The sequence below is a fragment of the Acidobacteriota bacterium genome (assembly GCA_016716905.1).
Taxonomy (GTDB): Bacteria; Acidobacteriota; Vicinamibacteria; order Vicinamibacterales; family SCN-69-37; genus SYFT01.
Window position 1 is genome coordinate 576,230 of sequence record JADJUS010000003.1, and the last position, 56,824, is coordinate 633,053.

The window sequence follows — 56,824 nt, forward strand, 5'->3', positions numbered from 1 at the left end:
ACGCCATCGCGTTGGTACGCGGCGCACCGCGCCAGCGCGTCGTCGAGCGATGTGGTCGCCTCATCGAGATAGCGGGTGGCGAGTCGGCGTGCGATGCGATCGGGATCCACTTCGATGACCAGAGCCACGCCCTCATTCATCGTGACCGCCAGCGGCTGCGCGCCGCCCATGCCGCCCAGGCCGGCGGTGACGGTGAGGCGGCCGCGGAGCGTGCCGCCAAAGTGGGTGCGGGCCACGGCGGCCAGCGTTTCGTACGTGCCCTGGAGAATGCCCTGCGTGCCGATGTAGATCCACGAGCCCGCGGTCATCTGGCCGTACATCGTCAGGCCCTTATCCTCGAGATCGCGGAAGGTCGTCCAGTTGGCCCATGCCGGCACCAGCAGGGAATTGGCGATGATCACGCGCGGCGACCACGGGTGCGTGCGGAAGACCGCCACCGGCTTGCCCGACTGCACCACCAGCGTCTCGTCTGCCTTGAGGCGACGCAGTGTTTCAACGATGGCGTCGAAACATTCCCAGTTTCTCGCGGCTTTGCCGGTGCCGCCGTAGACCACCAGGTCTTCGGGACGTTCGGCCACATCCGCATCCAGGTTGTTCATGAGCATGCGCAGCGCCGCTTCCTGCGGCCATCCCAGGCAGGAGAGCGTTGCGCCGCGGGGCGACCGAACGGAGCGAGTCGTGGTGAGCATTACGTCGTTGCGATCGGGTGTGCCGGTCGGGGAAAGGTCACTCTAAAGAAGGATGAACGGCGAGTCAACGGTTGACAGACTCAGGACAATTGAAGTGAGCACGCGCGCTCCAGGGCGCCGTCGCTGATGAGCGCAGCGATCGCCTGAATATCAGGCGCCGGCGTGCGATCGACGGTCAATGTCGGCACCACGGCGCGCACGGCGTTGTGCGCGCGCTGGAGTGCGGTGGATGTGGAGAGCGGCGCGAGCAGATCAAGCGCCTGCGAGGCCGCCAGCACCTCGATGGCCAGCACGTGCGTGAGTAACTCAACGATGCGCGCAGCTTTGAGGGCGGCGCCCATGCTCATGCTGACGTGATCTTCGCGTCCGGCGGACGTCGGAATGGTATCGACCGCGGCGGGATGCGCCAGTGTTTTGATCTCGGCTGTCAGTGCTGCGGCCGTGACGTGCGCCATCATCAAGCCGGAGTTGAGACCGGAGTCGCGAATCAGGAACGCGGGCAGACCGCTTTCATGCGGCGTCATCATCCGGTCGGTGCGCCGTTCGCTGATGGTGGCCAACTGCGCCAGTCCGATGCACAGGGTGTCGGCGGCGAGAGCCACAGGCGCACCGTGAAAATTTCCGCCCGAGACAATGTCGCCTTCTTCGGCGAAGACCATCGGGTTGTCGGTGGCCGAGTTGGCTTCGATCGTGGCGAGGCGATGCGCGAACGCCATGGCCTCACGCGCCGACCCATGCACCTGCGGGGTGCAGCGCAATGCGTACGCGTCCTGCACTTTGCCGCAATGCAGGTGCGACGCGTTGATGGCGCTGCCGTCGAGCAGCGCGCGCACGTTGGCGGCAGCAGCGGCCTGCCCTGGCACCGGCCGCGCGTCGTGAATGCGCGCGTCGAACGGCTTCGTGGAGCCGCGCAGGGCATCGATGCTCATGGCGGCTGCGATGTCGGCCGCGCGCGACAGACGCATCGCTCGCTGCACGGCCAGCGCCAGCACTCCGGTGCTGGCCTGCGTGCCATTGATCAGCGCCAGCCCCTCTTTGGGGCCTAAAGAAACCGCCGACAGCCCGGCGGCCTGGAGGGCGGGAAGAGAGGGGGACGGGTGTCGATCTGTGGAAGGGAAAACGACCTCTGAGGTCGTTTCCGCATTGACCCCACCGGAAACGACCTCAGAGGTCGTTTTCTCTCCCACAGATCGACACCCGTCCCCGTTGTTTATGACCTCCCCCTCACCAATCAGCACCAGCGCGAGGTGGGCGAGGGGGGCGAGGTCGCCGCTGGCGCCGACCGAGCCGCGTGACGGCACGCGGGGGTGGATGCCGGCGTTGAGCAGGGCGATCAGCGCTTCGAGTGTGGAGAGCCGGATGCCGGAACGTCCGCACGCCAGCACATTCGCGCGCAGCGTCATCACGGCGCGCACTTCGGGCACCGACAGCGGTGCATCCACACCCGCGGCATGGCTGCGCAGCAGATTCACCTGCAGCGCGGCGAGCTGGTCGGCGGGGATGGCGACTTCTGCCAGCGCACCAAATCCGGTGTTGATGCCGTAGACCGGCTCCGGACGCGCGGCGTGCGCGTCCACCACCGCACGGGCCGCGTTGACGCGCAGTGCGGCCTCGGGCGCCAATCCGACCGGGACACGGTCGAAGGCCACACGGTGCAGGTCGTCAAGAGTGAGGGAGTGACCGTCGAGGAGAACCATGAGAGTGAGATTGAAGGTATCATTTTACTCGCATGAATCTGTGTGTACTCGGGGCCCAGTGGGGCGATGAAGGCAAAGGCAAGATTGTTGACCTGTTGACGCCGCACTTCAATGTGGTGGCGCGTTACCAGGGCGGACACAACGCCGGCCACACCGTCTATGTCAGCGGACGCAAGTTTGTCCTCCATCTCATTCCGTCAGGGATTCTGCATCCCGGCGTCATCTGCCTCATCGGCAATGGCGTGGTGATGGACCCCCGCGCGTTGTTTGCCGAGGTTGATGAACTGGCCGGCATGGGCTTTGATGTGCGGGGACGCCTCTTCGTCTCGGACAAAGCGCATCTCATCCTGCCGTATCACCGCGAACTGGACATCCTCTCGGAGGCTCGTCGCGGCGAACGCAAGATCGGTACGACGTCGCGAGGCATTGGCCCCGCGTATGAAGACAAGATCGGCCGTCGCGGTGTGCGCGTGGGTGACCTGCGCGACACCTCCGCTGATGGACCACTCGTGGGCGCGATTCGCGAGAACGTGGATGCGCGCAATCGGCTCGTCGGCAACTCCGAGATGAAGTGGCAGGACGTGCTGGCCGATGTGCGAAAGGCCTGGGTGCGCCTCGAGCCGCTCGTCACCGATGTCTCCTTGTACTTGAGCAAGGCTATGGCCGCGGGCCAGCGCGTGATGTTTGAAGGCGCACAGGGCACGTTGCTCGACATCGATCACGGCACCTACCCCTACGTCACGTCGTCAAACGCCATCGCAGGCGGCGCGTGCACGGGGCTGGGCATCGGGCCAAAAACGATTGGCGCCGTGCTCGGCGTGACCAAGGCCTACACCACGCGAGTGGGTGAGGGGCCGCTGCCGACTGAGTTGCTTGGTGAGATGGGCGAACGGCTGCGCGAGAGCGGTCAGGAGTACGGCGCGTCTACCGGCCGGCCGCGGCGCTGCGGGTGGTACGACGCCGTGGCGGTGCGATACGCGGTGCGCATCAACGGCCTGGACGCACTCGCGCTCACCAAACTCGACGTGCTGGACGGCATCGAGGCGCTGGAAATCTGCACCGGGTACCGCTGTGGCAGCGAGGTGCTGACCGAGATGCCGGGCGACACCGCACAGCTCGCGCTGTGCGAGCCCATCTACGAGACCTTGCCAGGGTGGAGCGAGCCCACGCGCGGGGTGACGCGTTACATGGATCTGAACGCCAACGCCCGCGCGTACGTCCGCCGGCTCGAGGAAGTCACGGGCGTGCCGGCGGCGATCGTGTCAACCGGCTCGGAGCGCGATCACACGATCATCCGCGACGACTCCGTCGCCGCCGCCTGGTTCCGGTAAAGCGCGCCGATCGCCTCCAAGAGCTTCCACCATGAAGCTCCATGAAGATCCATAAAGACGCACGTTGTCAGAAATGACCGGGGGTGGGCGCCGCCTCCGGCGGCGGCGCGAGTGGAGGAAGTCCGCGAACGAAAGCACCGGCTGAGTTCACACGGTGTTTTCGTTTGCGGACTTCCTCCACTCACGCTGGCCCGGCGTAGCCGGGCACCCACTCCCGGTCACCCTTCATGGACCTTCATGTCCTACATGGTGAAAAAATCTGTTCTCAGTTCGTCGTGCCTGCTGTTGTCGGCACGCAGAAGCGGTCGAACGCCATCGTGAGGACGTCGGCGATGGCGTCAGCGGAGCGCGACTCGATGTCGCGGCGTTCCACCATGTAGACCACCTTGCCGTCGCGCAGCAACGCGATCGAGGGAGACGATGGCGCGATGCCGGTGAAGTACTGGCGCGCGCGATCGGTCGCTTCGATGTCGGCGCCCGCAAACACGGTGGCCACCACATCGGGTTTGTTCGCGTGTTGCAGCGCCATCGCAATGCCGGGGCGCGCTTTGCCTGCGGCGCAGCCGCAGACCGAATTGACGACCATCATGACCACGCCCGGTGACGCCACAGTGGCGTCCACGTCAGCGGCCGTACGGCACTCGCGGGCGCCAACGGCGGTCAGTTCCTGACGCATGGGGGCAACGAGGTATTCGGGGTAAGGCATCTTCTATTCACTCTCCTGATAGCATCAATTATACCGTGCCCGTCCTGCTGTGCGACCTCGACGACACGCTCTTTGACCACGAAGGAGCCACCCGCGACGCGCTCGAACATCTGCGCGGCGGGTATCAGGTTCTGACCCAGTGGTCACTCGATGAACTCGACCAGCGGCACCGGGTGCTCCTGGAAGCCATTCACCTTGATGTGCTGAACGGCCGTCTGACGATAGACGAGGCGCGGCGGGAGCGATTCGGGAGGCTGTTGACGCAGGCCGGCCTGGATGACCCGGCCGCAACTGCGACCCTCGCCGCGGCGTACCGCGAGGCGTACGCCTCTCACTGGCAGCCCGTGCCCGGCGCGATCGAGTTTCTGCGCGCGGTGCGCGCGGCGGGATACGCCATCGTGATCGTCACAAACAACGGTGTGGCCGAGCAGCAGTTGAAGCTCGCGCGGTGCGGATTTGATGTGCTGGTGGATGCGATGGTGACGTCAGAGGAAGCGGGTGTGAGCAAACCGGCGCGGGGTATCTTCGAACAGGCGCTGGCGCGCGCCGGCTCGACGCCGGGCGACGCCGTGATGCTGGGCGATGCGTGGCACGCCGACGTTGAGGGCGCACGGGCCAGCGGTGTCGCGCCGGTGTGGTTTAATCGCGCGCGCCGGCCGAGTCCGGACCCGACGGTGACCGAACTGGTATCGCTGGCGCCGGCGGCTGAGGCGCTGGCCGTCGTGACTCAGGCCGCCCTCGCTCAGAGAAACGCATCATGACGCCATCGTACGTGCTCACAGAAGAGAACGTCGCCGGCCAGATCGCCGACATTCGTGTGCGACTCGATCGGCTATGCGCGGGGCTGAGCGCAGCGCAGCTCAATTGGCAAGCCGATGCCGGCCGCCGGTGGAGCGTGGGGCAGTGCCTGGACCACATCACGAAGACGACGCACCTGTACGGGGGGCACCTTGAGACGGCGATCGCCGGGGCTCCACGCGCGGCGGGAGCCGGTGCGCGGCCCAACTGGCTGGGGCGGGTGTTCATCTGGGTCATCGAACCACCGGTGCGATTCAAGGCGCCCGCTCCTGACTCCGTGCAGCCGGGTTCCTCGCTGGATCCGGCCACTGTCCGAACCGAGGCGGAGGACGCGCTCGTGTTTCTGCAGGAGCTGACCGCACGTGCCATTGGCGTGGATGCGGGCCGTGTGCGGTTCGCCAATCCGTTCGCGCGGGGCAGCCGCGTGTTTAACGTGCCCACCGGCGTGCTGGTGATGCTGGCGCACACGCGCCGGCATCTGGAGCAGGCCGAGCGCCTCAGGGCGCGGCCCGATTTTCCGTCAGCGTGATCGCACGCGACTGGTCGTCGCGAGCCCGATGCCCGCAATGACCAGCACCATCGACGCGCTCAGTCGCCAGGTCATCTGTTCATTCAGGACGATCGTGGCCGCGAGTGCGGTGAGGACCGGTACTGCGAGCTGGACCGTGGCGGCGCGCCACACGGGAAGCGACGGGAGCACCGCGTACCAGGCCGCATACGCCAGTCCCGACGCGAAGGCGCCGGAGGCGGTGGCCAGTGCAAGGCCGGTGAGGGTATACCTCGCGCCCATCGCGCCGGCCGCGCCGGTCGCGCCGATTGCCAGGGCGATGAGCACACCGATGACGGCCGCGCGCAGGAAGTTGTGCGCGGTGGCGCCCAGCGGGTCGCTGGCGCCGCGCCCCGCCAGGGAATACGCGCCCCAGCACGCGCCGGCCCCGGCCATGAGCACGGCGCCCCACGGATCAGGCGCGCTCAGACCCGGCAGCGTCAGTACCAGGAAGCCGGCCAGCGCGAGCGCCACGCCAATGCCGTGGCGGACCGATAATGTCTCGCCGCGTGCGAGGGCGGCGCCAAACATCGTGAGCTGCACGCTGCCGAACAGGAGCAGGGCGCCCGGTCCCGCATCGATGCGCACATAGGCGAGGGTGAACAGCACCGCGTACCCGGCGAGCCAGATGGCCATAAGCCAGGAGCCGCGTGCGGAGAGAGAAAACGACCTCTGAGGTAGTTTTTCGTGGGCGGTTTTAAAAACTACCTCAGAGGTCGTTTTAAGTACCCACAACATGATCGCGCCGGTGATCAGCCGCACCACCATGAACGTCCATGCGTCCAGGTGGTCGCCACGGATGGCAGCGCGCGTCAGGAGCGAGTTGGTGGCAAAGCCCAGCAGTGCGAGGATGGTCAGAGGCAGCAGGCGCAAGCCCGCCAAGCATAGACCGAGTTTTCCCAGAGTTAACATGGCCGTCGCTTGCCCGAAACACGGCGGTTGCATCTTGAACAGGCAAGTAACTGCGCGATGACGCTGCAGTAACGACAAAAGGGGATTGGCATGAAACGACAGATACTGGGCCTGCTGTTGGTGGTGGCGCTGCCGGGTGCGGCTGCCGGCCAGGCGCCGACGCCACAAGCACCCCCACCGCCGGCTGCGCCGCCGGCTGCCCCCGCGCCGTCGATCCGCGTGGGCACCACGGTCTTTGCTGACTACACGTTCACCGATACGCCCAAGACGACCGACGCGAATGGCGATCAGGTCAACCTCAGTGCGTTTAATCTGACGCGGTCCTACATCAACCTGACAGGTAACGTGAGCGCGCGTATCGCCTTCCGCATCACGCCCGACATTGTCAGAAACACCGATGCGGGCAGCACCTCGGGCAGCCTGTTGTTCCGCATCAAGTACGCCTACGCGCAGATGCGCGCGGGTGACGACACGATCATCCGCCTGGGTATCCAGCCGACGCCGATGATTGACGGTCAGGAGGGCGTGTATCGCTACCGCTTCCAGGGCACCTCGTTCGTTGAACGCGAGGCCGGCCTCTCGTCGTCTGACGCGGGTCTCACGGTACTCAAGCCGCTGCCCAAAGGGTACGGCGATGTGCACGTGGGGTTCTACAACGGGGAAGGCTATTCGCGGAGCGAGGTCAACAACCAGAAGGCGCTGATGATGCGCGCCACGGTCAAGCCCCTGCCCACGCACAGCCTTGGCAAGGGGCTGCGACTCATCGGCTACTACCACCGCGATCACTACGTGAAAGACGCGCCGCGCGGACGCGCCATCGGCAGCGTCATGTTCGAACATTCGCGGTTCAACGTTGGGGTGGACTACGCGCAGCGCGTGGACCAGTCGACGCCAGCCTCGCGCGAAATCACTGGACGCGGGTATTCGTTTTTTGTGACGCCGTTCTTTGATCAAAAAGGGCGCGGCGTCGAAGGCCTGCTGCGGTTCGACTCGTTCGACCCGGATGTGGACGTGGATGGCAGACGCACCCGGCTCATCGCCGGCGCGGCGTACTGGTTCCCGCGACAGGGCACAGCCACCGCGGCCCTGCTCGCGCACATGGAGCAGGTGCGGCTCAGTGGCCTGACGCCCACGGTGACCAGCGAACGCCGCTACACGCTGAACTTGCTGATCACGTTTTAGCGCAGCACCGGCGCGCGCCGGTGTTTGGTCGCCTGCTCGTAGGCGTAGCCGAGGCGGATGAGTGTGGCTTCGTCCCACGCGCGGCCGAAGAAGGTGATGCCGGCCGGCAGGCGGTTCTCGCGCGTGTAGCCCATCGGCACGCTGATGGACGGGAAGCCCGTCGTCGGCGAGAACACCTGACTGTTGTCGCCGCCTGGTGTGTTGAGGTCCCCGATCAGCCGCGGCGGATAACTCCAGGTCGGATACACGTAGGCGTCGAGCTTGAGTTCATCCATGCGCGCGGTGACTGCGGCGCCGTAGGCCTTCCCGTACTCCGCTGCGGCAAGGCAGGCGGGGGAGCCGGGTTCGGCTGGCGTGCTCCGTTCGGCGGACTCAAGTCGCGCCTGAATGGACGGATGAAACTTCCGCGATTTGATGACCTCTGCCAGGGAGCCGACAGGCGTCTTCCCGGCGTGCCGGGCGAACCACTGCGTGATGTCGTATTTGAATCCGCCACATGAACCCCCACCCTGGGGCCGCGGCACGGCCGTCAAGTCGATGGCAGCGGGATCCACAATGGTCGCGCCCGCACGCTCCATAGCTGCCAGCGCGGCCGTGAACACGGTCACCACTTCCGGATCCACGCCGCCGCGTTCGTAGGCCTGGCGCAGCACGCCGATGCGCGCGCCCTTCAGGCCATCGGCCTTGAGCGACGCCGCATACACGGGAATGGCGCGTCCGCGACTCTGCGCGGTGACGTTGTCATCGGGGTCTTCACCGACAATCGCCTGGAATACTGCCACCGCATCCGCCATGGTCCGCGTCATTGGCCCCGCGATATCCGCCAGCAGGTTGAGTGGCACCACTCCCGTGCGGCTCGTCAATCCCATCGTCGATCGGATGCCCACCAGCGCCTGATGTGCTGACGGACCGCGAATGGAATTGCCCGTGTCAGACCCGAGGCCGACGGCGCCGAAACTGGCGGCCACCGCCGCAGCCGTGCCACCGCTGGACCCGGCCGTCACGCGGTCGGTCGCATACGGGTTGCGCGTGTAGCCCGGAAGAAGCGAGTTCACCGTTTCAAGCGGGCTGAACGCCCACTCCGCCATGTTGGACTTGGCGAGAACGATGGCGCCGGCGGATTTGATGCGCGCGACGAGAAATGCGTCCCGGTCGGAGACAAAGCCCTGGAGCGCGAGCGAACCGGCTGCGCTCTGCAGCCCGATCGTTTCGAAGTTGTCTTTCACGATGGTCGGGATGCAGTGCAACGGTCCCGTCAGCCCCGTGGCCGCAAACCGTCGATCCAAATCCGCCGCTTCACGCGGTGCCGCGTCGTTGATTTGCACGATGGCATTGAGCGCAGCGCCACGTTTGTCGTGCGCCTCGATTCTGGCCAGGTAGGCCGACACCAGGGCGCTGCAGGTGAGCCGGCCCGCGCGCATCGCCGCATGAATGTCGGCGATGGTCGCTTCGGCGACATCGAAGCTCTGGGGCTGGGTCCTGGCTGCCGGCGACAGGGCAAGTACGAGTGAAAGACAGAGCAGGATCCCGACACGCATTGGCTACCTCGCGGCCAAGTATGCGGGGGGCGTGGGGGAATAGTCCACGTCGCCACCGCGAGATTCCCCACCTCGAGTACCTATTTCCGGCGTGAAACCGTGGGGCTGGCAGTGGCGAGGCCTCCCAGCGGTCTGGCACGGCCCTTGCTGATTAGGACTCGCAAAACTGTTAGCAAGGAGTTCTGGAATGGCAAAAGGACGCTTCGTGTGGGTGGTGATGGCGCTGGCACTGGTTTCATTCGTGGCGACGCCGCTGGCGGCATCCGGAGATAAGGTCAAGGGCGCAAAGGTCTACCAGGACGCCAAGTGCTCGGTGTGCCACAAGATCGGCACCACGGGCGGCAAGATGGGGCCCGACATCTCAAAGGTGGGCACGACACGCAACGAGGACTGGCTGAAGAAATATCTGGCCAACCCCAAGGCGGAGAACCCGAAGAACAAGATGCCGCCAGTGAAGGCAAAGGGCGAAGATCTCGAACACCTGATCGCGTACCTGCTGTCCCTCAAATAAACCGGACCGTCGATGACGCCCAACAACAGCCTGAAGGCAAATCCGCTGGGCCAGCCCGCTGATCCGGGCCGGCGCCGTGCGATCGACTGGTTGCTTGGATCGTGGCTCGCGGGTGTGTGTGGTGCGGTGTTTTATCCCGTCATGCGCTTCCTCGTGCCGCCCGAGGTGACTGAAGCCCCGACGCTCTCTGTGAAGGCGGGGCCCGCGGCCACTCTTGCGAACAACACCGCGCGACTGGTGCCGTTTGGCCAGACGCCGGCGATTGTGGTGCGTCTGAAAACGGGGGAACTGCGGGCGTTTGCCGGGACCTGCACGCATCTCTCGTGCACCGTGCAGTACCGGCCCGACCTGGAACACATCTGGTGCGCGTGCCACAACGGCCACTACGACTTGACCGGGCGCAACATCTCCGGACCACCCCCGCGCCCCCTCGATGGCTTTGAAGCCAACGTGCAGGGCGACGAGATCGTCATCACGCGGCGAACCTGATGTCTCGCACACGCGCCTGGTTTGCCGAACGCCTTCCGCTTGATGCGATTCAGGCGGCGATCGATCACAAGACCGTTCCCCAGCATCGCCACTCCTTCTGGTACTACCTGGGTGGTATGACCCTGTTCTTCTTCGGCGTGCAGGTGGCCACGGGCATCCTCCTGCTCCTGTATTACCGGCCGAGCGCCACCGAGGCCTACGACAGCGTGCAGTTCATCATGACGCGCGTGCCGTTCGGGTGGCTCATCCGCTCGATCCATTCGTGGTCGGCCAACCTCATGGTGGGCGCCGCGTTTATCCACTTGTTCAGCGTGTTGTATCTCAAGGCCTACCGGAAGCCGCGCGAGCTCACATGGATCTCGGGGATGCTCCTGCTCTTCATCACGATGGGGTTCGGCTTCACGGGGTATCTGCTGCCGTGGAACGAACTCGCGTTTTTCGCCACACGGGTGGGCACCGACATCCCGGGCGCCATTCCCGTGGTGGGTGAAGCCATCGTCACGTTCCTGCGCGGCGGACCGGAGGTGTCGGGGGCAACGCTGACGCGTTTTTATGGCATTCACGTCGCCGTGCTGCCGGCGATCACCACCGTGCTGCTCGGGCTGCATCTGGTGCTGGTGCAGTACCACGGGATGAGCGTGCCGCCGTCGGTGGAAGAACAGGCGGCTCGGTCGGGACGGCCGGTGCCGACGATGCCGTTTGTGCCGCATTTTGCGTTGCGCGATCTGTTTGGGTGGGTCGTGGCGCTGGCGTTGCTGGCAGGCCTTTCGGCGTACCTGCCCTGGGAACTGGGCGTCAAGGCAGACCTATTCGCGCCGGCGCCCGCAGGCATCAAGCCTGAGTGGTTCTTCCTGTGGACGTTCCAGGCGCTCAAGGTGATGCCGGGACACGTGCTTGGCATTGAAGGGGAGCTGGTCGCCATCGGCGCACTCACGCTTGGGGCCATCGGCATCATCGTGCTGCCGTTCCTGGACCCGAACACGGCCCGCTCACGCCGCATCGTGGCGTGGCTCGCCACGTTGGCCGCGTTGTTCATGGTGGTGATGACCGTGTGGTCACTGATGGGAGGCGGAGAGTGACGAACCAGACACGCCGCGTGTTGCTGGCGGCGCCTGCCGTGTGGCTCTGCGCCACGCTGCTGGTGGCCAGCCAGAACTCCGCCGCACCCGCATCCACACCCCAGCCGCAGGCACCGGCCGCGGCGCCGGCTGCAGTGCCGGCCGCCTCTCCGGTGACCGTGCCGGCGAATCCGGATGAAGCGTACAAGGACGATGTGCACCAGCAGGCGGGCGTGACGTGCGCGTCCTGTCACGGCACGGGCGCGCCGGGGCCCATCGACCGCACCAAGATCGCATCGCTGTGCGCGTCATGCCACAGCGACCCCACCTACATGCGCAAGTTCCGGCCGCAGGTGCGCACTGACCAGCACGCGCAGTATGTGACGAGCGTGCATGGCATGCAGATGGTCAAGGGCGAGACGCGCGTGGCGACGTGCAGTGATTGCCACAACGCGCATGGTGTGCGTCCGGTGAAGGATGCGCGGTCGCCGGTGGCGCCGGTGAACGTGGCGCAGACCTGCGCCAAGTGCCACGCCGACGCGAATCGGATGACGCCGTTTAATCGCGACCCAGCGGTACGACGACTGGTCGCACAGTGTGCATGCGGCGGCCTTGTTGCAGCGGGGCGATACGTCGGCTCCCACGTGCAGCACGTGCCATGGCAGCCACGGCGCCACGCCTCCGGGCATCGACTCGGTGGCCAACATCTGTTCGACGTGCCATGTGCGCGAAGCCGAGCTGTATCAATCCAGCACGAAGCGCGTGGCGTTTGAAGCGGCTGAGCAGCCGGCGTGCCTGACCTGCCACAACAATCACAAGATCGTGCATCCGCAGGATTCGTGGATCGATCTCAAGGAGCCGGCGTTGTGTGCGACATGCCATTCCGAAGACATGGCAGGCGCGGCACTGATTCGCACGGTGCGCTCAGGCTTTGACACGTTGACCACCAAGTTCGACGCGGCGAAGGCGCAGCTCGACCGGGCGGAAGCTGCCGGGATGCTCGTGGACGAAGGGATGTCGGCGTTGCGCGAGGCCACCGAACAACGGGTGCGCCTGCGTGTGGCCGTCCACGCGTTCGCCGAAGCGCCGTTCAAGGAATCACTGGACCTCGGAGTGGCCGCGGCCGACCGGGCTCAGCATGCGGCCGATGCCGCCATGAAGGAACTCAACACCCGCCGCCGGGGACTGGCGCTCGCGACGCTGGTCATTCTCGGCTTTCTCCTCACATTGGCGGTGAAAATCCGTCACCTTCCACCCCCAGCGTCAACCTGAGGCGCCGCCTCAGGGATTGACGTCCCGCACAATCCGCGATCACGGGCGCGGGTGCCTCTTTCGAGGCACCCGACGTCCGCGAACCTTTCAGCGCATTTCGTAGCGCGCGCTGGGTCTCAAGCGCGCGGTGTTCCGCGGCCTTGAGGACCAGGCCGCGCTACGTTCGGAAAGGCCATCCGTACGTAGCTCGGGCTGTTCCTCAAGCCCGAGGCTTACCCGGCTACTTGACCCACTGTGCGCGCAGGAATTTTGCGCCCCGAGTAGCGGCCGGCACCACGGATTTCGCGGGTGGACCGTCGGGCCGTGAATACGTCACCAGGTACTGCGAGGTGATGGCGGAGGCCACGGTCTTGGTCATCATCTCGAGGGCCGAGGACAGCTGCGCGGTGAGCCGAACGCCTCCGGTGCCTTCGGTGACGATGTCGAGCAGGGTGTCGCGGTCGGGGGCGACGGTGCCTGATGTGCTTGCGACGGAGATCGCCCACAGCGATGCCCTGACATCTGCACTTCATCCGCCACCTTCTGCGGGTGCACGCGACTGGATTCTCCTGAGCCGCGATCGATCGTGAGGATGACGCGGCGTGGTCCCGGCCGCTTCTTGATGTCTTTCGCCGCGTCGAGCAGCGTCTCGAGCATCACGGCATTGATGCGTTGATTCGGCACGATGCGCGTGATGGTTTTCGCCAGGTCTTCAGGCTTGCTGGTGAAGCTGCGCAGCAACACACCGGCGCCGGCGAATTCGTAGATGGAAACTTCCGTGGCGGGCACCGCGGCCTGGACTGTTTGCACGAACGTGGAGAGCGAGGTCCGGATATCGCGCGTGGGTTCAATCTGGCCTGGTGCGGACTTTGTGGTGTCTACCAGGATGGTGATGCTCATCGGCGCCGTGGTCAGTTCCGCGCCGGTAACGTCTCGCTTCACGCCATCCTCGTAGACCAGGAAGTCCTTGGCGGTCAGATCTCGCAGCGGGTTGTTGTCTTTGTCGAGCACGGTCACAAGCAGGCCCCGCTCGACCTGGACGCCCGGCGACAAGCCCCCCGTCGACTGGGTGGCTCCAGACAGCACGATAGCGGTTCCGACGACGACGGCGACGAATTTCATCGGCGACTCCCTCTGCAGTTGGCTGGCGGGAGTTGTGACGGGCGCTGGGTCGATCTGGTCTTTCGACGGGATTGATCTGTCCGGAAACGGGGCAGAAGCCCAGGCCCTTCCGGCCTGAGCTAGACGCAGCCGGTGTTCATCGGCATGATCACGCCGAGCTGGTATTGGCCAATCTGTGGCATGTCGGGTGGCGGCGATGCGATCGGGGCGCCGGTCGCGAGAAGGTTCTGCAGGTTACCTGGGCGGATGAAGACGCTTGAGTCGTCCATCGGGAGCGTGGCCACACTGGCGCAGAACGCCTCGAACGTGCCGGCACGCTTGAGATACGGCTCCACGCTGGAGACGTAGAACGCGCCCACCGTGGCGCCGCGGCTCCGGACGTACGCGCCGATCGCGCGAATCGCCGTCGGTCCGCCGAAGTTGCCAACCACCGGGACAATCAGGTTCTTTGACTCCATGTCCTTGATGAAGGCGAATTTGTCTTCGGTGCCCAGGTAGGTCAACGGTTCTCCGTTCGCACCGGTCTGCATCATCAGGTCGGCGTACGTCGCGGCGTTCCTGCCGCCGACTGATGTGAGGTCGAGGTTGGCCGAGTAGTTCATCGCCAGGCCGTACCAGTAGAAGGCGCGGTACACGCGGGCCACGCCGTCAAGGTCAACCTGCGTCATCGGGAAGGCATGCGCCTTCGTCAGATGCCCCTGGATGGCCTGAAGGTTCGTGGTGTACGCGGCCTCGTCTGCGGTGGGCACGGTGCCATAGGCCGCCATCAGATCGACAATGGACGAGGACTTCGAGAGCCCAGCCGGGCGCGGCTTGTTGAACAGCCGCGAAATGAATTCGGCGCGGTCTGCGGACATCTCGAAGAGCGCCTTGTACATCAGATGCAGGTGCAGATTTTCGCGGCGGATGTCTGTGATGAAGGCGAGGCGCGCCTTCATCGCGACCAGGTATGTGAAGTTCTGCTCGGGTCCCACGCCCAGATACACGCCGCCCAACTTCACTTTCGCGACGAAGTCGGGCACCAGGCGCGCGAACACCATCTCGTTCGACAGCAGGTTGTCGGATCGAAACGTCCCGTCCGGCTCGGACAGGTCCACGGTCAATTTCCAGAACTCCTGATCGCTCAGGCGCGCCGGCAGATCGGCGGAGTCGGCCGGACGACGCCCGGCAAGCCCCCCGGCACCCATCGAAGTGTAGAGCGACGTGACGAGGAGGAACGCCGCGAGGGCGGCCAACCGTGGGAGGCGAATCAACTGCATGGCGCCATTGTGCGTCATCGAGGGGGATTGGTTCTAGACTACGGCATGCCCGCTCGGTCCTGGCGTCCCGGTCTCCGTGCGGCGGTGCTCCTGATCGCCGCGACGCTCGTGGCATCGGGGCTGTGGGGGCAACGCAGCGTTTCCCTGGCGATCAGATTTTCGTCACCACGGCGCTTCACAAGATGCACATCACGATTGCGCCATCCGAGTGGGCCGTGCTCCAGACGAGTACCGCGCGCGGCGGCACGGCCAGCGGCACGCTGGGGGGATCCCAGTATCGCGACGACAAGGGCCGGCTCATCCATGTGGGGAGCGGGTTCGGTGGGTACTTTCCCTGGGCGCGGGCGGACGTCAACGTTGTTCCTGCCGGCGCCGGCGATGACGAATCCGCCGGGACCGCGCTCCAGTTCAAAGACGCTGGTATCCGCTACAAGGGCAACTCGAGCTTCACGTCCTCGTCAGCCGCGGTGCCGCTCCACGCCAACTTCAAGCTGAAGTTCGACGTGTTTGGCGCGAACGGAAAGTGGGACGGCGAGAAGACGTTCAACCTCCATCCTGGCGTCATCGACACGTCGAAGATGCGCGAGGCGATCGCTTACTCGGTGTTTCGGGCCGCCGGCGTTCCCGCGCCCCGGACCACGTATGCGGAAGTGACTTTCACGGTGCCTGGAGTGATTGCGACCTCGTCGGCGGGGTTGTTCACCATCATCGAGGACGTGAACAAGACTTTTCTTGAGCGCGTGCTGCCGCCGGGAACCGGACTCCTGATGAAACCGGAAGGCCTGCGGGGCGGTGTCCGGAGCCTGGGCGATGTGTGGAGCCAATACGCGCCGATTCTGCGGCCGGATCGGGACGCGACGCTCCACGAGCAGCAGCGCGTCATGGAGTTTTCGAAACTGGTCTCGCAGACCGACGTCGCGCTCTTCCGATCGCGCATCGGGGACTATCTCGATGTTGAAACGTTCCTGCGCTTCATCGCGGTCAACGCGTTCCTGGTGAACTGGGACGGTTATCTGCGCGGTGGCCACAATTTCTATCTGTATCTGGATCCCGCCGACGACAAGTTCCGGTTCCTCCCGTGGGATCTGGATTTGTCGCTGGGCGGCCGCATGGGGCGGGGCGCAGAGACGTCCGACATCATGGCGCCCGCGGGCACCGACCAGCCGCTGATCTACTGGCTGCTTGATGATCCGGCGGTCGCCGCTCGCTACAAGGCGATCGTGCGCGAACTTGGTGGCACGGCCTTCGACGCGGCGAATCTCACGAAACTCATTGACTCGCTCGAGGCCGTGGGCTCCGGCCGCGGTCCATCGCCGCGCGCCTTCCTCGACACCCGCGCCGCCTACGTGCGCGGCCTGATCGCCGGCTGGAAGTAGGGGTGTTACCCATGTGCCCGGAATGGAGTGTTACCTATGTGGCCGGAATGACAGCCTTCGCCCAGCGGTCGTTGGCAAGCCAGCCGAAGCTGCGAGCGTCCGCCTTCGCCAAGGCTACGGCGGGACAAGTAGCGAGCGTTTAGCGAAGGCTGGCGTCCCCACCGGGATTCGAACCCGGGTCTTGGCCTTGAAAGGGCCACGTCCTAGGCCTCTGGACGATGGGGACCCAAGAGGCAGGTCTAACCGAACTACTTTACCATGATGCGGATGCGAAGCCCCCTAAGTCTCGTTCTGGTGCTGTTCACCCTTGCCGCGACGGCCTGCAGCGGGGGAGGGGCGCCGGCGGCGCCGACGCCGCCGCCCACGACCACACCCCCAGCCACGCCGACGCCGCAGGCGCCGCCGTTCTCGGGCACGATCTTTCTCGACGCCGACATCATCACGGCGGCGGACCCGACGACCTTCGCGTCGCTCACACCCAACGGCCAGGGGCTGCGCACCATGTTCGACCGCCGCGTGGCGGCCTTCATTCAGTTGCAGGCCTACCTGTTCAATGTGACGTTCAGCGACGGCCTCTCCACCGAGGTCCAGGTGAATCCGGAATTCGGCAGTGTTGACGCCGCGCGCGTGCAGGCCGAGAAGTACGCGATCGTGATCGGACGGCTGCCACGGGCGCTTCGTGTGTCGGTGGCCACGGTCTGGATTCACCAGGGCGTGCAGCCCTTCGGCGGCGGCAACAACAACCTGCTGATCCACGTGGGGCAGGGCGACCTGTATATCGCCGACGGGATCCTCGAAGAGACGTTTGTCCATGAAGCCGCCCACACGTCGCTCGACGCCGCCCACGCCACCTCGGCAGGCTGGCTCTCGGCCCAGGCCAAAGACGTCAACTACATCTCCACCTACGCCCGCGACAACCCCACGCGCGAGGATGTGGCCGAGAGTGTGCTGCCGTGGCTGGCCGTGCGCTATCGGGCGAGCCGCATCACGCCCACACTCGCCGCCACCATCCAGCAGTTCATTCCCAACCGCATGGCCTACTTCGACTCGCTCGGGCTGGTGATACTGCCGGTGCAATAGCGCGCAACACTGCCACAACAGCCACGGCGTGTGGCATTCTTGGTGCCGCATGCAGATCGACTTGCACGATTCCGTGCTCCAGCACATCCAGGCCGACGTCGTCCGCCTCCTGCCCGACCAGACAGTGGCCGACGCGCTTGATGCGCTGCGCACCCACGGCGCCGATCACGACATCGTCTACATCTACGTCGTGGACAGTGAGAAACGACTGACCGGCGTTGTACCCACCCGCGCGCTGCTGGCCTCGCGGCCTGAACGGCCGCTGGGCGAAATCATGCAGGGCGACGTGGTGGCCATTCCCGACTGGGCCACGGTGCTCGTGGCGGCGGAGTACTTCGTCAGCCAGCGATTCCTGGCGTTCCCGGTCGTGTCGTCCAGTGGCGAACTCGTGGGCCAGGTGGACGTGCGCGTGTTCACCGACGAAGTGGTCGGGCACGCGAAGCGCTCGTTTGACGACATCTTCCAGATCATCGGCGTCCACGCCACGCAGGGTCGTACCGTGTGGCTGGGATTCCGTGACCGTTTCCCATGGCTGCTCACCAACGTAACCGGCGGCCTTCTGTGCGCCGTGCTGGTCAGTCAGTACGAACACCTGCTGGATGCGGCCGTGGTGCTGGCCGTGTTCCTGCCGATGGTGCTGGCCCTCGCCGAAAGCATCAGCATGCAGTCGGCCACATTGACGCTGCACAACCTGCACAGCGGCGGCATGACCTGGGCTCTTCTTGGCCCCGCCATGCGCCGCGAGTTGAGCGTGGCCGCGCTACTCGGATCGGGGTGCGGACTGCTGGTTGGTGGCATCTCCTGGGCGTGGAAGGGCAACGGTGAACTGGCGTTTGCGCTCGGCGGTGCGATCGCGTTCTCCATGGCGACGGCGGCCCTGCTCGGACTGTTGCTGCCGACGATGCTGCATGCCGGTAAACTTGATCCAAAAATTGCGGCCGGTCCAATTGTGTTGGCTGTCGCGGATGTGTGCGCGTTGTTGATCTACTTCAACCTGGCGGCGTTGTTTGTATGAAAATCGAACCATTCTTGCTCGAACGATGGATGACGCGGCACGAGACCCACGTCAAGTACGACATCGCTGAAAGCGGCATCCTGCCGCTCTCCACACACGACCTTCTGCAGTTTGAACCGGAAGACGCGCGGGCGGCCACGCTCGAGGCGTTGCTGCAGTTGCCGCTCGGCTACAGCGAGGCGTGCGGCACGGTGGCGCTGCGGTCGGCGCTTGCGGCCACGTACGAGTCGGTGGGGGCCGATCAAATCCTGGTGACGACAGGTGCGATCGAAGCGAACTACCTGTTGTTCAACGTGCTGCTCGACGCCGGCGACCATGTCATCGCGCCGTATCCCGCGTATCAGCAACTGTACTCCGTGCCGCGGGCCATCGGTTGTGAGGTGTCGTTGTGGCGCGTGGGACCCGACACCGGGTATCGCTACGACGTGGACGCGCTCGAGCGCCTGGTCACACCCAAGACCAAACTGATCGTCGTCAATACGCCGCACAATCCGACGGGCGCGATGCTGTCACCGGCTGATGCGGCGCGGGTTTACGCGCTGGCGGAATCGGTGGGCGCGTGGGTGATTGGCGATGAAGCCTACCGGTGGTTGAGCGTGCCAGGGGGCGATCCGTTCGCGCCGCCTGTGGTGGATATGGGCGCGCGAGGCATCAGCGTTGGCACGTTGTCCAAGCCGTACGGCCTGCCGGGCCTGCGCATCGGCTGGATGGCGGGGCCGCGCGACGTCATCGAACGGTGCTGGGGGATGCGCGACTACATCACGCTCAGTCCCGGCAAACTCAACGATGCGTTGGCGTGCCTGGCCCTGCGTCATCACGACAAGATCGTGGAGCGCAACCGCGGCATCATCACGACAAATCTGGCCGCGGCCACGGCGTGGATCGACTCGCGCCAGGACGTGTTGTCGTGGACGGCGCCACGCGGCGGACTGCTTGGGCTGCTCAAGTACAACCTGCCGGTGGATTCGCTGACGCTCGCCGACTCTCTGGCCACTGAGTACAGCGTGATGCTGGCACCCGGGTCCGCCTTCGGCTACGAGAAGCATCTGCGGCTGGGGATCGGCCAGCGCCCTGACGTGTTTGCGAAGGGCCTGGTCGAAGCCGGACGCGCGTTGGACCGCTACAGAACTTAGCCGGCGCCAACGCGTAATGCCGTGTGCAGAGATGGAGGCCGGGTCTTCAGACCCGGCAGATTGCCGGACCTGAAGGTCCGGCCTCCGAAGACAGGAGTGCAGATTGCGAACCGCATTTGCTTTCGGCCTTGCCCTTCTTGCCGGGCCACTGAACTCCGCTCAAACCGCTGCCGCCCTCGAGGCGCGCTTCATCGGCAACATGGCGTACGCCATTTCCGACGGCACGACGACGCTGTTTTCGGACTTTCCGTATGAGTCCGGCTACAGCGTGTATATGGAGTACGACGCGCGGGAGATTCAAGCCCGCACGGCGCGGACGCTCGCCCTCATCACCCATCGCCATGGCGACCACTGGGACAAGCCGCTCTTCGACCGTACCGACTGGCATGTGATTGGTCCGACCGACGCGGTCTTCGGTGTCCCGGCCGGCCGCCTGGTTCGCGCGCTGCCGGTGGCGCCCGCGCGACAGACCGTGCCCTTCGGCGACATCTCGATCGAGGCGTTACCGACACCTCACGCGAAGATCGGTCACTACTCGTACCTCGTGACCTGGCACGGCATGCGACTGTATTTCACCGGTGATACCGAAGACACCACCGAGTTGCTGGCGGCAACGAACCTGGATGTGGCGTTTGTGTCGCCATGGCTGTTTCACGCAGCGCGCAAGAGCGGCCGCGCGATCGACGCGAAGCGCGTGGTGATCTATCACCAGGAGGCGGGGAGACTTCGATACCGGGGTGCGCCGGGACGTGTTCGGTGCCCAGGCAAGGTGCCACGTTTCGGCTGGAGCGGTAGCGGGTTATTCGGCCAACCAGCGGGTGTAGAATTGCGCACCGTTCCCCGTGAATCTCACGCAGAAGCGCATCGCCGGCGGCATCCTCGCAGGCGGTGTCGTTCTGTTCTACCTTGGCTTGAACAGCGGCACGTGGCTGATCTCACCGGACTCCACCGACTACGTTGAAGGTGCCCGGTCCCTGGCGGCGTTGCGGGGACATGTTGACGGGGCTGGGGTGCCGCTGACCTTTTTCCCTCCCGGGACGTCGATGCTCTACGCCGTGGCGGCGCTGCTGCCTGCCGCTGACTATGTCTACTTCAACCTGCTGACAAAACTCCTGGTGGTGACGTTCGTCGGGCTGAGCTTCGCGGTCGTTCGTCGATCCGCAGGCACGGCACCCGCGCTTCTTGTCGTGCTCTTTCTGGTTCTGTCGCAGACGCTGACTTCCGAAAGTACGCAAATCCTGTCCGACCCGGCGTTCGGCGTGGCGTTGATGCTTACGGTCTTTCTATTTCCAGAGAACCGGATTCACAACCTCTCGCCGCGGGCCGCGCTCGGGCTTGGGCTGATGGCTGCTGCGTGTTACGCGTTCAGAACGGTGGGGATGTCCGTGTTTCTCGCGTACGTGGCCGCAATCGCCTTGCGTGCCCAGCACCGTCGCGTCAGCACCATTGGCCTGGTCTCGCTGGTGTTCATGGCCGTGGTGGTGCCGCTCGCGCTTCGGGCGGCTCCCGGCGAGCATTCCTACTTCAAGATGATGTTCTGGCGCGAGCAGTGGGTGTCAGATTCCGGCATTGCCGGCCTGTCAGATTGGTGGACGCACGCGTCCGTCAATCTTCGCCAGACATTGTTCGACATTCACTTCGTGTTGACGAATGACTGGGATGTAGGGCTTTCCGGGGTCGCCACTGGCGGGCTCATGGTGCTGGGAGTCGTGACCGCCATCCTGAATGGACGCGTGCTGTACGTCTCGCTCCTGTTCTTCTATGTTCTTGCCCTCGTCGTGATGGGCAGCGTCCCCCGCTACATCCTGCCCGTCATCGCCCTGCTCGCGATGGTAGCCATTGATGGCGGCCGGTGGGCGATGAACTGGCCACAGGCCAGGTGGGCCTCACGCGGACTGCTGCTGGGGCTATTGGCCGTGGTGTGCGTGAGTCCGTACTGGTGGAACGGCTACCTGCACGCGCGAGCGCTGCGAGCCGAACTCAACCGCTTTCAGGGAGCCGCGGTCGCCTATCCGGGACACGGCGAGTTTCTGGATTTGGTCAGGCGCCACTCGCACGAACTGACGCCAGCGGACGTGGTGGCCACGATGCACCCAAACGTGCTGCGGTATTTCCTCCCAGACGACGTGACGCTCTGGGTGATGCCGAGCACCGTGGACCCTGAGAAGGCCTACCGGGCGATCATCGATCGATCGGTGACGTATCTTTACTGCGACAAGACCGTCACGACCATCTGGTCGCGCATCGCGCCGATGATCGAACGTCACGCGTCCGGGCTGACACTCGTCGCCGAGAACGCCTCGGCCGTCATTTACCGCGTGGCCGCGGAGCCCGATTAAAAAATAATTGCGGAGACCACCAGAGCGTCTGCGCGGAGGTGGTCGGAGCTAGGAGGTCTCGGGCTTGAGGAGCAGCCCGAGCTACGTACCCGTCTGAGATCCATCCGAACGTAGCTCGGCCTGTTCTTCAAGGCCGAGGCCCACCTGGATGTCAAGGCCGAGAGGGCTCCGGCGGGCCGGGTAGGGGCCCCCGACGATCTGAAGCGCGGGAGAAACCGTAGCGTCTTCGCGGAGGTTGCGGACGCCAGCTGGGGTGCAGGGGACCCCAGCGATCTAAAAAGTGGGCCGCGCTGGAATCGAACCAGCGACCCTCTGGTTAAAAGCCAGGTGCTCTACCCCTGAGCTAGCGGCCCACACGAACGACGATTGTACTCTAAAGGATTCCCATGCCGAGCGCTGAAAGCGCGAGTTCGGCCGCGAGGGTGGCCGTCTGGTTCTGCGAGTCGAGGATGGGATTGACCTCGACCAGATCGAGGGCGGTCATCTTGCCCGAGTCGGCGATCATCTCCATCACCATGTGGGCCTCGCGGTAGGAGAGGCCGCCTTTGACCGGCGTACCCACTCCCGGGGCGATGGCCGGGTCACACGCGTCAAGATCGAAAGACACGTGCAGGCCGGTGGTGCCGGTGGTGGCGAGGTCGAGCGCACGTTTCATCACCACGGCGATACCGTGCTGGTCGATGTCCTTCATCGTGAAGACATGGACCTTCGCGGCACGAATCTGTGCCTTTTCGGCCTCGTCCAGATTGCGAATGCCGATCAGCACCACGTGTTCGGCCTTCACCTTGGGCGAACGCGCACCGATGCCGGCCAGTTCCGCCGGTTCAGTGCCGACGAGCGCCGCCAGCGGCATGCCGTGCACGTTGCCCGACGACGTGGTGGCGGGCGTGTTCATGTCGCCGTGGGCGTCGATCCACAACACGCCCAACTGGCCGCCGTGCTCCACCGCGAAGTCTGCGGACGCGCCGACCGACCCGGCCGCGAGGGAATGGTCGCCGCCGATGACAATCGGCAGCGCGCCGTCCATGAGCGACTGCCGCGTCTGCTGGTAGACGCGCTGGCACACCTTGGCGATGTCCTTGATGTAGCGCTTGCTCGGGTCGCGCGCTACCTGGGTCTCCGGGATTGGTGTCGCCAGGTCGCCCTTGTCGGTCACCGTGCAGCCCATCGCGGCCAGGCGTTCGCCGAGGCCCGCGATGCGGACGGCGGAGGGACCCATGTCCACGCCGCGACGGCCACCGCCCAGGTCAAGCGGTACGCCGATGATGTGTACGGGTCGAGGGGCCATAAGTAATTACCGGCTCTTGTAGGTCAGCGAGATGCCTTCGCCCGAGGGGGCGATGATGGTGGACCAGGCGCCGGGTGCGACGCCAATCGCATCAAAGAAGTCGCCCATCTCTTCGCGTTTGTTCACCACGTTGTGTGCCAGGAACACGCCGCCCGGTTCCAGTGTGGGGTAGGTCAGTTCAAAAAACGCCTTGTAGTCTTTCTTCCACGCGTCGAGGAAGACCATGTCGAACGTGCCCTGCAGCTTGGGGATTTCAACAAACGCGTCGCCGGCGATGACCTGCACGATGTCCGAGAGTCCGGCGCGGGCGATATTGGCGGCCGCCTCTTTCGCGCGCACGGGGTCGTACTCAATGGTCACAAGCCGACCGCCGGTCTGGCGCAGGCCCTGGCCAATCCAGATGCCGGAATACCCGCTGGCGCCGCCGATTTCGAGCGCGCGCCTGGTGCCGCGTGTGGCCACCAGCACGCGCAGAAAGCGCCCGTCTTCTTCGGACACGGCCAGTTGCCCGGCGTCATTGGCCTTAATCTCTGCGAGCAGGGCCGTCTGGTCTGTGGGGGCGGTGTCAGGCGGTGGCGCGGGGGGCTGAGAAGTGGGCGCCGGGGCGCCGCAAGCGGCGGCCGCGAGGCAGATCAGGGCCGGCATCGCGAAGGTCAGTGCCGGTTTACGGTGAGAAAACAGCATGGGAACAGCGATTCTACCCCGACTAGTGTTAGGATACCCACGCCGTTATCCCCCTGCCGGGCGGGCACTTGGCTCGTTCTGGCATGCGACCTAACTTACCTCGGAGGCCGCGTGTCGCCCATCCTCATCCGTCCCGTTCGAGAGCAACTGGAACACGATCGCTTGATCCGATTCCTGCAGCTGAAGTATCAGAAGAAGTTCGAAGTCCATATCAACGCCGGCGAAGGCCAGGCGGCTCCGGTGAAGCTGGCCGGCCCCGCCCCGTTTTTCCCAGACCTTGTCCTGCTGTCAGCCTCGAAGATTGCCGGGCTGGTGGAGGTTGAGACGGGCGAGTCCACCAACAATCTTGAGGCACTGGCGCAGTGGCAACATTTTGGCCGCGCGCGTGTGCCGTTCCATCTGTATGTGCCGGTGCTGATGTTTGATGCGGCGCGTCGTTTCTGCGATGCGCACAGAGTGGCCGTCACGGAAATCTGGACGTACCGGTCGCTGTACGACGGCTTCGATCTGGTGCGCGTGTTTCACGACCCGTCGGCGGTGGCCAATGCGCCGAAGAATTCGTCGGTGGTGGCCAAGTTGCTGCCGCCGGTGGTCAATACGCGCGTGGAGCCCGAACGCGACCAGAAGCAGGAGATGGCCAACCTTGTGGAATTGGCCAACCGCACGTTCAAGGCGGCGGCGGGCAAGTCTGCGGCCGCGGCAGCGGCGGCCAAGGCCGCAGCGGCCCAGGCCCGTGCGGCCAACAAGGCGGCGGCCAAGGCCGCTTCCGCGGCCAAAGCTGTACCGCCTGTGGCCCCTGTCGTCGCGCCGAAAGTGCCCGCAGCGCCAGCCAAACCCGAGAAGGCTGTGCCCCCCGCGTCCAAGGCTCCGGCGCCTGTGGCCAAGGCCGTCAAGCCCGCGGCGAAGGCCTCCACTCCGAAACCCGCAGCCAAGCCCGTCAAGCCTGCGGCGAAGGCGGCCAAACCTGCGGCCAAGGTGTCGAAACCGGCGCCGAAGCCAATAGCGAAGAAGGCCAGGAAGCCGGCCGTGGCCGCCAAGCCCAAGAAGGCCGCGAAGAAAGCCGCCGGGAAGAAGAGGTAAGTCCGCTGCCGTTTATTCGCTACGCACGCGACAAACGCGGCTACGAACACACCTACGTGATGCACGGGTATCGCGCGGGGCAAGGTTCGGGCCGCGCCCGCGTGCTGTACCTCTTCCGGTCGCCGCCCAATGTGCAGATCGGCCGCAAGTCGCTCGACGCCGAAGTGCGCGAGGCGCTGGAGCATACCCATCCGGATATTTCGTTTGATTGGGTCGGCCTGCTCCGCGAGCCCATGCCGCCCGCGCGACCCGATCCGCGCGACCGCGGTCCTCGACAGCGGTCGCAGGGCCGTCGCGATCGTCCGGCGGGCCGTGAACGCGAGGGGGCCGCGCCGGCCGCTCCGCCACCGATCGAACTCGTGGACGAGTCGCTGCTGGGCCAGACCCTGGGCGCGGCTGCGGCCGCGGTACTGCGCGCCCGGTTTGCGGACCTCACCCATCGGATCGCGCGCCGTTCGCGCACCCCGGAAGAACGCGACCGGCTGCTTGAGGCCGCGCAGCGGCTCAACCCCGACCAGTGGGCCGACGAGGCCGCCATTCGCGCCAACACGGCCGACATCGACGCCAGGTGGGAAGCCGTGGCTGCCGAACTTCCCAGGCGCCGGCGAGGCCGGCGCGGCGGAAAACCCCGCGAAGATGACATCCCGGGCAGCGGGGAAGACCAGACGGACGCCGCCGATGTCATAATTGGGCAACGAGATGACTCCCATGAACCAGAGACCCAGGACCCGCAGGGTCTGGCTGATGCTGCCGGCCCTTCTGACCGCAGTGACGCTCAGCGGCCAACAGCCGCCGCCTCAGACGGCGCCGGCGCAGACGACACCCCAGAGGCCGACATTCACTAGTCAGACGGATCTGGTCACGCTCGACGTGATCGTCCGCGACAAACGCGGGCAGTTCATTCCCGATCTGAAGATGAAGGACTTCGTGGTCCTCGAAGACGGCGTGGAGCAGTCGATTGGCGATTACCGGCTGGTCTATGGCGGACGCGAACTCTCGGTGGAGGTGCTCAGTGCCCCCACGGCCGCGCCCGAAGGCATGATCCTGCCGCCCACCCGGCCGCCGTCAGACGTGGCCGGCCGCGTGTTCATCATTTTCATCGACGACCTGCACCTGCAGGCGGGGGATTCGCCGCGCGTGCGCAACCTGCTGACGCAGATTACCAACACACTCGTCCATGACGGCGACTTGTTCTCGGTCGTCTCCACGGGCCCGTCGTCGATCGAAGTGCAGCAGACCTACGACCGCGGCCGGCTGACCGAGTCCATCAAGAAGGTCATGGGCGCCGGCATGTCGCCCGAAGACATCCTGCTGGCGCCGGCCTCGACTGCGGGGCCGCAGGAACTGCGCCATCGCGTCCACGTGGCGTTTTCCACCGCGTACGACCTGCTGAAACAGCTTGAGCGGGTCAACAATCGGCGGAAGGCATTCATCTACCTGAGTTCGGGCTACGACTTCAACCCGTTCACCGAATCGCGCTGGAAGCAGGAGCAGGAGCGCTACGCCGTGCCGCAGCGCGACGCCAATGGCAACATGCCGCTCGAGACCGGCATCACGTCGCGCGAGCGCGACGGAATGAATCCTTTCGAAACGGGGAGCCAGGCCTTTGCCGTGGCGGATCTGGTGTCGCAGCTGGCCGAACTGACACGGGCCGCCAACCGGGCGAATGCCACGTTCTACACGATTGACCCGCGCGGGCTCATCGCCGGTCCCGACATCAACCAGAACTTCACGACCACCGAGTGGCGCAACTACGTCACCACGTCGGTGGATTCGCTCAGGACCATCGCGGACCTGACGGGCGGGTTCTGCATCTGCAACTCCAACGATTTCAAGAAGGGTTTGGCGCGAATTGACGCGGAAACCTCCGATTACTACATCCTCAGCTACTACTCGAAGAACCCCGATCCGATGCGCCGGGTCCGGAAAATCGAGGTGAAAGTGAACCGCGAGAACGTGGACGTCACGCACCGGTCCGACTGGACGCTGCCGTTCGCCAGGCGGAAATAACTCCGGCCCTCCTGATTTAACCGTCCCGTGACGCTGGCGTGCCTCCGGCGTCACGGGGCGTACTGCTATAATTCGGCCGCCTCGATTGGTGGGGATGGTCGTTTTATGGACTGGAGATCAGGGATGAAGGTTGTGAGGAAGTCAACGCTGTTTCTCAGCTTTGTGCTGTGTGCGGCGCTTGCCGTTGCGGAGTCTGCCTCGGCGCAGACCGTGACGACCGGTGCTCTGTCAGGCTCGGTTGTGGACGCGCAGGGTGGAGTGTTGCCGGGCGCCACGGTCGTGGCCATCCACCGGCCGACCGGAACGACGTACGAAGGCGTCACCATGTCGGACGGCAAGTACATCCTGCAGAACGTGCAGGTGGGCGGGCCGTACTCCATCACCGTCACCATGTCGGGCTTCCGCAAAAAGGAAGAAAGCGGCATCATCGTCAACCTCGGCGAAGAGCGCCAGGTGCCGTTCAAGCTCGAACTTGAGTCCGTGTCCGAGGCTGTGACGGTTGTGGGTGAAGCGACGTCCATCGACGTCACGCGCGCAGGCGCCGCGGCAAACATCGCCGGCGAAGTCAAGGAAGCCCTGCCGACCATTTCGCGCAGCCTGCTGGATATCGTGCGCATCAATCCCTACTTCGCCGCCATCACCACCAACAACACGGTGACCGCCGTGTCGGTGGCGGGCCGCAACGCACGCTACAACAGCATTCAGATTGACGGCGCCGTGTTCAACGACCTGTTCGGTCTGGCCGAGACGGGCACGCCCGGCGGGCAGACGGAAGCGCAGCCCATCAGCATCGACGCCATTGCGCAGATTCAGCTCGTCGTGTCGCCGTACGATGTGCGGCAGGGCGGCTTCTCGGGTGGCGGCATCAACGCCGTGACCAAGAGCGGCGCCAACCAGTTGAGCGGCACCGCATTTTATTTCGGCCGCAACCAGGACTGGGTGGGCAAGGGCATCACCAACACGCCGATCGCCACATTCGCCGACAAACAGGGCGGCTTCAGCGTGGGCGGCGCGATCAAGCAGAGCAAGGCCTTCTTCTTCGCCAACGCCGACTGGGGCCGCAAGACGACGCCCACGGGTTTCTGCATTTCGGGGTGCGGGCAGACCTTCCGCGGCGCCGAAGCGGACGTCGCGTCGTTCTTCAACATCCTGAACACGAAGTACGGCTATTCAATCGACGGCGCGTCGGACGAGTTCAGCCGCACGACGAACTCGGACAAGTACCTGGGCAAGGTGGACATCAATCTCTCGTCCAACCATCGCCTCACGTTCCGCCACAACTACGTGAACGCCCTCAACGACATCGGCAGCACCAGCACGTCGAGCTACACCACGCCCGACGGGTTCTACCGGATTCGCAACAAGTCGAACGGTCTGGTGGCCCAGCTGAATTCCACGTTCGGCAACGCCGTCAATGAGTTCCGGATCGCCTACACGCGTGTGCGCGACCGCCGGGCGGGACAGGACTTTGAGAGCAAGCCGTTCCCGCGCGTCACGGTGCGTCTGGCCAGCGGCATTCAGATCACGGTGGGCCGCGAGAACTTCTCGGCCGCCAACGAACTGGATCAGGACATCATCGAACTCCACGACGACTACACGGTCCTGAAGGGGCGCCACACGATTACGATCGGCACCCACAACGAATTCTTCCAGTTCAGGAACCTGTTCATCCGCGACAACTTCGGCACCTACACCTTCAACAGCCTGTCCTTCTTCGACCAGGGCCTGGCCCAGCAGTTCGACTACAGCTACCCCACCAATCCCGGCCAAGCCGCGGCCGAGTTCGGGGTGCGCACCCTGGGCTTCTACGTGGGTGACCAGTGGCGCTGGCGCCCGAACGTGACCCTGACGATGGGCGCGCGTGTTGACGTGCCGATGTTCCCCGACAAGCCGACGGCCAACCCGGCCGCGGTGGCGAACTTCGGGTTCGCGACCGACACCACGCCGTCGGGCGTGCGCTACTCGCCGCGCATCGGTTTCAACTGGGACCTCGAGGGTGATGGATCCAAGCAGCTGCGCGGCGGCGTGGGCATGTTCTCGGGCCGCACACCGTATGTGTGGCTGTCGAACCAGTACGGCAACACGGGCATCGAGTTCCAGCGCATCGGCGCGTCGAACAACGCGGCGAGCCGCATTCCGTTCGTCGCCAATCCGTCGGGGCAGCCCACGACGGTCACCGGCGCATCGGGTTCGTCGTTCCAGAACGAAATCGACCTGATCGATCCCAACTACAAGTACCCGACGTTGCTGCGCGGCAACCTCGCGTACGAGACCAAGCTGCCGGGCGGCCTGGTGGCGTCGGGCGAGTTCCTGTTCACCAAGAACATCCAGGACGTCAAGTACCAGAACCTGAATCGCGACCTGCAGTCGGGCACGCAGAACCTCGATGGCCGTCCGATCTACACGCGCGACACCACGACGCTCAGCGACGTCATCTACCTCACGAACTCGAGTGAGGGACACACGTGGAGCGGCATCGTGGAACTGCGCAAGCCGTTCCGCAACGGGTTCTTCTTCAACTCGTCGTACCTCTACGGCGAATCGAAGGCGACCATGGAAGGCACGTCCAGCCAGGCGGCGTCCAACTGGGGCAACGTTCTGACGCCCGGCGACCCGAACAATCCGCCACTGGGCACGTCGGTCTACGACCCGGGTCACCGCGTCAACTTCTCGGCGTCGTACGAGATGGGGCTGTTTGGTGGCGCCACCGGCACGGCGTCGGTGTACTACTCGGGCCAGTCGGGCCGGCCGTTCACGCTGACCTACTTCGGCGACGTCAACGGTGATGGCCGCACGAGCAACGACCTGCTCTACATTCCGGCATCGGCGTCGGAAGTGGCGTTCACGGGCGGCACCTACCAGCAGCTGGTGAACTTCCTCCAGGAAGACGGTTGCCTGGCTGAGTACATTGGCAAGATCATCCCGCGCAACGTCTGCCGCGCGCCCTGGTCGAACCAGCTCGACTTCCGCTACAGCGTCGCGCTGCCGTTCCAGCGCGTCAAGGCGGAGATCTCGCTCGACATCATCAACGTGTTGAACCTCATCGATTCCAAGCGCGGCATTCAGGAGTACGCCACGTTCAACGCGATCTCGCCGGTCACGCCGGTGCTCACCTCTGGCCAGGTGACGGGATACAACATCTCGTTCATCACGGGCTCGAGCTTCCGCAAGTGGCAGCGCGACGACCTGCGCTCGCGCTGGCAGATGCAGCTCGGCGGACGGATCCGGTTCTAACACCGAACACCGTCTTGTAAGACACGAACGCCCCGGTCAGCATTGCTGGCCGGGGCGTTGCTACGTACGGATCACAGGGAGGCGCCGAGACAGGGAGGCCCTAGGCTGGACGCCGGATTACAAGAGGCACGGAGTTAAGGAGACGTGAGGAATCTGGACTGCCGCTCTGCCAAGAGCCGGGTCTTCTCCCCAGCTCTGCGTCTCCCTGTAATCCGTCGTGGACAGCGGTTACTTCAGGGCTTCCTGCACGCGCGACACAGCCTCTTTCAAGTAATGCTCATCCATTTCGATGCCCACAAAGTTGACGCCGAGGCGGCCGGCGGCGATGGCGGTGTTGCCCAGGCCGAGGAAGGGATCCATGACCGTGGTGAGGCGCGAGATGCCGTGCAGCAGCAGGCACTGCTCGGGTACCTTCGGCGGGAATGACGCCGGGTGCGGGCGGTCGCGGTCGCGGCTCTGGATGGTTTCGTAGGGAATGAACCACGTGTTGCCGCGGCAGCGCTTGCCGTCGCCGCCGGCGGCCCAGCGGGCCGCGTTGGACTTGTCCTGGTAGGGCACACCCACGGCGCGGCGGTCGAGTTTGGTCCGGCCGTCGGGCGTGAAGTGAAAGATGAACTCGTGGCAGTCGTTGACGAACCGCTCGCTGTTGATCGGCTTGTAGTGGCCCACCGCCATGTCGCGCTCAAGGCCGAGCGCCTCGCTTGTGGACTCGCGGTCGATGGCGATCGACTTCACCCAGTGAATGGTGTTCTGCAGCTTGAAGTAGCCGCGGGCGACCTGTGCCACCTCCAGCGGAATCCACGGGTCGGTCGGCTTGGCCCCGACGTTGAGGAAGAGTGACGCCTGGGGCCCGCACACCTTCGAGGCGGCCCGCAGCCATTGGTCCGTCCAGGCGAGATACTCGCCACGAGGCAGGTCGTCCTCGTAGGAGCGGTACTTGATGCCCAGGTTGTAGGGAGGTGACGTCACGATCGCGTCGATGGAGGCGCGTTCCAGCGCCGGCATCACCGAGAGACAATCGCCGTGGTAGAAGCGAAAAGTGGAAGTCCCGATGCAGAATTCGTATCGGGGGCCGGCCAGCTGGAGACGGGGTCGCGGAGCCGGCGGACGCAAGGAGCGTGGGCGCCGGACCGGGCGTGTCGAGTGAAGCGCAAGAGCCATGTAACAAGGCTTCTCGGCTGTTCAGGGTCTGAAGTACAGACCCCGTGTCAAAAAACTACGCCCGAACTGCCACCGTCGGAGTAAACCCGTGTGCCACGCGGTCGGCGCTCACAGGTTGATTCCGGACGTGGCCCGAAGAGACGCACACCGTGCTCTTCTCCTCGATGTAGGTGATTTCCCGCTTCGATCCCTCTTCCCGGTATCGACCCGTCACGCACCCACATGTCAGCGTCGTGAACCCCATCAAACGAACCAGGCTCATGGCAGTGACTTCCTCCAATCCTCTCTGCATGTTCGCTAATGCAAGCAACGTGCCCGACTCTGACTTGCCCGTGAGTGATGGCTGCATGGAACGCTCCTGGCGGAATAATCGGTCGATCCGGGCCAGGACTGCAGTACGAGCGCCGACGCCGGGGTCTCCGACTGTGTCAGTCGGGCCACGCTCGTTGGATTGATCGAAACAATCGGTTGGATTCAGTCGGGGCGGCCGAGTCGCTCGAACAGGCTCAGTTCCTGCGCTCGCTGGCGGCTGGCAAACCGCCGCGCGCGTGCCACCCGGACGATGAAGACCAGGTGGAGTCCGCCATACAGGGCCAGTTCGGCGAAGACGCCGGGGTCGCCCTGGCCGGACCCGGCCGTGAGGAGGACGACGGGGACCAGATTGAGCAGGGTTGCCGATACGAAGGCGACAGCGAAGAGCGCGTCGAGCTTGCCGGCCGGGTCGGTGGCGGCGCGGCCAAACGCCTCGGCGGTGTGCTCCCAGCGCGGCCCGTTGGGATCGGACGTCTCAAAGGCGGCCTGGAGGTAGCGGCCGATGCGCTCCACGCCGACGTGCAGCGCAAAGATGGCCTCGAAGACTCCGGCCAGCGCCAGGAGAGGCACCAGCAGGGTGACCGGGGAGGGCAGCCACGCCTGAACGGCCACGTGCAGGGCAGCCCAGGCGGTCAGCCCAGCCGCCGCCAGGCCAAGCCGGAGGGTGCCACGCTCGCGAATCGTGGCCCGGAGCGCGCGGAATTCCTCTGCCCTCAGTGTCTCGGGCTCGATGGGGCGGCCAATATTTTCTGGAGGGTGCAGAAAGACTCCTGACGTGCCGATAGTATACAAGTCAGGTTGCGGAAGTCTGAATACGGATGGTACTATCGCGGCCGTCCGGGGGGATTGGGCGTCAAACTAAGCAGCAAGGCTCGTTAAGGGTCGCCGGAGGGTTTCACGTGTATGTGTACGGCCGACTGAATCGAACAGTTTCCATTGCGGCGCTTGCGGTCATCTGCAGCGCCTCGTTCGTTGGTCAGGCCGCGGCGCAATCGCGCCCGCCCGCTAAGGCCCCTACCACCCAGAAATCGACAGCCGCAAGACCGGTGGTCAAGCCGGCCGCCAAGAAGCAGGCGACCACCACCCGGAGTGCAGCGACCCGCACGAGGGCTGCTCGTGCCCGAGCCGCCGCCCTCGCGCGCGCAGCCGCAGCCGCCCGCATGGTGCGCGAGGCGAACACGCCGCGCTACAAAAAAGACGCACTCGGCAACATCGTCCCCGACGTGCGCGCCGCCGCGGCGATTGTGTTCAATCCGCAGACGAACGAAGTGCTGTGGGAAGCGAACTCACACGACCGGCGTTCGATTGCCAGTCTGACCAAGGTGATGACCGGCGTGGCGTTTATCGCCGACGAGCCGGATCTGAGCCGTCAGGTCACGGTGGTCACCGCCGATGTCCGCGGCGCCAACGTCACCTATTTGCGCGCCGGTGAAACGCTGGCCCTGCGCGATGTCCTCAACCTCACGCTGATCGCCTCCGACAACGCGGCCGCCCGCATTCTCGCGCGCACATCTGAAGGCGGCACGCCGGCATTCGTCGCACGCATGAATGACATGGCGCGGCAGCTGGGCCTGACCAACAGCCACTATGCCGACCCTTCCGGCCTTGACGATCGGAACGTGTCTTCGGCGTACGACGTGTCGCATCTCATTGCGTTTGCCAGCGCCAACCCCCAGCTCGCCTCGGTCATGAGTGCCGCGAATTACCAGGTGCGCACGAATCGGCGCGTGATCAAGATCAACAGCACCAACAAGCTCCTCGGCACGGGGATGGACATCGTGGCGGGCAAGACGGGCTTCATCAGGAAGGCCGGCTACTGCTTCGCGACGTTGCTGCAGATTCCGCACGGCAGCCAGGTGGCGGTCGTGGTGCTCGGTGCCACCAACAGCACACTTCGGTTCGCCGAGGCGCGTCACCTGTTCAACTGGGCCGTTGGGCGTGCGAACGGATTGGTAGGCGGCGGCGATATCGTTGAACGGTAGTCGTCCCCGCAAGTCCCTCGCCGGTCGCACCCCACGGCTCGGCGTTCTCCACATCGCATCGGAAGCCGCGCCCTTTGCCAAAACCGGCGGCCTCGCCGACGTCGTCGGCGCATTGCCGCTGGCGCTCGACGCACTCGGTCACCGCGTGACCACGGTGTTGCCGCTGTATCGCGGCATGTCGCTGCCGGGCGCCGAAATCCGCCCCCTCGAAATCACCCTCGGCACCCGGCGATGGCGGGGGAGCCTTCATGTGCTGGCGCAGGGCGCCACGCGCCGTGTCGTCGGCGTGGACGTGCCGGACTGGTACGATCGCGACGGCCTTTACGCGCACGGTGGCCGCGACCATCCCGACAACGCTGAACGCTTCGCCGGCCTCGCGCACGCGGCCCTGGACTTCGCGCAGCACGATGTGGATGGCGGCCGCATCGACATCGTGCATGCGCATGACTGGCAGGCGGGCCTTGCACCGGCCCTCATCCGTCAGCAGCCGGCCCGCTGGACGCGCGTGGCCCGTGCGGGTCTGGTGATGACCATTCACAATCTCGCCTATCAGGGGTTGTTTCCCAAGGATGTGGTGAACCGGCTGGCACTGGGCTGGGACATGTTCACGCTGGCTGTCGGCGAGTTCTGGGATCAGCTGAGCTACCTCAAGTGCGGCATCGCGTCGAGCGACATGGTGACGACCGTGAGTCCGGCCTATGCGCGCGAGACCGTGCAGCCGGAGTTCGGCTTCGGTTTTGACGGCGTGTTGCGCGCCGTGGGCGACCGGTACGTCGGCATCCTGAACGGCATCGACACGTCGGTCTGGGATCCGGCCTCCGATCCGTTCCTGCCGGCCCACTACTCACTCGATGATCTGGCGGGCAAGCGCAAGAACAAACGCGCCTTGCTCGAACACTTCGGCTTGCCGGTGGGCGACGATGCGCTGGCGAGACCGGTGATCGGCATCGTGTCGCGCCTGGTGGACCAGAAAGGGTGCGACCTGGTGTTGGCGGCGGCAGAGCAGTTGATGGCGGTTGACGCCACCTGGGTGGTGCTCGGCTCCGGCGAAACACACTACGAGAGCGCATTCAAGGTGTTGGCTGGACGATTCCCTTCGCGCATGGGTGTAAGCATCGGGTTCGACGAGGGTGTGGCGCACCTGATTGAGGCCGGTGCGGACCTGTTCCTCATGCCTTCGCGGTTCGAGCCGTGCGGGCTCAATCAGATGTACAGCCTGCGATACGGCACGGTGCCGGTGGTGCGGGCGGTTGGCGGACTTGATGACACGGTCCGGGGATACGCGCCACGCGCGCGGCGCGCAAACGGTTTCAAGTTTCGCGAAGCCACGCCTGACGCGTTGCTGCGCTCCGTGCGCCTGGCGCTGCGCATCTATCACAGAACAGACCGGTGGTCGGCCTTGATGCGCGAAGGGATGAGCGATGATCACTCATGGGGGCCATCGGCCCGGGAGTATGTCAAAGTGTATCGACAGGCGCGGTATGCGGCCGCCCTGCGATGGGCCGAGTGAGACCGGGCCGAGAGGACGAGCGATTCATGGCTTCTGACAAGGTAACGACGTTTACAGACGACAACTTCGACACCAACGTGCTGCAGGCGAGCACGCCGGTGCTGGTGGATTTCTGGGCGGAGTGGTGCGGCCCGTGCCGCGCGCTCGGACCGACGATTGACGCGCTTGCGGGCGATTACGCCGGCCGCGTCTCGGTGGGCAAACTCAATGTGGATGAGAACCCCGGGATCACCGTGAAATATATGGTGCGGGGCATCCCCACCGTGATGCTGTTCAAGGGTGGCCAGGTGGTGGAGCAAATTGTCGGGGTGGCCGACAAGGCCGAGTTCAAGAAAGTCCTGGACAAGCACCTCTGATGGCCGCGCAGACGAGGGAGGTCACGATCATCGGATCGGGCCCCGCCGGCCTGACGGCCGCGTTGTATTCGGCTCGCGCCAATCTGAAGCCCCTGGTGATCGAAGGCCTGGAGGCCGGCGGTCAACTGATGTTGACGACGGCCGTGGAGAATTTTCCCGGCTTTCGTGACGGCATCATGGGGCCCGATCTCATGGCGGCCATGCGTGAGCAGGCGGAGCGGTTTGGGGCCGAGATCGTGCGTGGGAATGTGAACGCCGTAGATCTCTCGTCGCGGCCGTTTGTACTCACCGTGGGCGAAGATCGCATCGAGACCCAGACGCTCATCGTCGCGACGGGCGCGTCGGCCAAGTTGCTGGGCCTGCCGTCCGAGCGCGCGTTGATGGGGCACGGCGTGTCCACGTGCGCCACATGCGACGGGTTCTTCTTCCGGGGCAAACCCATCGCGGTGGTCGGCGGGGGAGACTCGGCGCTCGAAGAGGCGATCTTCCTCACGCGCTTCGCCTCACAGGTGACGCTGGTGCATCGGCGCGATGTGTTTCGCGCGTCGAAGATCATGCAGGACAAGGCGCTGGCGAACCCGAAGATCGTGGTCGAGTGGGACAGCGAAGTGCTGGAGATGCTGGATCCGACAGCAGGCGCCGTCAACGGCATCGTCTTGCGCAACCTCAAGACGGGCGTGCAGAAGACGCTGGCCGTGGAGGGCGTATTCGTGGCGATCGGCCATACGCCGAACACCAGTTTATTCAAGGGGCTGCTTGACGCCGACGCCGGTGGGTACCTGATCACGCACGACGGATCGCGCACAAGCGTGGAAGGTGTGTTCGCGTGTGGCGACGTGCAGGACCACGTCTATCGTCAGGCCATTACCGCTGCAGGATCGGGCTGCATGGCGGCGCTTGATGCCGAGCGTTACCTCGAGTCGATCCAGCCGCCGCCCAATACGCTCGCGGCGTCCGCGGCATCGTAAAACACCACCGCCTGGCCTGGCGTGATGGCCACTTGCGGATCGTCAAACCGCAGGTGCGCCGTGCCGTCTCCCGTCGACACGACCGTCGCGGGGGCGTCCTGGTGGCGATGCCGGATGCGGGCGGTGACCCGGGTTGGCCCGTCGGGCGCCGTGCCGGAAATCCAGTTCACGCCCGTGGCCGTGAGTTCGTGACTGCCGAGCGCCTCGCGCGCGCCGACGACCACGCGCTCGCCAACGGGTTCGAGCTTCAACACATACAGGGGCGAGCCCGTGCTGAGACCAAGTCCCTTGCGCTGGCCCACTGTGAAGTGATGGACGCCGCGATGTTCGCCAAGGACCTGTCCCTCGGCGTCCACGATTTCGCCGCGCGCAGGAGCCAGCGGCGCGTGGCGTTCGACAAACCGTGCGGTGTTGCCGTCAGGCACAAAACAGATTTCGTGGCTGTCGGGTTTGTCAGCCACCGATAAGCCGAGCCGCTCGGCATGGGCGCGCACTTCGGTCTTGTTCAGGTGCCCGACGGGGAAGCGTGCATGCGCCAGTTGATCCTGTGTCAGCGTGAACAAAAAGTACGACTGATCCTTGCCGGGGTCGACGCCGCGCAAGAGACGGTAGCGCCGGTCATCCTCATCAAAGACCACTCGCGCGTAGTGTCCGGTGGCCACCACTGAAGCATCCAGGCCGGCCGCGCGTTCGGCCAGCGTGGAAAACTTCAGGTCGGCATTGCAGTGCACACACGGAATCGGTGTGCGGCCCGCTGCATACTCCCGTACGAAGTTGTCCACCACCGTGGCCTTGAACTCGCGTTCAAAATTCACGATGTAGTGGGGGAAGCCCAACTGCTGGGCCACGCGCTTGGCATCGTGCAGGTCGTCGATGCTGCAGCAGGAGCCGAACTTCGGCGCACCGTCCTCGGTCTCACGCTGATCGTACAGCTGCATCGAGAGGCCCACCACGTCGTAGCCCTCTTCCACCATCAAGGCCGCGGCCACCGACGAATCCACGCCCCCGGACATGGCGACTACGACGCGCGTCATTTCTTCGCTCCGACAGAGGGCCTGTTTCCAATGGAGGCAGCGGTCTGACTCAGGCGGCGCAGTTTATCCACAAGCGCGGGCACTCGGGCGATGACCGTCTCGATGTCGGCGTCGGTCGTGTCTGCGCCAAGGCTGAATCGCAACGACGTGCGTGCGCGAGAGGCCGACAGGCCCATGGCGGTCAGAACGTGGGAGGGTTCGAGGGTGCCCGACGAACAGGCCGATCCGGTCGAGACGGCGATGCCTTCGAGGTCGAGGGCAATCAACAGCAGTTCGGCCTCGACGCCGTCGAAGCTGATGTTGGTTGTGTTCGGCACGCGCGATTCAACGGCGCCGTTCACGTGAGTGCCGGGCACGCCATCAAGCAGGCCGCGCTCGAGCCGATCTCGGCGGGCCGCAACCGCAGGGGCAACCGATTGCAAAGTGGCGTGTGCGTACGAGGCCGCAACTCCGAGGCCTGCGAGCCCGGCTACGTTCTCGGTCCCCGCTCGTCTTGAGCGTTCCTGTTTGCCGCCCGTCTGCTGGGCCAGCAGCCTGAGGCCGCGGCGCACCCACAACGCGCCGGTGCCTTTGGGGCCGCCGAACTTGTGGCCCGAGAGCGAAAGCATGTCCACGCCAAGCGCGTCCACCGACACGGGCACTTTGCCCACGGTCTGCACCGCGTCGGTGTGGAACCACGCGCCGTGGGCACGCGCCAATGCGGCGAGTTCCGCAATGGGCTGCAGTGTGCCCACCTCGTTGTTGGCGTGCATGACGCTGACGAGTCCGGCGTCCGGTTCCTCGTTCAATGCGGCGTCGAGCGCGGCGGGCGCGACGATGCCCGAGCGATCGACCGGCAGGCGGGTGATGCGCCATCCCCGGGCTTCCATGGCCGCACAGGTGGCAAGCACGGCCTCGTGTTCGATCACCGTCGTGATGAGACGGCGGCGATTGCCAGTGTTGAGGGCGTCCACCGCGCCTCGTATGGCGAGGTTGTCGGCTTCAGTACCGCTCCCCGTGAGGACAAGATCACTGGCGCGCGCGCCGATGAGATCGGCCACGCTGCGGCGCGCGTCATCGAGGACGGCGCGCGCCTTCTGTCCAGGTGCATGGATCGATGACGGGTTGCCCGGCGTGTCGCGAAGAACGCGACACACGGCATCCACCACACCCGGAGCGGGCGGGGCGGTGGCGTTGTAGTCAAGATAGATCTGCATAGATTTGCACGCGGTGGATTCATCGTAGCACTCCCGCTGTATACTGGTGCCCATGTGGAAGCGAGATGAGGCAGTTCGGCCGCCGTCGTCGGCGCCCGCTCCAACAACACCGGCACCGGCAGCACCACCGCCAGCGCCCTTGGCCATGGGCGGCGCTGCCGCACCCCCAATAGGGAGAGACCAGGTGAATATCGGCAAGAGCGTCGTCGTTAAAGGCGAACTGAGCGGCAGCGAAGACCTGACCATCGAAGGTGTCATCGAAGGCACCATCGAGCTCAGGCAGAATGTGCTCACGATTGGTCCGAGCGGCAAGATCAAGGCGCAGATCATCGCGAAGGCCGTGATCGTGCTGGGCGAAGTGCATGGCAACATCACCGCCACCGACAAGGTGGAGATTCGCGACACCGGATCGGTGGATGGCGATGTGACGGCCCCGCGTATCGCGATTTCCGACGGCGCGCACTTCCGGGGCGCCATCGACATGCAGCGTTCTGGTACCGAGGCGAAGCCGGAGGGCCGGTCGGCCCCCGACAAGGCGCCACCGCTGACCGGGCCCGCGAGCCCCACTGCGGGTGTCCCGGTTCGCTGACGCCCGTGCTGAATTGGGGGCAGAAGCAGCCGGCGCCTGATGCAGGCGTTGGTGCGCCGCCTGCGCCCGACTTCACCATTGCCTCGTCGCTGGTGTTCCCTAAGTTCCTGTCGGTCGTTGGCCGGCGGGAGCATCCCGTGCTGCTTGACCTCGGGCCCGTCATCGGGTCCAACGTCCAGTTCTTGACCGAGCGGCTGACCTGCAAGCTTCATATCGAAGACCTGTTTCAGGAGATCGAAGCGGCGGCCCGGGCGCGTGTGCGTCAGGGGCTTGAGGCCGCGCTGTTCAAGAGGCTGGGCCAGGGGCCCGAGTCGGTGGACGGCATTCTTTGCTGGGACGTCTTTGACTTCCTTGATCGTACCGCCGGTGTGGCGCTCGCAAGCCATCTGGAGACGCTGCTGCGCAAAGGCGGCGCCCTCTATGGGTTCTTCGGCACCACGGCCGTCGACTTGGATCACTACACGCGCTACACCATCAAGCGGGAAGACCGGTTCGAGCTTCGGCCGGTCCCGGCCACACCGGTCAAGCGGCGTGTGCTGGTCACCCGCGAGATCAACATGATGTTCGAAGGGTTGATGTCCGCCGACTCCGTGTTGCTCAAGTCCGGCACACGCGAAACCCTGTTCCGTCGTCCTGCCTAACCGTAAAGTGCGATATCGTCGGTGGTATGGCAAGCAGGCCGACCATTGCGTTCCTGAGCGACTTCGGCACGCGCGACCACTATGCCGGTGTGATGAAAGGCGTGGCGCTCAGTATCTGCCCTGATGCCGTGCTCGTGGACGTATCGCACGACCTGCCGGCACACGACATCCCATTTGCCGCACGCGAGCTCGCGGCCACCTACAAGTATTTTCCCTCGGGCACGATCTTCCTCGTCGTGGTGGACCCCGGCGTGGGGTCGGCGCGTCGGGGCATTGCGGCTGATCTGGGAGAATGGCGATTTGTGGCGCCTGACAATGGCGTGCTCACCGGCGTCTTTCAGGAAGCGCCGCCGAAGAAAGTGGTGGAGTTGACCGAGCGGCGGTACGCGCGACCCACGGTGTCGCGCACGTTTGAGGGACGGGATCGGTTTGCCCCGGCCGCCGCCTGGCTGGCCAAGGGCATCCAGTTGCCGGCGCTCGGCCGCGTGATCAGCGACTATGTGCAGGTGGACCTGGTGCAGCCAGTGGTTGACGACGCCGGGATTCGTGGCCAGGTGGTGCGGGTGGACCGGTTTGGCAACGTCGTGACCAATATCAGCCGGCGAGTCTGTGAGAAACTCGGCGGAGCCGACGGCGGCGTGCACATTGAGATTGGCGGCCGGGATGTGAGCCGCGTGGTGTCCACGTTTTCGGAGATTGCGGTGGGCGAGATCGGGGCGTTGTTTGGCAGCACCGATCATCTGGAGTTCGCGGCCCAGGCCGCCAGCGCCGCCGACGTGATGGGTGTAAGCGTGGGCGCGCCGGTGTCGGTCCGTCGCCGGTAGCAGGTAGGCATACACATGACAGGAGTCGTCGCGCATGGCGTTTGATCTTTCCCTTCAGTTGCTTCGGGTCGTTGAGCAGGCGGCCATCGCCTGTGCGCACACCATGGGGCAGGGTGACCGGCACGGGTCGGATCGCGTGGCGGTGGAAGCCATGCGTTCCACGCTGGACTCGGTGCCCATCGACGGCACGATTGTGATCGGCGAAGGCGAACGCGACGAAGCGCCGATGTTGTTCATCGGTGAAAAGGTCGGCCAGGGCGCGACAGGCGTGACGGGATTGCCTGAAGTGGATATCGCGGTGGATCCGCTCGAGGGCACGAACCTGTGCGCGCTCGGCGAGTACAACGCCATCGCGGTTCTTGCGGCCGCGTCCAAAGGCGGCCTGCTGCATGCGCCCGATCTCTACATGGAGAAATTGGTGGTGGGCCCACGCGCGAAACACGCCGTAAGCCTGGACCGGCCGGTGAAAGACAACCTGAAGTCGATTGCCAAGGCTCTTGAGCGTGATGTGGATGACCTGGTCATCATGGTGCTCGATCGGCCCCGACACGAGAAGTTGATCGCCGACATCCGGTCGGCCGGCGCGCGCATCCGGCTGATCGGCGATGGTGATCTGTCGGCGGGCATCGCAGCGGCCGTGGACGGATCGGGTGTCCACGCGGTGATGGGGACGGGCGGCGCGCCCGAGGGTGTGCTGACCGCGGCAGCCATGCGCTGCCTCGGGGGAGAAATCTACGCGCGGCTCGTGGTGGCCAAGCCCGAAGACGAAGAGCGTTGCCTGAAGATGGGCATCACCGACTTCCGTCGGATCTATGGGGCGAGTGATCTCGCGTCGGGTGAGGCCATCACGTTTGTGGCCACCGGCGTGACCGACGGCGCGTTGATGAAGGGGGTCCGGTTTTTTGGTCACGGGACACGGACCAGTTCCATCGTGATGCAGAACGAACCGCACCAGATTCGTTTTATCGACACCATCCACGTCACCGATCGTGGCTCAGACCTCCGCATCCGGTTCTGACGAGGGCGCGCCTGACTGGCGCCGAAATCTCGGGGCGGTGACGGTCGCCACCTTCATCGGTTTTACCGGCTTCACGCTGGTGATGCCGTTCCTGCCTCTGTACTTCGAGCAACTCGGCGTGTCTGAGGTGGGGGAGATCGCCGTGTGGTCGGGCGTGAGCCTTGGCATTACGCCGGCGGTGACGGCCATTATGGCGCCCGTCTGGGCGCGGGTGGGTGAGCGCTACGGCCACAAGCTGATGGTGGCGCGGTCGCTCTTCAGTTTCGTGGTGATCATGGCCGCCATGGCATTTGTCACCGCACCGTGGCAAGTATTTGCGTTGCGCGCGGTGCAAGGGCTCTTTGCCGGGTACGGCATGTTGGCGCTGACCATGGCCGCGCAGTCGGCGCCCGCGGCGCAGATGGCGAGCGCGATCGGCTGGGTGCAGACGGCGCAGCGCCTGGGGCCGGCGCTGGGGCCGGTGGTGGGCGGCAGCCTGGCGCAGGCGTTCGGCCTGCGGATGGCGTTCATCGGTGCTGCGGTGTTGTTTTTTGGGGCGTTCGTGCTGGTGCTGGTGGGGTATCGCGAAGCCCGCGGCGTCCGGCCGGATGCGTCGGTGGCGGCAACGCCCCGCGTGACGTTGCGGTCACTGATGGTGGTGCCGCATTTTGGTCTGTTTCTTGTGATGGTCTTCAGTCTGCAAATGGTCGATCGCAGTTTTGGTCCTGTCCTTCCGCTGTATCTCCGGGAAATTGGGACACCGTTGTCCAGTGTGCCCGTGGTGGCGGGGTTGGTGTTCACGGTGGCGGCCGGCGCAGCCGCCATCGGCAACTACTTGTGCGCGGTACTCCTGCGGCACACCGGCCCGGCGCATCTGGTGATGGGCGCCTCGGCCCTGGCGGCTGTTGGCGCGGTGGTCTTCAGCGTCGGTCCGGGCTTCAGCGCGCTTGTGGGGGCTGCGGTGATTTTCGGACTGGGCATCGGCGTCGCGTTCACCACCATCTACACGGTGGCCGGGCAGCGCGTGCCTGAGCGCTCGCGTGGTGTGGCCTTCGGCTATCTGACCACCGCGTCGCTCTCGGGGCTGGCGCTGAGCCCGGTGGTATCCGGCTTACTGGGCGCCGTCAGTATGCGCAGCGTGTTTGTGGTGGATGCCATGGGCCTGGCTGCGGTGGCCTGGGCCGTGCGGAGGATGCGATGATCGCCGGTCCCCGCGTCCTGCGTATCAATCCAGCCGAGTGCACCGTCGAGGACCTGGCTCCGGCCGTGGCCTGGCTACGTGACGGAGGCATCCTTGCGCTCCCGACCGACACCTTGTACGGCCTGGCGGTGGACATCAAGAGTTCGCTGGCCGTGCGCCGGTTGTTTGCGATCAAAGGCCGGCCCGCGCGCGCGGCGCTGCCCCTGATTGCCGCGAATATCGCGCAGGTGGTGGCGTGCGGCGGTCGGCTGGATGCGAGGGAAGCCGCGCTCGCAGGGGCGTTCTGGCCGGGCCCGCTCTCGATCGTCCGCGACGCGCCCGCCTGGGTGGCTCCCGAAGTGCATGGCGGGCACCGCACCGTGGCGATACGTGTGCCCGACCATCTCGTGGCGCGACGGATGTGCGAAGCCTGGGGTGAGCCGCTCGCGGCCACGAGCGCCAATGTCACGGGCGCGCCGGCGTCCGATCGCGCAGACGCGCTGGGCGTGATTGCAGACGACCCGCATGTGCTTGTCATTGATGCTGGTGTGACGCCGGGAGGATTGCCTTCGACACTCGTGGATGTGCGCGCGGCGCGCCCCGTGCTGCTGCGCGAAGGCGCGATCCCCTGGAGCCGCGTGTTAGAATTCATACACGGATGAGCACAGAGCGTGCGGCATTGCTGACGCTGATGACTCGTGCCACGCGGGGTGTGGATCACGAGACCTCGCTCGATGAACTTGGCGGGTTGGCCGGCGCGGCTGGCGCCACGGTTGTCCTGCGAGCGATGCAGGAGCGTGCCTCACCCGATCCCGCCACATTGTTCGGCAAAGGCAGAGCCGCAGAAATGGCCGCGGCGTGTGATGCCGCAGATGTCGATGTGGTAATCGTCGATCACGTGCTCAGCCCCGCGCAGGCCCGCAATCTTGAAGCGGTGTTCCACCGCAGAGTCATCGACCGGACAGAGCTGATTCTCGACATCTTCGCGCGAAGGGCGCGTACCCGCGAGGGCAAGCTCCAGGTGGAACTGGCCCAGTTGCAGTACAAGCTGCCGAGACTGGTCGGGTCGGCCGAGGCGCTCTCTCGGCTTGGCGGCGGCATCGGCACAAGGGGACCTGGCGAAACCAAGCTCGAGACCGATCGCCGGCGCATCAGGCAACGGGTGTCGGCCCTCAAACAGGAAATTGCGGAAGTCAGCGAGCGCCGGGGATATGTACGCGCCAGGCGCAAGCGCGGCGAAGTACCAACTGTGGCGCTCGTCGGTTACACCAACGCGGGAAAGACCACGTTGTTCAACGCGCTGACCGGCGGTGATGCGGTGGTCTCAGACGCGTTGTTCGTCACGCTCGACCCCTTGGTGCGCAGGGTCAAGTTGCCCGATGCGCGGCAGATCATGGTGTCGGATACGGTCGGGTTCATCGATCGGCTGCCGCACCAGCTGGTGGCCGCATTCCGCGCCACGCTCGAAGAAGTGATTCACGCAGATCTCCTGCTGCACGTCATCGACGCCGCAGCGCCTGACCGCGAGCGCCGGGAGCGCGCCGTGCGCGACGTGTTGACCGAGATTGGCGCCGGCCTGGTGCCCATGCTCGACGTGTTTAATAAATGCGACCAACTGTCGCCGATGGATCGCGACAGACTGACGACAACCGCGCCGGGCGCCGTGTGTGTCTCGGCCGTGACCGGCGAAGGTGTGCAGGATCTTGTGGACGCCGTCGCGTCCAGAGTGGCCATGGACACCGAGCGCGTCACCTTTCATCTCGATTTTGCGAGCGACGCCGATCGGCAGGTGCTGGTGGAACTGCATCGCCATGCCCGGGTCACGAGCCAGATCACCGTGGGCGCCCAGGTGACGGTGGAGGCTGATGTGCCACGACGCCTGCACGACCGTCTGTTGCGCCTCCAGGAGATCGCATGACCCGCCGCGTTCGCCGGGATTGGGTGCGCACGGCGCTGGCCGCGTCGGTGCTGGCCACGGCGGCCGCGTGTGCGTCTGGGCCAACCGCGACACCCGCGCTGCCAGCCACGCCGACCTACCGCGAGGTGCCGCAGTTGACGGTGCCCGCCGGCCTGCAGGCCACGCCCCAGATCAGGGCCCGCCATGACCAGGCGTGGCGCCGCCTCCAGTCGGGTGACCTGCGCGGTGCGAACCGCGACTTTACAGACATCCTCCGGCAGTCGCCCGACTTTTATCCGGCCGCCGCTGGACTCGGCTACCTCGCCTCCATCGATCGCAAGTACGACGACGCGGCAAAGCGCTTCGATGGGGTGGTCGCCATGGACCGCACGTACCTGCCGGCGCTACAGGGCCGCATGGACGTGGCGCTGGCGCGCGGAGAGGATGTGGTGGCCGTCACCATGTCCGACCTCATTCTCGCCGTGGACCCAGGCCGCGACGACGTGCGCGAACGGCAGGAAGTGCTGCGACTGAGAGTGGTGCAGGCGCAGTTGACCCGCGCGTCGGCCGCGCGCGCGGCGGGGCAGTGGGACGAGGCGCAGGCCGCGCTCGATCAGGCGCTGGTGCTGGTGCCCGATAGCGCCGTCGTGTTGCGCGACCTGGCGCAGGTGGAGATCGCTCGCGGCCGTCTGGATGAGGCCGAGGTCCACGCGCGCCGGTCGCTGGAACTCGACAACGGTGATGCCGAGGCGCACGCCGTGATGGCGAGTGTGCTCGAAGCGCACGGCCGGCCCCGCGAGGCGGCGGCCGCACTGGCGCGCGCCATTCGCATCGACCCGCGGCAGGAGTGGCGGGATCGCGCCGCCGCGTTGACCGCCCGTGCCGACTTCGACGCATTGCCGGCGGAGTACCGCGCCATCCCCTCGGCGGCCAGTATCACCAGGGGCCAGTTGGCCGCCATCCTGGGCATCCGGCTTCAGAACGCCCTCGGGCGCGCACCGCGGCGGGTCACGGTGGTCGTCACCGACGTGCGGTCGCATTGGGCGGCGCCGTGGATCCTGCCGGCCATTCGTGTCGGCTGGATGGACTCGTTCCCCAATCACACCTTCCAACCCTCGGCGCCGGTTCGGCGCGCCGAACTCGCCCAGGTCGTTTGGCGCGTGGCGCAGGACCTGGCCGCGCGGCAGCCGTCTGAAGTGGCCCGGTGGCGGGCATCGCGCCCGGTCGTGCCCGACGTCTCACGCGCCCACCTGGCGTATTCCGCCATCGCCGGTGCGCTCGCGACCGGTGCGATGAGCCTGTCGGCCAACGGCCGGTTCGAGGCCAATCGCTTCGCCGCCGGCGCTGAGGTCGTGGCCGCCGTCGCGCGTCTCGAGCAATTGGCGAAACAATAAGACTGGCCATGACGCTGTTCACCCCCGCGAACCTGCTCACGATTTCGCGAATGGTCCTGGTGCCGGTCTTCGCGCTGTGCATGTTGTACGGCTACCCGGGCTGGGCGCTGTTTACGTTTGTCGTGGCGGGCTTCACGGACCTGCTCGACGGTGCGATCGCCCGCTGGACAAACCAGCAGACCACGCTCGGGGCCTGGCTGGACCCGATGGCCGACAAGCTGCTGTTGCTGACGATGTTCGTGATGTTGACGCTGCCGGGCATGGGGATGACGTACCGGCTGCCGTTGTGGCTCACCGTGCTCGTCATCAGCCGCGATGTGGCGATTGTGCTGACGGCCGCGGTCATCAACCTCGCCGTGGCGCCGCGCACCTTCAAGCCGTCGCCCCTGGGCAAGGCCGCCACGGGCATTTACATCCTGACCGGCGTGGTCACGCTCTGGGGCAACTATCGCGGCCTACCCGGCGGCGTGTTGCCGGTCTTTGTGTATCTCTCGCTCGCGATCACGCTGCTCTCGGCGGCGGACTATCTGCGCCGAGTTACGCGCGTTCCCGGCGACACCAAGCAGGCGTAGTGCGCGACCGGCGGAGGTTCACACCTTCGTGCGGAAGTAGTCGATGGTACTCGTCAGTCCCTGCTCCAGCGCGACTTTCGGTTCCCAGCCGAGGATGGTGCGCGCACGAGTGATGTCGGGGCGACGGACTTTGGGGTCGTCGGTGGGCAGGGGCTTGAACACGATCTGGCTCGAGGAGCCGGTCATCTGAATAATCGTCCGGGCGATCTCTTCAATCGACATCTCGTGCGGGTTGCCGACGTTGACCGGGTCGTTGGTGTTTGAGTCTGCCAGTTTGAGGATGCCATCCACCAGATCCGTGACGTAGCAGAAGCTGCGCGTCTGGGTGCCGCTGCCGAAGATCGTGACGTCTTCGCCGCGCAGAGCCTGTCCGATAAACGTGGGCACGGCGCGGCCGTCGTGAATCCGCATCCGCGGGCCGTAGGTGTTGAAGATGCGGATGATCTTCGTGTCCACGCCGTGGTGGCGGTGATAGGCCATGGTGATGGCTTCCGCAAACCGTTTGGCTTCGTCGTACACGCCGCGCGGGCCCACCGGGTTGACGTTGCCCCAGTACGTTTCCTTCTGCGGATGCTCCAGCGGATCGCCGTACACCTCGGAGGTTGATGCGATCACAAACCGTGCGCCCTTCGCCTTGGCGAGTCCCAGCGCGTTGTGCGTGCCGAGCGAGCCCACCTTGAGCGTCTGAATGGGCAGTTCCAGATAGTCAATCGGGCTGGCTGGGCTCGCCCAGTGCAGCACGAGATCCACCGGCCCGCTGACATCGATGTAGCGCGTGACATCGTGACGGATGAACTCGAAGTCGCGATCGCGCAGGTGCGCGATGTTGTTGAGGTCGCCGGTCAGCAGGTTGTCGATGCCGACAACACTGTGGCCCCGGTCCAGAAGGGTTTCGCTCAGGTGGGATCCGATAAAGCCGGCGGCGCCGGTAATGACAACTCGCACGAGAACTCCTCAATAACTGTCAGTATGCCGCGCGGTGGATGCCCCGCATGACGGTGAGCCACATGATCTTGAAGTCGAGACTGATCGACCAGTTCTCGATGTAGTACAGGTCAAACTCGATACGTTTTTCCAGCGACGTGTTGCCGCGCCAGCCGTTGACCTGCGCCCAGCCTGTGATGCCGGCTTTGACCTTGTGGCGCAGCATGTACTGGGGGATCTGGTGCTTGAACTGCTCCACAAAAAACGGTCGCTCCGGTCGCGGGCCCACGATGGACATGTCGCCCTTCAGCACATTCCAGAACTGCGGCAACTCGTCCATGTCGGTCTTGCGCAGCCAGCGTCCCACCGCCGTGGCCCTCGGGTCGTCGTCGCGCGCCCAGATCGGGCCCGTCACTTCTTCGGCATCGATCGGCATCGACCGGAATTTCCAGACCGTGAACGACTTGCCGTCCAGACCCATGCGCTCCTGGGTGTAGAAGACCGGGCCGGGCGAGCTGCGTTTGATGACAAGCGCCACGAGCAGAGCCGGCACCGCGCCCACCACGATCACCCCTAACGACAGGGCGACGTCCACGGCCCGCTTCAGCAGGCTGTTGAAGCCCCGCAGCGGCATGTCGTTGATCGAGATGATCGGCATGCCATCCAGGTCTTCCAGTCGCGCCCGCAACGCGATGAACTGCAGCAGGTCCGGCACCACGTGAATCTCGATGCACTCGCGGCTCGCCATCTCGACCACGCCGAGCATCTTGACGTGTTCTTCCAGCGGCAGCGCCACATAGATCTCGTCGATGTGCTCGCGGCTGCAGATGTCCGAGGTCTCGGCCAGCGCTCCCAGGATGGGCAGGCCGCGATACCCGATGGTGTCACTAGTTGTGGCGCGGTCGTCCACAAAACCAATGAGCCTGAACCCGAGCTCGCCGTGCTGGAGAATGCGGTCGGCCACCATCCGGCCCAGATCGCTGGCGCCGACGATGAGGACGCGTCGAAGACCGATGCCCTTGCGCCAGCGGCGGCGCAGCTGCCAGCGCACGAACTCGCGCGACGCGAACGCAAACGCGACGTTGAGGCCGAGGAACAGCACCCACACCCACTGCGACACTTCCAGATAGCCCAGGGCCTTGCGGGCGTCGCTCAGGTGATAGGTCTGGACGTAGAGCGTGCCCACCAGGGCCAGCAGCACGGTGAGCAGGCTGCCCACGAGCACCGCGAAGAAGTCGTCCATCCGCGACCGTCCGCGTCGCAGGCGATACAGGCGTTGGAGATGGAACGCCACCGGCACCATGAACGCCACAAACGGCAACACGGTCAGGTACTGTTCAAGCGGCGGCGTGCCCTTCGGTGTTTCGATGAGTCCAGTCTGGAATCGAATGGCGTAGGCCAGCAGGAACGCCGCCGCCGCGGTCAGGATGTCGGACAGGATGTGAAACACGACGAAGAGGCGGCTGAAGCGTTTCACCATGCGTGCGGGCGCTCCAGCGCTTCGGTCACAAGGTGTGCCACGCCCGCATCAAAATGATCGATGCTGAAGGCGCACGCGCGGGCATGTAATTCTTCCGGCGACAACGGCAGGTTCTCGACCTGGCCCATGGCCTCCGCGAAGCGGGAGGCGTCGCCCACAGCGTCGCCGTCGCCGGGTTCCACCAGCCACCCCGAGACGCCGTGTTCGACGGTCTCACAGGCGCCGCCGCGCCCCAGAGCTACCACCGGCCGGCCGCAGGCCTGCGCCTCCACCGGGGCAATCCCGAAGTCTTCCTCGCCGGGCAGCACCAGTGCCCGCGCATTCCGGTACAGGTCGCGCAGTTCGTTGTCGCCGACGTGGCCAAGGAATTCAATGCCTGTGGCAGGGATGGCGCGGAGCCGATCCGCATCGGGGCCGGTCCCCACAATTTTGAGCCGCGCTCCCAGGATGGCGGCGGCACGAATGGCTGTATCGATTCGCTTGTAGGGCACGAGCGCAGAAACCACCAGGAAGTAGTCGCCAGGAGCCCCGTGGCCTGGCGTGTAGAACCCCGTGTCCACAGGCGGGTGGAGTACGGCGGCCCGACGATTATAGTACCGCTGAATGCGCCTCGCAACGTAAGCCGAGTTGGCGATGAAGCGATTGACGCGCGGTGCGGTGTCCCGATCCCAGCGCGCCAGCCACGACACCACATGCCGGGCAGCAGCGGACCCAAGGTGGCCGAGGCGCTCCGGACCGAAGTACGACGGGAACTGGTCCCACGCGTAGCGCATGGGCGAGTGGCTGTAGCAGACGTGCACGGCTCGCCCTGTGGGGACCACGGCTTTGGCCGCGCAGTGGCTGGTGGACACCACAAGCGTCGCGTCGTCGAGGTCGAACTGCTCGATGGCGAACGGGAACAGCGGCAGGTAGTGGCGATACCACCGTGCCGGCGCCGGCAGGCGGTTGATGAGTGACGATCGCACCTTGCGGTGTTCGATGACGGGCGTGACCGAACCGGGGACGTGCACAAGCGTCAGCAGATCTGCGTCGGGATACAGCCGGCACAGCGACTCAAGCACTTTCTCGCCGCCGCGCATCCCGGTCAGCCAGTCGTGGATCAGCACCACACTCTGTGTCGTGCGGTGCACGACCTTGTCAGGCACCGATCACCTGGCGGTAGACCGCGCGCGTGGCGTCGGCCGCCCGCGCCCAGGAAAAGGCCTTCACGCGGATGTGCCCGCGTCGCACCAGGTCGGCGCGCAGCGCGTCGTCTCCCAGCACCCGGCACATCGCGGCGGCCAGCGCGGCCGGGTCCAGCGGATCGATGAGCACGGCGGCGTCGTCCACCACCTCGGGCAGTGACGACACATTGGATGTGATGACGGCGGTGCCGCTGGCCATGGCCTCGAGCGGCGGAAACCCGAAGCCTTCAGACAGTGTCGGAAACACAAAGACCCGGGCCAGTTGATAGAGCGCGGCCAGTGTGGCGGCGGGCACAAAGCCCAGGAACCGCACGTGTTGATGCAGGTGATGGCGGTGCACCAGGCGCCGCAGGTTGGGGTACTTCGACAACTCGTCGCCAATGATCAGGAGCTTGACGTCCTCGTGGCCCGTCTTGCGCATGAGCGCGAAGGCCTCGATGAGGCGGTCCACGTTTTTGTGCGGCTTGATATTGCCGGCGTAGAGCACGAATGGCGCGTTCAGCATGAACCGATCGCGCACGCGGGCGACCTCGGCCTGGTCGGGTGGTTCGAGGAACCGCAGGTCCAGGCCGTTGTGGATCACGTCAATCTTGTCGGCGGGGGTGTGCAGGTAGTGCTGGATGTCGTCCTTGCTCGCCTGCGATACCGTAATCACCCGGCTTGCACGCCGTGCGCCGAGTGCCATGAACGTGCGGGCATAGGCGTACGCGGCGCGGTTCGGGAGGTACTGCGGGAATCGCAGGTGGATGCAGTCGTGGATGGTCACCACCACAGGGCCGGTCGTCAGCGGCGACACCACGTAGTGGGGCGCGTGGAAGAGTTGCACGCGTGCTCTCCGCACGTCGAGGGGCACACTGATTTGCTCACGGGCCGAGTAGTTGGGCGAGCGATCGACGAGTGGTTCGAATCGTGGCCCCAGCGATCGCACAAACTCCACATCGTCGGGCCGGCAGATGAGGACGTAGTGTTCCGGCGTGTCCTGCTTGCCGAACTCGCGCACAAGGTTGCGGACGTACGTGCCAATGCCGTAGTCATGCAGCTTGCGCGCGTCGATGGCTATGCGGACGGGAACCACAAGACTGATTCTATCGAATGGCGCGGCCGCGCATCGCGAGCCACGCCCGCAGCAGCGGAGCCCAGAGCGGTGAGTGTTTCTCGTAGAACCGCAGGTGGCTTCGGTCGTAGATCGGGGATACGGCCTGGCCCGTGGCGGCGAATGAGCCGCCGCGCAGGTGCAGGATTTCGGCGGCCGGCGTGAAGAGGATGCGGCCACCACGCGCGCGCAACGCGGCGCAAAAATCCACGTCTTCCTCGTACATGAAGTAGCGTTCGTCGAGCAGCCCCGCCTCTTCAGCGGCAGCGCGGCGCACCAGCAGGCACGCGCCTGAGACCCAGTCAACGGTCCGCTCCTGCGAGACATGTCGCGCAATGTATCGCCGGGCCCAGGGGCTCTTGCTTGCGGCCAGCTTCACACGCAGCCGCTGCACGGCCTCGCTCCAGGGCGTGAGCATCGGCCCGAACGACACTTCGGGCGACCGGGTGGCATCAATCAGTCGCGGTCCCGCAGCGACGACGCTTGTGGCCTCGAGCCGTGCGACCAGTCGATCAATGGCGCCCTCGGGCACCACGGTGTCGCTGTTGAGCAGCAGAATCAGCGGGGCAGACGTGCGCCTGATGCCCACGTTGTTGGCCGCCGCGAACCCGACGTTCTCGGGCAACGACACCATCTCAACATCGGGCCATTTTTCTGTGACCCAGGCCAGGCTCATGTCGGTCGACGCGTTGTCCACCACGCAGATGTGGTGAGGCACCGCCGGTGGCGCGTCCCGCAACGCCGCGAGGCACGCCACCAGATGAGCCGCGGTGTTGTAGTTGACGATGATGATGTCGAGTTGGGGGGTCACGCGGGCGACTCCCCATGGACCGCGCGTTCCAGCGTCGTGCGGAGCACGGACGCGGTGCGCGACCAGGTGAACGATGCTAGCCGGTCGCGGCCGCGATCCACGGCGGCGGCGTGCGCGCCGGCATCAGTCAGCAATGTCGTGAGGCCGTTGGCGATAGCGGGCACGTCCAGCGCCACCCGCAGGGCAGCATCGCCGTACACCTCTCGTGCGACCGGCGTATCGAGGAGCACGCTCGGCACCCCGTGCGCGGCGGCCTCCATCGGTGTCATCGCGAAACCTTCGTAGTCCGAAAGGAACGCAAACACACGGGCCGACCGGTACAGTTCATCAAGCTCGTCGTCCGACACATACGGCCGCCACGTAAACGCGGAACCGAGCCCCAGTGCGTTTGCGGTGGCGGCGGGATTAAAGAGAGGGTGTGTTCGATTGCCGCCCACGAGCGTCAGCCGCGCATCAGGCACGCGCGTGCGCACCAACGCCATCGCCTGGAGCAACTCCGGCGTGTGCCGCCGATGGAAGAGCGTTCCGACAGAGAGAACCAGAGGTTCCCGGCCGGAGGCGGGAAGTCCGCCGCGCCACACCGGCGCGCCTTGCGGAGCCAGCACGATGTCTTCGAGCGGCAGCCCGAGATAGCGATGGATTTCGGTGGCCGAGAAGTGTGAGACGGTGACCACCGCCGCGGCACGCCGCGCGGCGGCGCGGGTCACGACACGGCGCCGCAGGCCTTCGCGCCATCCGAATCCGCGCGGCTGCGCGAAGTACGAGAGGTCGTGAATGACCAGCACGAAGGGGCAGCCCAGTCGCAGGGGAGCGGTGTACGCGGGCGCGAGCAACACGTCCACACCGGCGCGCGCGGCCATCGCGGGCAGCCGTCGCTGTTCCCACAGGGTGCCAGCGGTTTCGGCTGGGTCAATCACCACGTCGCACGCGAATGACAGGTCCCGCACCCACGCCGGCGGATCGCCGTGCAGGAACAGGCTCACACGATGTGGGAAACCAGACCGCGACCACTCCTGAAGCACGCCGGCCAGGTACCGGCCGACGCCCGTCGGTGAGCCCGCGATCTCGCGGGCGTCGATCCCTATGTGGTGCGGTGCACCACGTCCAATGTGGCGCGCTGCGCCGGCGTCAGCCACGGCGCGCCTTTCGCTCGAGCGCGTGGGCCCAGGCCTCACGCGTGCGGTCCGCGGTGTTCGTCCAACTGAAGAGGCGTGACTGCACCAGGCCGGCTTCCCGCATGCGCAGGCGATCGTCGGCAGCAGAAACCACCGCGTCGAGTGCGGCCGCAAGCGCATCGGCGTCACCCGCGTGAAACAGCTTGCCGGCAGTGCCGACCACCTCCGGCAGCGCGCCCTGGTCTGCCACCACCACAGGTACGCCCATGGTCATGGCTTCAAGGGCAGGCAGACCAAACCCTTCCGTATGCGACGGGAGGATGCACGCCATCGCCGACGCGTAGAGCGATTGCCGGGCCTCGGGCGCCACATAGCCAAGGACGGTCACGTGCGGGGCCAGCGGCGGGGCTGCCGCGCGACTCAGGATGGGGCCCGAGTCGAGGCCGGCGCCGCCGGCCAGAATCAGTCGAGGTGTCGTGACTCCCCGTGCCTCGCGCGTGGCCCTGAGCCGCTCATAGGCGTCCAGCAGGAGGCCCACGTTTTTGCGCGGTTCAATGCTGCCCAGAAAGAGCAAGGGGGCATTCGCCGGCTCGGCGTCGCGCGGCGCCCAGTCGGGGCGGCCCAGGGGGCAGACGAAGATCTGCTCGCGCGCGACGCCCGTCAGTCGAACGACTTCCGATGCCGTATGTTGCGACACGACGGCGACGGCGTCGGCGCCCCTGATGTGCGCGGGTGCCAGTGACGGGTAGTCGCGCCTGATCTCGGCCGTCGTCCGCTCGGGATGCGTCAGGAAATCCAGGTCGTGCACCGTCACCACCTGTGCCGCGCGGTCCGAGGGTAGCCGCAACGGATGCGCGGAATGCACGACGTCGAAAGCGCCGCCGGTGAGGCGCTCCACGGTGGGCCACCCGGCACGATGCCAGAGCAGATTCAGTACGCGCACCGGAATACGCCGGTCGATGACGGTGGCCCCGGGCACCACGTCGGCTGCCAGCCGATGCTGCCACGATGATGAGAAGAGCGTCAGCGTTTCGGGCCGGCCGGGCGACGCGGTGCCGACAAGCGCGCGCGCCAGTTCATGCACGTATTCGCCGACGCCGGTTCGCTGGCGCAGCGCCGGTCGATAGTCGAGCAAAATCCGCAAGGGCGAGCCGGGTTGGATGGTATCACGAGTGCCGTAACTCCTTATCTGCCAACTGATTGACAGGTTTTGGAAGCGCATGATAGTTTCAGGACTTTGAGCCGGTAACGAAGAGGCGTGCATGCGGATTGCAGTGGTGGGAACGGGATACGTCGGCCTGGTGGTCGGCGCGTGTTTTGCGGAGACAGGCAACCAGGTCGTCTGTGTGGACAAGGACGCCGCAAAAGTCCGGGCGTTGCGACGCGGCAAGATCCCGATCTTCGAGCCCGGCCTCGAGGAACTGGTCAAGCGCAACGCCACAGAAAAGCGCCTGACCTTCACCCTCGATCTGAAGGCCGCGGTCCGCAAGTCTGACGTGATCTTCATCGCGGTCGGGACGCCGATGGGCGAAGACGGCTCGGCGGACCTGCAGCACGTGCTGGGTGCGGCCCGCGAAGTGGCGCGCGCGATGACCGGATACCGCGTCATCGTGGACAAGAGCACCGTGCCGGTCGGCACATCTGAACTCGTACGCGAGGCCATCCGTCGCGAGACCACCCATCCGTTTTCGGTCGTGAGCAACCCCGAATTCCTGAAGCAGGGCGCGGCGGTGGACGACTTCCTCAAACCTGACCGTGTGGTGCTGGGCGTGACCGACCAGAAGGCCGCCGATCTGATGGTGGAGTTGTACCGGCCGTTTACGCGGACGGGCGCGCCCATCATGGTGATGGATTGTCCGAGCGCCGAACTGTGCAAGTACGCCGCGAACGCCATGCTCGCCACGCGCATTTCGTTCATGAACGAGATCGCCAATGTGTGCGAACTGTTCGGAGCGGACGTGGACATGGTGCGCCAGGCGGTGGCCACCGACAAACGCATCGGGCCGGCATTCCTCTTTCCCGGCGTCGGGTACGGGGGCAGTTGCTTCCCGAAGGACGTGCAGGCCATCGTGAAGTTTTCGGCGGACAAGAAATACCGGTTCCGCGTGCTCGAGGCCGTCGAGGCCGTCAACGCCACACAGAAGCAGCGCCTGTTGCTCAAGGTCGACGCGTTTTTCGGCAAAGGCGCCAAGTCGCTGGCCGGCAAGACCATTGCGGTGTGGGGACTGGCGTTCAAGCCGCGGACCGATGACATGCGCGAGGCCCCGGCCATCCCGATCATCGAAGGGCTGCTGGCGCGCGGCGCCAAGGTGCAGGCCTATGACCCCGAGGCCAAGGAAGTGGCGCGCGGGATCTTCGGTACGTCCATCACGTACGCGCCACACGCCTATCAGGCGCTGACCGGCGCCGACGCCCTGCTCATCGTCACCGAGTGGAACGAGTTCCGCGAACCGGACTTTGCGAAGATGAAGAAAGCCATGAAGCGGCCCGTGATTCTCGACGGACGTAACCTGTACGACCCGAAGCAGGTGCGGGCACTCGGGTTCACGTACCAGTCGATCGGCCGTCCATGAACCAGGCGGACCCGAAGGCCGTCCTCGTTACCGGCGGCGCAGGTTACATCGGCAGCCATGCCGTCAAGGCGCTGGCGTTGGCTGGATACGACGTGTGCGTCTACGACAATCTGATGGCCGGCCATCGCGAAGCCGTCGCACGAATCGCACGGGCCGTGCCGGAGCGGAGCGTGACCCTGATTGAAGGCGACATCCTCGATCGAGCCCGCGTGCTTCAGGCGCTTCGGGAAAGCCGGGCGCAGGCCGTGCTCCACTTTGCTGCGCGCCTCTCGGTGGGCGAATCCGTACGTGAGCCGGCCAAGTACTACGAGACAAATGTCGTTGGTGGCCTGACGGTGCTCTCGGCCATGGCCGAAGCCGGGGTTTCGCGATTTGTCTTCTCGTCAACGGCCGCCACGTTTGGCGAGCCGCAGACCATCCCCATCGACGAATCACATCGCCAGCAGCCGATCAATCCGTACGGTGAATCGAAGCTGGTGGTGGAGCGCTTCCTGCAGCACCTGGACGATGCGAAGGGCGTGCGGCACGTGGTGTTTCGTTATTTCAATGCAGCCGGCGCCGATCCCGATGGCCTGTTGGGCGAAGACCACGAGCCGGAGGATCACCTGATTCCGCGCGCGCTTGGCGCCGCCATGACCGGGCGTCCGTTTCAGATTTTCGGCAGTGACTATCCAACGCCCGACGGCACGTGCGTGAGGGACT

General features: G+C 65.5%; 56 protein-coding genes and 2 tRNA genes (2 of these 58 cut by a window edge). 34 read left to right on the forward strand and 24 right to left on the reverse strand.

Features of this window, described 5'->3' with window-relative positions; translation table 11 throughout:
• Positions 1-689, reverse strand: partial view of a urocanate hydratase gene (gene hutU, locus IPL75_02825; GenBank protein MBK9239200.1) — the 5' end (the start) only. Its footprint begins 991 nt before the window's first position; only the first 689 of its 1,680 coding nucleotides appear in the window; the start codon lies at positions 687-689; the stop codon falls past the left edge of the window.
• An 80-nt stretch (positions 690-769) separates the two neighbouring features.
• The gene (locus IPL75_02830) at positions 770-2,386 is read right to left on the reverse strand and encodes a histidine ammonia-lyase (protein ID MBK9239201.1); all 1,617 of its coding nucleotides are present in this window, start codon (positions 2,384-2,386) and stop codon (positions 770-772) included.
• A gap of 32 nt (positions 2,387-2,418) precedes the next feature.
• Between IPL75_02830 and IPL75_02835 the strand changes: the two genes are divergently transcribed.
• A complete protein-coding gene (locus tag IPL75_02835) occupies positions 2,419-3,717 on the forward strand; it encodes an adenylosuccinate synthase (GenBank protein MBK9239202.1) in 1,299 nt (432 codons plus the stop codon).
• Positions 3,718-3,982: 265 nt separating this feature from the next.
• Here the strand turns inward: IPL75_02835 and IPL75_02840 are convergent, their stop codons facing one another.
• A complete protein-coding gene (locus IPL75_02840; protein ID MBK9239203.1) occupies positions 3,983-4,423 on the reverse strand; it encodes a BrxA/BrxB family bacilliredoxin in 441 nt (146 codons plus the stop codon).
• A gap of 35 nt (positions 4,424-4,458) precedes the next feature.
• On the opposite strand from IPL75_02840, the gene IPL75_02845 reads away from it, so the two are divergent.
• Positions 4,459-5,184 (forward strand): HAD-IA family hydrolase, encoded by a 726-nt coding sequence (locus IPL75_02845; GenBank protein MBK9239204.1) that lies wholly within the window; start codon positions 4,459-4,461, stop codon positions 5,182-5,184.
• Positions 5,181-5,750: a DinB family protein gene (locus tag IPL75_02850; GenBank protein ID MBK9239205.1), complete on the forward strand. Its 570-nt coding sequence runs from the start codon at positions 5,181-5,183 to the stop codon at positions 5,748-5,750. The genes IPL75_02845 and IPL75_02850 overlap by 4 nt, the downstream gene beginning before the upstream one ends.
• Here IPL75_02850 and IPL75_02855 read toward each other — a convergent pair.
• Complete coding sequence (locus tag IPL75_02855) at positions 5,742-6,680, reverse strand: DMT family transporter (protein MBK9239206.1); 939 nt, start codon at positions 6,678-6,680, stop codon at positions 5,742-5,744. The genes IPL75_02850 and IPL75_02855 overlap by 9 nt on opposite strands.
• Before the next feature lie 90 nt (positions 6,681-6,770).
• Here IPL75_02855 and IPL75_02860 point away from each other — a divergent pair, with 90 nt between their 5' ends.
• The gene (locus IPL75_02860; protein ID MBK9239207.1) at positions 6,771-7,862 is read left to right on the forward strand and encodes a hypothetical protein; all 1,092 of its coding nucleotides are present in this window, start codon (positions 6,771-6,773) and stop codon (positions 7,860-7,862) included.
• Here IPL75_02860 and IPL75_02865 read toward each other — a convergent pair.
• A complete protein-coding gene (locus tag IPL75_02865; protein ID MBK9239208.1) occupies positions 7,859-9,400 on the reverse strand; it encodes an amidase in 1,542 nt (513 codons plus the stop codon). The genes IPL75_02860 and IPL75_02865 overlap by 4 nt on opposite strands.
• Positions 9,401-9,587: 187 nt before the next feature.
• On the opposite strand from IPL75_02865, the gene IPL75_02870 reads away from it, so the two are divergent.
• The 5 genes from IPL75_02870 to IPL75_02890 are packed head-to-tail and all read left to right on the forward strand — an operon-like array spanning position 9,588 to position 12,730.
• On the forward strand, positions 9,588-9,911 hold the full coding sequence (locus IPL75_02870; GenBank protein ID MBK9239209.1) for a cytochrome c: 324 nt from the start codon (positions 9,588-9,590) through the stop codon (positions 9,909-9,911).
• Positions 9,912-9,923: 12 nt separating this feature from the next.
• Complete coding sequence (locus IPL75_02875) at positions 9,924-10,400, forward strand: Rieske (2Fe-2S) protein (protein MBK9239210.1); 477 nt, start codon at positions 9,924-9,926, stop codon at positions 10,398-10,400.
• Positions 10,400-11,479, forward strand: coding sequence for a cytochrome bc complex cytochrome b subunit (locus tag IPL75_02880; GenBank protein MBK9239211.1), 1,080 nt, complete (start codon positions 10,400-10,402; stop codon positions 11,477-11,479). The genes IPL75_02875 and IPL75_02880 overlap by 1 nt, the downstream gene beginning before the upstream one ends.
• The gene (locus IPL75_02885) at positions 11,476-12,231 is read left to right on the forward strand and encodes a cytochrome c3 family protein (GenBank protein MBK9239212.1); all 756 of its coding nucleotides are present in this window, start codon (positions 11,476-11,478) and stop codon (positions 12,229-12,231) included. Before IPL75_02880 ends, IPL75_02885 begins: the two co-directional genes overlap by 4 nt.
• A complete protein-coding gene (locus IPL75_02890; GenBank protein ID MBK9239213.1) occupies positions 12,182-12,730 on the forward strand; it encodes a cytochrome c3 family protein in 549 nt (182 codons plus the stop codon). The genes IPL75_02885 and IPL75_02890 overlap by 50 nt, the downstream gene beginning before the upstream one ends.
• 220 nt (positions 12,731-12,950) lie before the next feature.
• Here IPL75_02890 and IPL75_02895 read toward each other — a convergent pair whose 3' ends face one another.
• From IPL75_02895 to IPL75_02905, 3 genes are all read right to left on the reverse strand, one after another.
• Positions 12,951-13,091, reverse strand: coding sequence for a hypothetical protein (locus tag IPL75_02895; protein ID MBK9239214.1), 141 nt, complete (start codon positions 13,089-13,091; stop codon positions 12,951-12,953).
• Positions 13,088-13,831: a hypothetical protein gene (locus IPL75_02900; GenBank protein MBK9239215.1), complete on the reverse strand. Its 744-nt coding sequence runs from the start codon at positions 13,829-13,831 to the stop codon at positions 13,088-13,090. Before IPL75_02900 ends, IPL75_02895 begins: the two co-directional genes overlap by 4 nt.
• Before the next feature lie 119 nt (positions 13,832-13,950).
• A complete protein-coding gene (locus IPL75_02905; protein ID MBK9239216.1) occupies positions 13,951-15,090 on the reverse strand; it encodes a hypothetical protein in 1,140 nt (379 codons plus the stop codon).
• Between the two features lie 122 nt (positions 15,091-15,212).
• Here IPL75_02905 and IPL75_02910 point away from each other — a divergent pair, with 122 nt between their 5' ends.
• Positions 15,213-16,466, forward strand: coding sequence for a CotH kinase family protein (locus tag IPL75_02910; protein MBK9239217.1), 1,254 nt, complete (start codon positions 15,213-15,215; stop codon positions 16,464-16,466).
• A 150-nt stretch (positions 16,467-16,616) separates the two neighbouring features.
• Here IPL75_02910 and IPL75_02915 read toward each other — a convergent pair.
• Positions 16,617-16,692, reverse strand: a tRNA-Glu gene (locus IPL75_02915).
• Positions 16,693-16,733: 41 nt separating this feature from the next.
• Here IPL75_02915 and IPL75_02920 point away from each other — a divergent pair.
• From IPL75_02920 to IPL75_02940, 5 genes are all read left to right on the forward strand, one after another.
• Positions 16,734-17,546, forward strand: coding sequence for a hypothetical protein (locus IPL75_02920; protein MBK9239218.1), 813 nt, complete (start codon positions 16,734-16,736; stop codon positions 17,544-17,546).
• Between the two features lie 49 nt (positions 17,547-17,595).
• On the forward strand, positions 17,596-18,561 hold the full coding sequence (locus IPL75_02925; GenBank protein ID MBK9239219.1) for a magnesium transporter: 966 nt from the start codon (positions 17,596-17,598) through the stop codon (positions 18,559-18,561).
• On the forward strand, positions 18,558-19,694 hold the full coding sequence (locus tag IPL75_02930) for an aminotransferase class I/II-fold pyridoxal phosphate-dependent enzyme (GenBank protein MBK9239220.1): 1,137 nt from the start codon (positions 18,558-18,560) through the stop codon (positions 19,692-19,694). Before IPL75_02925 ends, IPL75_02930 begins: the two co-directional genes overlap by 4 nt.
• A 103-nt stretch (positions 19,695-19,797) precedes the next feature.
• Positions 19,798-20,655, forward strand: a complete 858-nt coding sequence (locus IPL75_02935; protein ID MBK9239221.1) for an MBL fold metallo-hydrolase — start codon at positions 19,798-19,800, stop codon at positions 20,653-20,655.
• Positions 20,537-22,033 carry a hypothetical protein gene (locus IPL75_02940; protein ID MBK9239222.1) on the forward strand — a complete coding sequence of 499 codons (1,497 nt, stop codon included), beginning with the start codon at positions 20,537-20,539 and terminating at the stop codon, positions 22,031-22,033. The genes IPL75_02935 and IPL75_02940 overlap by 119 nt, the downstream gene beginning before the upstream one ends.
• Positions 22,034-22,314: 281 nt before the next feature.
• Here IPL75_02940 and IPL75_02945 read toward each other — a convergent pair.
• From IPL75_02945 to IPL75_02955, 3 genes are all read right to left on the reverse strand, one after another.
• A tRNA-Lys gene (locus IPL75_02945) sits at positions 22,315-22,386 on the reverse strand.
• A 20-nt stretch (positions 22,387-22,406) separates the two neighbouring features.
• Entirely contained in the window at positions 22,407-23,321 is a 915-nt protein-coding gene (gene rocF, locus IPL75_02950) for an arginase (GenBank protein MBK9239223.1), read from the reverse strand.
• Between the two features lie 6 nt (positions 23,322-23,327).
• Entirely contained in the window at positions 23,328-24,005 is a 678-nt protein-coding gene (locus tag IPL75_02955) for an O-methyltransferase (protein MBK9239224.1), read from the reverse strand.
• A 111-nt stretch (positions 24,006-24,116) separates the two neighbouring features.
• On the opposite strand from IPL75_02955, the gene IPL75_02960 reads away from it, so the two are divergent.
• The 4 genes from IPL75_02960 (at position 24,117) to IPL75_02975 (ending at position 30,329) form a co-directional block, all read left to right on the forward strand.
• Complete coding sequence (locus tag IPL75_02960) at positions 24,117-25,085, forward strand: hypothetical protein (GenBank protein MBK9239225.1); 969 nt, start codon at positions 24,117-24,119, stop codon at positions 25,083-25,085.
• 56 nt (positions 25,086-25,141) lie between these two features.
• Positions 25,142-25,930 carry a hypothetical protein gene (locus IPL75_02965; GenBank protein MBK9239226.1) on the forward strand — a complete coding sequence of 263 codons (789 nt, stop codon included), beginning with the start codon at positions 25,142-25,144 and terminating at the stop codon, positions 25,928-25,930.
• Positions 25,830-27,095 (forward strand): VWA domain-containing protein, encoded by a 1,266-nt coding sequence (locus tag IPL75_02970; protein MBK9239227.1) that lies wholly within the window; start codon positions 25,830-25,832, stop codon positions 27,093-27,095. Before IPL75_02965 ends, IPL75_02970 begins: the two co-directional genes overlap by 101 nt.
• Positions 27,096-27,227: 132 nt before the next feature.
• Positions 27,228-30,329 carry a TonB-dependent receptor gene (locus tag IPL75_02975; GenBank protein MBK9239228.1) on the forward strand — a complete coding sequence of 1,034 codons (3,102 nt, stop codon included), beginning with the start codon at positions 27,228-27,230 and terminating at the stop codon, positions 30,327-30,329.
• Positions 30,330-30,557: 228 nt separating this feature from the next.
• Here IPL75_02975 and IPL75_02980 read toward each other — a convergent pair whose 3' ends face one another.
• From IPL75_02980 to IPL75_02990, 3 genes are all read right to left on the reverse strand, one after another.
• A complete protein-coding gene (locus IPL75_02980; protein ID MBK9239229.1) occupies positions 30,558-31,337 on the reverse strand; it encodes a site-specific DNA-methyltransferase in 780 nt (259 codons plus the stop codon).
• A gap of 208 nt (positions 31,338-31,545) precedes the next feature.
• A complete protein-coding gene (locus IPL75_02985; protein ID MBK9239230.1) occupies positions 31,546-31,839 on the reverse strand; it encodes a hypothetical protein in 294 nt (97 codons plus the stop codon).
• A gap of 125 nt (positions 31,840-31,964) precedes the next feature.
• Positions 31,965-32,594, reverse strand: a complete 630-nt coding sequence (locus tag IPL75_02990; GenBank protein ID MBK9239231.1) for a hypothetical protein — start codon at positions 32,592-32,594, stop codon at positions 31,965-31,967.
• A 254-nt stretch (positions 32,595-32,848) separates the two neighbouring features.
• On the opposite strand from IPL75_02990, the gene IPL75_02995 reads away from it, so the two are divergent.
• The 4 genes from IPL75_02995 to trxB are packed head-to-tail and all read left to right on the forward strand — an operon-like array spanning position 32,849 to position 36,618.
• On the forward strand, positions 32,849-33,784 hold the full coding sequence (locus tag IPL75_02995) for a D-alanyl-D-alanine carboxypeptidase (GenBank protein ID MBK9239232.1): 936 nt from the start codon (positions 32,849-32,851) through the stop codon (positions 33,782-33,784).
• Positions 33,774-35,294, forward strand: a complete 1,521-nt coding sequence (gene glgA / locus IPL75_03000; GenBank protein MBK9239233.1) for a glycogen synthase GlgA — start codon at positions 33,774-33,776, stop codon at positions 35,292-35,294. The genes IPL75_02995 and glgA overlap by 11 nt, the downstream gene beginning before the upstream one ends.
• 26 nt (positions 35,295-35,320) lie before the next feature.
• On the forward strand, positions 35,321-35,650 hold the full coding sequence (trxA, locus tag IPL75_03005; protein MBK9239234.1) for a thioredoxin: 330 nt from the start codon (positions 35,321-35,323) through the stop codon (positions 35,648-35,650).
• Entirely contained in the window at positions 35,650-36,618 is a 969-nt protein-coding gene (trxB, locus tag IPL75_03010) for a thioredoxin-disulfide reductase (GenBank protein ID MBK9239235.1), read from the forward strand. Before trxA ends, trxB begins: the two co-directional genes overlap by 1 nt.
• On the opposite strand, the gene mnmA is transcribed toward trxB, so the two are convergent.
• A complete protein-coding gene (gene mnmA / locus IPL75_03015; protein ID MBK9239236.1) occupies positions 36,561-37,652 on the reverse strand; it encodes a tRNA 2-thiouridine(34) synthase MnmA in 1,092 nt (363 codons plus the stop codon). The genes trxB and mnmA overlap by 58 nt on opposite strands.
• Positions 37,649-38,848 (reverse strand): cysteine desulfurase, encoded by a 1,200-nt coding sequence (locus IPL75_03020; GenBank protein ID MBK9239237.1) that lies wholly within the window; start codon positions 38,846-38,848, stop codon positions 37,649-37,651. Before IPL75_03020 ends, mnmA begins: the two co-directional genes overlap by 4 nt.
• A 52-nt stretch (positions 38,849-38,900) precedes the next feature.
• Here IPL75_03020 and IPL75_03025 point away from each other — a divergent pair, with 52 nt between their 5' ends.
• Genes IPL75_03025 through IPL75_03065 form a run of 9 tightly spaced genes read left to right on the forward strand, consistent with a single transcriptional unit; the run spans position 38,901 to position 46,942 of the window.
• A complete protein-coding gene (locus IPL75_03025) occupies positions 38,901-39,437 on the forward strand; it encodes a polymer-forming cytoskeletal protein (GenBank protein MBK9239238.1) in 537 nt (178 codons plus the stop codon).
• Between the two features lie 5 nt (positions 39,438-39,442).
• On the forward strand, positions 39,443-40,078 hold the full coding sequence (locus tag IPL75_03030; GenBank protein MBK9239239.1) for a hypothetical protein: 636 nt from the start codon (positions 39,443-39,445) through the stop codon (positions 40,076-40,078).
• Positions 40,079-40,104: 26 nt separating this feature from the next.
• Positions 40,105-40,902 carry an SAM-dependent chlorinase/fluorinase gene (locus IPL75_03035; GenBank protein ID MBK9239240.1) on the forward strand — a complete coding sequence of 266 codons (798 nt, stop codon included), beginning with the start codon at positions 40,105-40,107 and terminating at the stop codon, positions 40,900-40,902.
• A gap of 34 nt (positions 40,903-40,936) precedes the next feature.
• The gene (gene glpX / locus IPL75_03040) at positions 40,937-41,920 is read left to right on the forward strand and encodes a class II fructose-bisphosphatase (GenBank protein ID MBK9239241.1); all 984 of its coding nucleotides are present in this window, start codon (positions 40,937-40,939) and stop codon (positions 41,918-41,920) included.
• A gap of 37 nt (positions 41,921-41,957) precedes the next feature.
• Complete coding sequence (locus tag IPL75_03045) at positions 41,958-43,100, forward strand: MFS transporter (GenBank protein ID MBK9239242.1); 1,143 nt, start codon at positions 41,958-41,960, stop codon at positions 43,098-43,100.
• Complete coding sequence (locus tag IPL75_03050) at positions 43,097-43,741, forward strand: threonylcarbamoyl-AMP synthase (GenBank protein MBK9239243.1); 645 nt, start codon at positions 43,097-43,099, stop codon at positions 43,739-43,741. The genes IPL75_03045 and IPL75_03050 overlap by 4 nt, the downstream gene beginning before the upstream one ends.
• Positions 43,738-44,997 (forward strand): GTPase HflX, encoded by a 1,260-nt coding sequence (gene hflX / locus IPL75_03055; protein MBK9239244.1) that lies wholly within the window; start codon positions 43,738-43,740, stop codon positions 44,995-44,997. The genes IPL75_03050 and hflX overlap by 4 nt, the downstream gene beginning before the upstream one ends.
• On the forward strand, positions 44,994-46,370 hold the full coding sequence (locus tag IPL75_03060) for a tetratricopeptide repeat protein (GenBank protein MBK9239245.1): 1,377 nt from the start codon (positions 44,994-44,996) through the stop codon (positions 46,368-46,370). Before hflX ends, IPL75_03060 begins: the two co-directional genes overlap by 4 nt.
• Before the next feature lie 8 nt (positions 46,371-46,378).
• A complete protein-coding gene (locus IPL75_03065) occupies positions 46,379-46,942 on the forward strand; it encodes a CDP-alcohol phosphatidyltransferase family protein (protein MBK9239246.1) in 564 nt (187 codons plus the stop codon).
• A gap of 18 nt (positions 46,943-46,960) precedes the next feature.
• On the opposite strand, the gene IPL75_03070 is transcribed toward IPL75_03065, so the two are convergent.
• Genes IPL75_03070 through IPL75_03100 form a run of 7 tightly spaced genes read right to left on the reverse strand, consistent with a single transcriptional unit; the run spans position 46,961 to position 54,693 of the window.
• A complete protein-coding gene (locus tag IPL75_03070) occupies positions 46,961-47,887 on the reverse strand; it encodes an SDR family oxidoreductase (protein ID MBK9239247.1) in 927 nt (308 codons plus the stop codon).
• A 19-nt stretch (positions 47,888-47,906) separates the two neighbouring features.
• Positions 47,907-49,346 (reverse strand): undecaprenyl-phosphate glucose phosphotransferase, encoded by a 1,440-nt coding sequence (locus IPL75_03075; GenBank protein MBK9239248.1) that lies wholly within the window; start codon positions 49,344-49,346, stop codon positions 47,907-47,909.
• Entirely contained in the window at positions 49,340-50,491 is a 1,152-nt protein-coding gene (locus tag IPL75_03080) for a glycosyltransferase (GenBank protein MBK9239249.1), read from the reverse strand. Before IPL75_03080 ends, IPL75_03075 begins: the two co-directional genes overlap by 7 nt.
• Positions 50,484-51,605 carry a glycosyltransferase family 4 protein gene (locus IPL75_03085; GenBank protein MBK9239250.1) on the reverse strand — a complete coding sequence of 374 codons (1,122 nt, stop codon included), beginning with the start codon at positions 51,603-51,605 and terminating at the stop codon, positions 50,484-50,486. Before IPL75_03085 ends, IPL75_03080 begins: the two co-directional genes overlap by 8 nt.
• Before the next feature lie 10 nt (positions 51,606-51,615).
• Complete coding sequence (locus tag IPL75_03090; protein ID MBK9239251.1) at positions 51,616-52,434, reverse strand: glycosyltransferase family 2 protein; 819 nt, start codon at positions 52,432-52,434, stop codon at positions 51,616-51,618.
• On the reverse strand, positions 52,431-53,570 hold the full coding sequence (locus tag IPL75_03095; protein ID MBK9239252.1) for a glycosyltransferase family 4 protein: 1,140 nt from the start codon (positions 53,568-53,570) through the stop codon (positions 52,431-52,433). The genes IPL75_03090 and IPL75_03095 overlap by 4 nt, the downstream gene beginning before the upstream one ends.
• Positions 53,563-54,693: a glycosyltransferase family 4 protein gene (locus IPL75_03100; protein MBK9239253.1), complete on the reverse strand. Its 1,131-nt coding sequence runs from the start codon at positions 54,691-54,693 to the stop codon at positions 53,563-53,565. Before IPL75_03100 ends, IPL75_03095 begins: the two co-directional genes overlap by 8 nt.
• 118 nt (positions 54,694-54,811) lie before the next feature.
• Between IPL75_03100 and IPL75_03105 the strand changes: the two genes are divergently transcribed.
• Together IPL75_03105 and galE are read left to right on the forward strand one after the other, a co-directional pair.
• Positions 54,812-56,122, forward strand: a complete 1,311-nt coding sequence (locus IPL75_03105) for a UDP-glucose/GDP-mannose dehydrogenase family protein (protein ID MBK9239254.1) — start codon at positions 54,812-54,814, stop codon at positions 56,120-56,122.
• Positions 56,119-56,824 carry the 5' portion of a UDP-glucose 4-epimerase GalE gene (gene galE, locus IPL75_03110; protein ID MBK9239255.1) on the forward strand. The gene runs 329 nt beyond the window's last position, so 706 of the gene's 1,035 nt are visible here — the first part of the coding sequence; the start codon lies at positions 56,119-56,121; the stop codon falls past the right edge of the window. The genes IPL75_03105 and galE overlap by 4 nt, the downstream gene beginning before the upstream one ends.

Bases quoted from the DNA above. Each gene is read 5' to 3' on its own strand.
- IPL75_02830 (MBK9239201.1), bottom strand. From the start codon at position 2,386: ATGGTTCTCCTCGACGGTCACTCCCTCACTCTTGACGACCTGCACCGT.
- IPL75_02835 (MBK9239202.1), top strand. From the start codon at position 2,419: ATGAATCTGTGTGTACTCGGGGCCCAGTGGGGCGATGAAGGCAAAGGC.
- IPL75_02840 (MBK9239203.1), bottom strand. From the start codon at position 4,423: ATGCCTTACCCCGAATACCTCGTTGCCCCCATGCGTCAGGAACTGACC.
- IPL75_02850 (MBK9239205.1), top strand. From the start codon at position 5,181: ATGACGCCATCGTACGTGCTCACAGAAGAGAACGTCGCCGGCCAGATC.
- IPL75_02855 (MBK9239206.1), bottom strand. From the start codon at position 6,680: ATGTTAACTCTGGGAAAACTCGGTCTATGCTTGGCGGGCTTGCGCCTG.
- IPL75_02860 (MBK9239207.1), top strand. From the start codon at position 6,771: ATGAAACGACAGATACTGGGCCTGCTGTTGGTGGTGGCGCTGCCGGGT.
- IPL75_02865 (MBK9239208.1), bottom strand. From the start codon at position 9,400: ATGCGTGTCGGGATCCTGCTCTGTCTTTCACTCGTACTTGCCCTGTCG.
- IPL75_02870 (MBK9239209.1), top strand. From the start codon at position 9,588: ATGGCAAAAGGACGCTTCGTGTGGGTGGTGATGGCGCTGGCACTGGTT.
- IPL75_02875 (MBK9239210.1), top strand. From the start codon at position 9,924: ATGACGCCCAACAACAGCCTGAAGGCAAATCCGCTGGGCCAGCCCGCT.
- IPL75_02880 (MBK9239211.1), top strand. From the start codon at position 10,400: ATGTCTCGCACACGCGCCTGGTTTGCCGAACGCCTTCCGCTTGATGCG.
- IPL75_02895 (MBK9239214.1), bottom strand. From the start codon at position 13,091: ATGATGACCAAGACCGTGGCCTCCGCCATCACCTCGCAGTACCTGGTG.
- IPL75_02900 (MBK9239215.1), bottom strand. From the start codon at position 13,831: ATGAAATTCGTCGCCGTCGTCGTCGGAACCGCTATCGTGCTGTCTGGA.
- IPL75_02905 (MBK9239216.1), bottom strand. From the start codon at position 15,090: ATGCAGTTGATTCGCCTCCCACGGTTGGCCGCCCTCGCGGCGTTCCTC.
- IPL75_02920 (MBK9239218.1), top strand. From the start codon at position 16,734: ATGCGAAGCCCCCTAAGTCTCGTTCTGGTGCTGTTCACCCTTGCCGCG.
- IPL75_02925 (MBK9239219.1), top strand. From the start codon at position 17,596: ATGCAGATCGACTTGCACGATTCCGTGCTCCAGCACATCCAGGCCGAC.
- IPL75_02930 (MBK9239220.1), top strand. From the start codon at position 18,558: ATGAAAATCGAACCATTCTTGCTCGAACGATGGATGACGCGGCACGAG.
- rocF (MBK9239223.1), bottom strand. From the start codon at position 23,321: ATGGCCCCTCGACCCGTACACATCATCGGCGTACCGCTTGACCTGGGC.
- IPL75_02955 (MBK9239224.1), bottom strand. From the start codon at position 24,005: ATGCTGTTTTCTCACCGTAAACCGGCACTGACCTTCGCGATGCCGGCC.
- IPL75_02970 (MBK9239227.1), top strand. From the start codon at position 25,830: ATGCTGCCGGCCCTTCTGACCGCAGTGACGCTCAGCGGCCAACAGCCG.
- IPL75_02985 (MBK9239230.1), bottom strand. From the start codon at position 31,839: ATGCAGCCATCACTCACGGGCAAGTCAGAGTCGGGCACGTTGCTTGCA.
- trxA (MBK9239234.1), top strand. From the start codon at position 35,321: ATGGCTTCTGACAAGGTAACGACGTTTACAGACGACAACTTCGACACC.
- trxB (MBK9239235.1), top strand. From the start codon at position 35,650: ATGGCCGCGCAGACGAGGGAGGTCACGATCATCGGATCGGGCCCCGCC.
- mnmA (MBK9239236.1), bottom strand. From the start codon at position 37,652: ATGACGCGCGTCGTAGTCGCCATGTCCGGGGGCGTGGATTCGTCGGTG.
- IPL75_03020 (MBK9239237.1), bottom strand. From the start codon at position 38,848: ATGCAGATCTATCTTGACTACAACGCCACCGCCCCGCCCGCTCCGGGT.
- IPL75_03025 (MBK9239238.1), top strand. From the start codon at position 38,901: ATGTGGAAGCGAGATGAGGCAGTTCGGCCGCCGTCGTCGGCGCCCGCT.
- IPL75_03035 (MBK9239240.1), top strand. From the start codon at position 40,105: ATGGCAAGCAGGCCGACCATTGCGTTCCTGAGCGACTTCGGCACGCGC.
- glpX (MBK9239241.1), top strand. From the start codon at position 40,937: ATGGCGTTTGATCTTTCCCTTCAGTTGCTTCGGGTCGTTGAGCAGGCG.
- IPL75_03050 (MBK9239243.1), top strand. From the start codon at position 43,097: ATGATCGCCGGTCCCCGCGTCCTGCGTATCAATCCAGCCGAGTGCACC.
- hflX (MBK9239244.1), top strand. From the start codon at position 43,738: ATGAGCACAGAGCGTGCGGCATTGCTGACGCTGATGACTCGTGCCACG.
- IPL75_03060 (MBK9239245.1), top strand. From the start codon at position 44,994: ATGACCCGCCGCGTTCGCCGGGATTGGGTGCGCACGGCGCTGGCCGCG.
- IPL75_03065 (MBK9239246.1), top strand. From the start codon at position 46,379: ATGACGCTGTTCACCCCCGCGAACCTGCTCACGATTTCGCGAATGGTC.
- IPL75_03075 (MBK9239248.1), bottom strand. From the start codon at position 49,346: ATGGTGAAACGCTTCAGCCGCCTCTTCGTCGTGTTTCACATCCTGTCC.
- IPL75_03105 (MBK9239254.1), top strand. From the start codon at position 54,812: ATGCGGATTGCAGTGGTGGGAACGGGATACGTCGGCCTGGTGGTCGGC.